The organism is Parabacteroides sp. 20_3, assembly GCF_964238835.1.
GTDB classification, from domain to species: Bacteria; Bacteroidota; Bacteroidia; order Bacteroidales; family Tannerellaceae; genus Parabacteroides; species Parabacteroides distasonis.
Map to the genome: position 1 here is coordinate 57672 of NZ_CAXSNO010000007.1, position 57671 is coordinate 115342.

At 44.6% G+C, this 57671-nt stretch carries 46 protein-coding genes and 3 tRNA genes (1 of these 49 only partly in view); 29 read left to right on the forward strand and 20 right to left on the reverse strand.

Features of this window, described 5'->3' with window-relative positions:
- From ACESPU_RS14840 to ACESPU_RS14895, 12 genes are all read left to right on the forward strand, one after another.
- Nucleotides 1-462 carry the final stretch of a TonB-dependent receptor domain-containing protein gene (locus ACESPU_RS14840; protein WP_373133476.1) on the forward strand. 2013 nt of this gene lie to the left of the window's left edge, so the window shows 462 of its 2475 coding nt (coding positions 2014-2475); its start codon lies off the left edge, out of view; it ends in the stop codon at nt 460-462.
- Between the two features lie 156 nt (nt 463-618).
- A complete protein-coding gene (locus tag ACESPU_RS14845) occupies nt 619-2373 on the forward strand; it encodes a DUF6057 family protein (RefSeq protein ID WP_044544879.1) in 1755 nt (584 codons plus the stop codon).
- Between the two features lie 3 nt (nt 2374-2376).
- Nucleotides 2377-3885: a hypothetical protein gene (locus tag ACESPU_RS14850; RefSeq protein WP_309431431.1), complete on the forward strand. Its 1509-nt coding sequence runs from the start codon at nt 2377-2379 to the stop codon at nt 3883-3885.
- Between the two features lie 38 nt (nt 3886-3923).
- Nucleotides 3924-5924 (forward strand): fructose-1,6-bisphosphatase, encoded by a 2001-nt coding sequence (locus tag ACESPU_RS14855; protein ID WP_008772677.1) that lies wholly within the window; start codon nt 3924-3926, stop codon nt 5922-5924.
- Between the two features lie 410 nt (nt 5925-6334).
- Nucleotides 6335-9313, forward strand: coding sequence for a TonB-dependent receptor (locus tag ACESPU_RS14860; RefSeq protein WP_057326569.1), 2979 nt, complete (start codon nt 6335-6337; stop codon nt 9311-9313).
- A 21-nt stretch (nt 9314-9334) separates the two neighbouring features.
- Nucleotides 9335-10900, forward strand: a complete 1566-nt coding sequence (locus ACESPU_RS14865) for a RagB/SusD family nutrient uptake outer membrane protein (protein WP_057326570.1) — start codon at nt 9335-9337, stop codon at nt 10898-10900.
- Between the two features lie 55 nt (nt 10901-10955).
- Nucleotides 10956-11372, forward strand: a complete 417-nt coding sequence (locus tag ACESPU_RS14870) for a hypothetical protein (RefSeq protein ID WP_147342801.1) — start codon at nt 10956-10958, stop codon at nt 11370-11372.
- Between the two features lie 672 nt (nt 11373-12044).
- Nucleotides 12045-13778 (forward strand): ATP-binding protein, encoded by a 1734-nt coding sequence (locus ACESPU_RS14875; protein ID WP_057326572.1) that lies wholly within the window; start codon nt 12045-12047, stop codon nt 13776-13778.
- A gap of 32 nt (nt 13779-13810) precedes the next feature.
- Nucleotides 13811-14845, forward strand: a complete 1035-nt coding sequence (locus ACESPU_RS14880) for an iron ABC transporter permease (protein ID WP_122144020.1) — start codon at nt 13811-13813, stop codon at nt 14843-14845.
- 5 nt (nt 14846-14850) lie between these two features.
- Complete coding sequence (locus ACESPU_RS14885; protein WP_005867848.1) at nt 14851-15861, forward strand: ABC transporter ATP-binding protein; 1011 nt, start codon at nt 14851-14853, stop codon at nt 15859-15861.
- A 7-nt stretch (nt 15862-15868) separates the two neighbouring features.
- Nucleotides 15869-17215, forward strand: a complete 1347-nt coding sequence (locus tag ACESPU_RS14890) for an MATE family efflux transporter (protein ID WP_005867849.1) — start codon at nt 15869-15871, stop codon at nt 17213-17215.
- Between the two features lie 84 nt (nt 17216-17299).
- Entirely contained in the window at nt 17300-17893 is a 594-nt protein-coding gene (locus ACESPU_RS14895; RefSeq protein ID WP_005859017.1) for a DUF4251 domain-containing protein, read from the forward strand.
- 78 nt (nt 17894-17971) lie between these two features.
- Here the strand turns inward: ACESPU_RS14895 and ACESPU_RS14900 are convergent, their stop codons facing one another.
- Both ACESPU_RS14900 and ACESPU_RS14905 read right to left on the reverse strand, forming a co-directional pair.
- Nucleotides 17972-19720 carry a RagB/SusD family nutrient uptake outer membrane protein gene (locus tag ACESPU_RS14900; protein WP_122144018.1) on the reverse strand — a complete coding sequence of 583 codons (1749 nt, stop codon included), beginning with the start codon at nt 19718-19720 and terminating at the stop codon, nt 17972-17974.
- 27 nt (nt 19721-19747) lie between these two features.
- On the reverse strand, nt 19748-23074 hold the full coding sequence (locus tag ACESPU_RS14905) for a TonB-dependent receptor (protein ID WP_122144017.1): 3327 nt from the start codon (nt 23072-23074) through the stop codon (nt 19748-19750).
- A gap of 396 nt (nt 23075-23470) precedes the next feature.
- Between ACESPU_RS14905 and ACESPU_RS14910 the strand changes: the two genes are divergently transcribed.
- The 3 genes from ACESPU_RS14910 to gltA all read left to right on the forward strand — a co-directional run bounded on the left by ACESPU_RS14910 (nt 23471) and on the right by gltA (nt 26236).
- On the forward strand, nt 23471-23857 hold the full coding sequence (locus ACESPU_RS14910) for a co-chaperone GroES family protein (RefSeq protein ID WP_005859009.1): 387 nt from the start codon (nt 23471-23473) through the stop codon (nt 23855-23857).
- Between the two features lie 91 nt (nt 23858-23948).
- Nucleotides 23949-24746, forward strand: a complete 798-nt coding sequence (locus tag ACESPU_RS14915; RefSeq protein ID WP_005867880.1) for a sulfide/dihydroorotate dehydrogenase-like FAD/NAD-binding protein — start codon at nt 23949-23951, stop codon at nt 24744-24746.
- Between the two features lie 20 nt (nt 24747-24766).
- Nucleotides 24767-26236 (forward strand): NADPH-dependent glutamate synthase, encoded by a 1470-nt coding sequence (gene gltA, locus ACESPU_RS14920; protein ID WP_158532371.1) that lies wholly within the window; start codon nt 24767-24769, stop codon nt 26234-26236.
- Nucleotides 26237-26329: 93 nt separating this feature from the next.
- On the opposite strand, the gene ACESPU_RS14925 is transcribed toward gltA, so the two are convergent.
- From ACESPU_RS14925 to ACESPU_RS14980, 12 genes are all read right to left on the reverse strand, one after another.
- Nucleotides 26330-26713: a DUF3037 domain-containing protein gene (locus tag ACESPU_RS14925; protein ID WP_005859003.1), complete on the reverse strand. Its 384-nt coding sequence runs from the start codon at nt 26711-26713 to the stop codon at nt 26330-26332.
- The gene (locus tag ACESPU_RS14930; protein WP_057326578.1) at nt 26691-27473 is read right to left on the reverse strand and encodes a HipA family kinase; all 783 of its coding nucleotides are present in this window, start codon (nt 27471-27473) and stop codon (nt 26691-26693) included. Before ACESPU_RS14930 ends, ACESPU_RS14925 begins: the two co-directional genes overlap by 23 nt.
- Nucleotides 27474-27565: 92 nt before the next feature.
- Nucleotides 27566-27638: transfer RNA gene (locus tag ACESPU_RS14935), tRNA-Gly, on the reverse strand.
- A gap of 15 nt (nt 27639-27653) precedes the next feature.
- Nucleotides 27654-27738: transfer RNA gene (locus ACESPU_RS14940), tRNA-Leu, on the reverse strand.
- A gap of 23 nt (nt 27739-27761) precedes the next feature.
- Nucleotides 27762-27834 (reverse strand) — tRNA-Gly (locus ACESPU_RS14945).
- Between the two features lie 73 nt (nt 27835-27907).
- Nucleotides 27908-28381 (reverse strand): (2Fe-2S)-binding protein, encoded by a 474-nt coding sequence (locus tag ACESPU_RS14950; RefSeq protein ID WP_005867883.1) that lies wholly within the window; start codon nt 28379-28381, stop codon nt 27908-27910.
- Nucleotides 28374-29714, reverse strand: coding sequence for an argininosuccinate lyase (gene argH, locus ACESPU_RS14955; protein ID WP_009016977.1), 1341 nt, complete (start codon nt 29712-29714; stop codon nt 28374-28376). Before argH ends, ACESPU_RS14950 begins: the two co-directional genes overlap by 8 nt.
- Nucleotides 29715-29727: 13 nt before the next feature.
- Nucleotides 29728-30141, reverse strand: coding sequence for a polyketide cyclase (locus tag ACESPU_RS14960; protein WP_005858994.1), 414 nt, complete (start codon nt 30139-30141; stop codon nt 29728-29730).
- 22 nt (nt 30142-30163) lie between these two features.
- Nucleotides 30164-30799 carry an orotate phosphoribosyltransferase gene (pyrE, locus tag ACESPU_RS14965; protein WP_005858992.1) on the reverse strand — a complete coding sequence of 212 codons (636 nt, stop codon included), beginning with the start codon at nt 30797-30799 and terminating at the stop codon, nt 30164-30166.
- 86 nt (nt 30800-30885) lie between these two features.
- Nucleotides 30886-31575, reverse strand: a complete 690-nt coding sequence (locus tag ACESPU_RS14970; protein ID WP_009016978.1) for a ComF family protein — start codon at nt 31573-31575, stop codon at nt 30886-30888.
- Entirely contained in the window at nt 31556-32056 is a 501-nt protein-coding gene (locus ACESPU_RS14975) for a regulatory protein RecX (RefSeq protein WP_009016979.1), read from the reverse strand. The genes ACESPU_RS14970 and ACESPU_RS14975 overlap by 20 nt, the downstream gene beginning before the upstream one ends.
- Nucleotides 32053-33009, reverse strand: a complete 957-nt coding sequence (locus ACESPU_RS14980) for a HemK/PrmC family methyltransferase (protein ID WP_009016980.1) — start codon at nt 33007-33009, stop codon at nt 32053-32055. Before ACESPU_RS14980 ends, ACESPU_RS14975 begins: the two co-directional genes overlap by 4 nt.
- A 56-nt stretch (nt 33010-33065) precedes the next feature.
- Between ACESPU_RS14980 and ribD the strand changes: the two genes are divergently transcribed.
- The 8 genes from ribD to murI all read left to right on the forward strand — a co-directional run bounded on the left by ribD (nt 33066) and on the right by murI (nt 42065).
- Nucleotides 33066-34145 carry a bifunctional diaminohydroxyphosphoribosylaminopyrimidine deaminase/5-amino-6-(5-phosphoribosylamino)uracil reductase RibD gene (ribD, locus tag ACESPU_RS14985; RefSeq protein WP_286757647.1) on the forward strand — a complete coding sequence of 360 codons (1080 nt, stop codon included), beginning with the start codon at nt 33066-33068 and terminating at the stop codon, nt 34143-34145.
- A 119-nt stretch (nt 34146-34264) separates the two neighbouring features.
- Entirely contained in the window at nt 34265-35641 is a 1377-nt protein-coding gene (locus ACESPU_RS14990; protein ID WP_034531826.1) for a DUF6242 domain-containing protein, read from the forward strand.
- 81 nt (nt 35642-35722) lie between these two features.
- The gene (locus ACESPU_RS14995) at nt 35723-36427 is read left to right on the forward strand and encodes a DUF6089 family protein (protein ID WP_008772658.1); all 705 of its coding nucleotides are present in this window, start codon (nt 35723-35725) and stop codon (nt 36425-36427) included.
- Between the two features lie 11 nt (nt 36428-36438).
- Nucleotides 36439-37182 (forward strand): isoprenyl transferase, encoded by a 744-nt coding sequence (locus ACESPU_RS15000; protein WP_005858978.1) that lies wholly within the window; start codon nt 36439-36441, stop codon nt 37180-37182.
- Between the two features lie 14 nt (nt 37183-37196).
- The gene (gene bamA / locus ACESPU_RS15005; protein ID WP_005867898.1) at nt 37197-39887 is read left to right on the forward strand and encodes an outer membrane protein assembly factor BamA; all 2691 of its coding nucleotides are present in this window, start codon (nt 37197-37199) and stop codon (nt 39885-39887) included.
- Between the two features lie 172 nt (nt 39888-40059).
- Complete coding sequence (locus ACESPU_RS15010; protein WP_005858974.1) at nt 40060-40575, forward strand: OmpH family outer membrane protein; 516 nt, start codon at nt 40060-40062, stop codon at nt 40573-40575.
- 74 nt (nt 40576-40649) lie between these two features.
- The gene (locus ACESPU_RS15015; RefSeq protein WP_005858972.1) at nt 40650-41144 is read left to right on the forward strand and encodes an OmpH family outer membrane protein; all 495 of its coding nucleotides are present in this window, start codon (nt 40650-40652) and stop codon (nt 41142-41144) included.
- 90 nt (nt 41145-41234) lie between these two features.
- Nucleotides 41235-42065, forward strand: a complete 831-nt coding sequence (gene murI, locus ACESPU_RS15020; protein ID WP_087346629.1) for a glutamate racemase — start codon at nt 41235-41237, stop codon at nt 42063-42065.
- A 311-nt stretch (nt 42066-42376) separates the two neighbouring features.
- On the opposite strand, the gene ACESPU_RS15025 is transcribed toward murI, so the two are convergent.
- Together ACESPU_RS15025 and ACESPU_RS15030 are read right to left on the reverse strand one after the other, a co-directional pair.
- Nucleotides 42377-42745 carry a YccF domain-containing protein gene (locus ACESPU_RS15025; protein WP_122382452.1) on the reverse strand — a complete coding sequence of 123 codons (369 nt, stop codon included), beginning with the start codon at nt 42743-42745 and terminating at the stop codon, nt 42377-42379.
- A gap of 7 nt (nt 42746-42752) precedes the next feature.
- Nucleotides 42753-44048: a M23 family metallopeptidase gene (locus ACESPU_RS15030; protein WP_373133481.1), complete on the reverse strand. Its 1296-nt coding sequence runs from the start codon at nt 44046-44048 to the stop codon at nt 42753-42755.
- Between the two features lie 144 nt (nt 44049-44192).
- Here ACESPU_RS15030 and ACESPU_RS15035 point away from each other — a divergent pair, with 144 nt between their 5' ends.
- From ACESPU_RS15035 to ACESPU_RS15045, 3 genes are all read left to right on the forward strand, one after another.
- Nucleotides 44193-45563 carry an MATE family efflux transporter gene (locus ACESPU_RS15035; RefSeq protein ID WP_044545557.1) on the forward strand — a complete coding sequence of 457 codons (1371 nt, stop codon included), beginning with the start codon at nt 44193-44195 and terminating at the stop codon, nt 45561-45563.
- Nucleotides 45564-45646: 83 nt separating this feature from the next.
- Nucleotides 45647-46072 (forward strand): META domain-containing protein, encoded by a 426-nt coding sequence (locus ACESPU_RS15040; RefSeq protein ID WP_044545560.1) that lies wholly within the window; start codon nt 45647-45649, stop codon nt 46070-46072.
- Entirely contained in the window at nt 46072-46521 is a 450-nt protein-coding gene (locus ACESPU_RS15045) for an META domain-containing protein (protein WP_008772651.1), read from the forward strand. Before ACESPU_RS15040 ends, ACESPU_RS15045 begins: the two co-directional genes overlap by 1 nt.
- Nucleotides 46522-46571: 50 nt before the next feature.
- On the opposite strand, the gene ACESPU_RS15050 is transcribed toward ACESPU_RS15045, so the two are convergent.
- A complete protein-coding gene (locus ACESPU_RS15050; RefSeq protein ID WP_121961468.1) occupies nt 46572-48629 on the reverse strand; it encodes a TonB-dependent siderophore receptor in 2058 nt (685 codons plus the stop codon).
- 6 nt (nt 48630-48635) lie between these two features.
- Nucleotides 48636-49829 (reverse strand): exo-beta-N-acetylmuramidase NamZ domain-containing protein, encoded by a 1194-nt coding sequence (locus tag ACESPU_RS15055; RefSeq protein ID WP_087346638.1) that lies wholly within the window; start codon nt 49827-49829, stop codon nt 48636-48638.
- A 95-nt stretch (nt 49830-49924) separates the two neighbouring features.
- Here ACESPU_RS15055 and ACESPU_RS15060 point away from each other — a divergent pair, with 95 nt between their 5' ends.
- The 3 genes from ACESPU_RS15060 to ACESPU_RS15070 all read left to right on the forward strand — a co-directional run bounded on the left by ACESPU_RS15060 (nt 49925) and on the right by ACESPU_RS15070 (nt 55751).
- The gene (locus ACESPU_RS15060; protein WP_373133482.1) at nt 49925-52339 is read left to right on the forward strand and encodes a DPP IV N-terminal domain-containing protein; all 2415 of its coding nucleotides are present in this window, start codon (nt 49925-49927) and stop codon (nt 52337-52339) included.
- Between the two features lie 59 nt (nt 52340-52398).
- On the forward strand, nt 52399-52941 hold the full coding sequence (locus tag ACESPU_RS15065) for an HDIG domain-containing metalloprotein (RefSeq protein ID WP_005867908.1): 543 nt from the start codon (nt 52399-52401) through the stop codon (nt 52939-52941).
- Between the two features lie 65 nt (nt 52942-53006).
- Nucleotides 53007-55751, forward strand: a complete 2745-nt coding sequence (locus tag ACESPU_RS15070; protein WP_005867909.1) for a putative LPS assembly protein LptD — start codon at nt 53007-53009, stop codon at nt 55749-55751.
- A gap of 70 nt (nt 55752-55821) precedes the next feature.
- Here the strand turns inward: ACESPU_RS15070 and ACESPU_RS15075 are convergent, their stop codons facing one another.
- Nucleotides 55822-56493, reverse strand: a complete 672-nt coding sequence (locus tag ACESPU_RS15075; protein ID WP_005867913.1) for a uracil-DNA glycosylase — start codon at nt 56491-56493, stop codon at nt 55822-55824.
- A gap of 21 nt (nt 56494-56514) precedes the next feature.
- Nucleotides 56515-57552, reverse strand: coding sequence for an aspartate--ammonia ligase (asnA, locus tag ACESPU_RS15080; RefSeq protein WP_022193225.1), 1038 nt, complete (start codon nt 57550-57552; stop codon nt 56515-56517).
- Nucleotides 57553-57671 lie beyond the last annotated feature (119 nt).

The window sequence follows — 57671 nt, forward strand, 5'->3', positions numbered from 1 at the left end:
ATGAATGGAGGTGTGGATTATACGGATTTGAAGAGCGATATGAATGATATGGCGAACAGTGGTTTCAGCGGTCGTATATTCGCCGGTACGCAGTTTAATTTCCCGATGGATTTTCGCTTGAACTTGCATGGAGGATATTTCTCTCCTTGGATTCAGTTGCAGGGTAAACGTTCTCCATTCTATTTTACGGGAATCTCCGTAAATAAGGATTTCTTGAAGAAAAAGCTCTCGGTTCAGTTGTCTTTCCAGAACCCGTTCTGGAAACGAATGAAGATGGAAAACACTTCTTCAGACGATACGTTCTTCCGCCGTGAGACCAATTACCGAACGATGCGCATGTTACAAGTTAGCGTATCCTATCGTTTCGGTACCTTGAAAGATGCTATCAAGAAAGTAAAACGCGGTATCAATAACGATGATGTGAAGAGCGGCGGCTCTGGCGGCGGCGAGCAGCAGATGTAAGTACAGGATTGAACACGGAACACACAGCGATACACTGAGGTATATAGTATCAGTCCGTGTGTTTCGTGTATTCCGTGTTCAATATAATAATTAAACCTTTTCTTTTGCCGTCTTCTATATACTTTCTATCTTTACGATCCGAAAAACAGTTGGAGAATGAAGAATAGACTATTTGTTAACAATAATACCATTATACTATTCCTTTTTATTATAGGAAGTTTCCTATTCATAGAGTTGAATTTTCGGTATTGGTATCGTTTTCTGGAGCAGTATATGATGTTTCAGACTACCGGTAGTTATTTCCAAGACCGATTGGCCGAACCGGGTGGATTGAATGAATATGTGACTGAGTTCTTATCGCTTGCGTTTATCCATCCTTATGGAGCTTCGGTAGTGATCGCTTTATTATTAGGACTGATCTCAGGCTGTTTTTTCCTTTACTTAAAAGCTTGTGGGGTGCGTGCCTCTATGTTGGCGGCTATTCTTCCCTCTTTTTTAATTTGGATCTATCCGCAGGAGTCAATCGCCTTGTTGACGATGCTCGCTTTCGTGCAGGTTCTTGCGTATTTGTATACTTCAATCAAGATTGATTGGCTTCGTTATCTCTTTGGCTTCTTGTTTTTGGGGGGCTCTTATTTTTTTGCGGCACCCGCTAATTTATTGTTGGCCTTATTGATCGCGGTTTATGAGTGTTGTGCTAAAGAGGATAAGGCTCGTTTTGGAGTAGCCATTATCGCTATCGCTTGGGGAGGTTTGCTACCGTTGATCGCCATGCGTACGGTTTATATTCTTCCGATGCGGGAAGCTTTTTTCAGCAAACATCTATGCCATCCCGAATATCCGATACCTAATTCTTTAGGATATATCATGCTTGCATATCCTTTGATCGCTTTCATTCTTTATTATGTAAGGAGCCGAGTTTTCATCCGTAAGGAATCTTGGAAACGAATCGTTTCTTACGTTTTTCTTTTGATAGCGATGGTCGCCGGGATTCTCTATAAGAAAGATCCGATGGAGCAGGCCTATCGGTATGATTACTATGCACGACTGGGAGAATGGCAGAAGATTGTCTCGCACGCTCGTGCGCATTCTGTGCGGGATATGGATGCCTTGATTTATCTGAATTTGGCTTTGTCGAAAACCGGACGTTTTACTTCCGATTTGATGCGTTTCCCCCAGATCGGTGAGGGTGGTTTTATTCCGCACGATCCGAAAAGCCGGATGGGATTGATCGAGGCGAGTGAGGTGGCTTGGCAAGTCGGGCAAGTGAACGCCGCCCAACGTTTCGCCTTTGTGGGGGTATTAAGTTCACAACGTTGCGTGCAACCTCGTTTGATGAAGCGTTTGGTGGAGACTTATCTGGTAACCGGCGAATATCGTGCGGCGGAGAAATATATCAAGATACTGGAATCGAACCCGCATTACCGGGATTGGGCAACCGCTCAACGTCCATTATTGGACTCCGTGGCTTGTGCGTCGGAAGATTGGATAGCGGCAAAACGGGCGATGCTTCCGATTACCGATAATCCTTTGGACCTGACCTTGATTTTTCCGAATGCTTTGGCTTTCCTGATCGATGATCATGCCGATAACCGTCCGGCTTTCGAATATGGGATGGGATATCTTTTGGTTTATAAGGATTTGATGACTTTTATGCATTATATGGAATTGATGAAAGAACGGGGTGAGGCATTCCCGGTGCTTTATCAAGAAGCTATTTGCTTGTTCTTTGCGGCCGTACAGAAAGATCCGGAGGCGTTCCGGAGCTTCCCGATCAGTCAGGAGGTGCAGAATCGCTTCCTGCAATTCATGAAAGTGGCACGCTCTATGCCGCCGGCAGCCTTGAAGCAACAGTTTGGTGATACCTATTATTATTACGCTCAATTTATCCCGACTCCTAAACGACAATAATACATGGATAATACAAAGAAAAGAAAGATCGTCCGAAATTTTGTGATCGGATATCTAGTAATACAAGTTCTCTCTATAGTCGTATATTTAGGCTTTTGGTCCTTGCATCCGGAAGGAATTACGAACGTCACGAACGAACGTATGTCCCCGCCTCCTATTTTTCCGGATTATAATGGGACAACTATACCTTATAATATAGCTCCGTTAAATTTCCGGATAAATGTACCTTCGAATGAATGCTATGCGAAAATAGAAGGTAGTGAGTCGGAAGTGCTTGAATATCATGGGACAAATACGATCCGTTTTAAGATGAAGGATTGGATTCGCTTGACACGTGCGAACCGTGGAAAAGCCTTTTTTGTTACGATCGCCACGAAGATAGGTGATGAGTGGACTAAATGGGCACCATTCTCTGTCTATATCAGTGATCAAGCGATCGACTCTCATTTAGTATACCGTTTGATAGAGCCGGGATACGAGAAATGGCATATTGTGGGTATTTATCAGCGGAATTTGGAGTCGTTTGACGAACAGCCGATTATCCGTAACGATATGACTGGCTATAATTGTATGAACTGCCATTCGTTCTGTATGGGAGATCCAGGGCAGATGATGTTCCATATGCGTGCGGCGAATGGGGGAACTTATATTGTCCAAGACAAGAAAATCAGTAAATTGAATACGAAAACGAATGGGACGATCAGTAATATGACGTATCCTTTCTGGCATCCTTCCGGGCGCTATATCACCACATCGGTAAATGATATCAAACAGTTTTTCCATTCCGTGAAAGAGAAAAAGATGGAAGTGTTCGACTTGGAGTCCGATGTGGTGGTGTATGACGTGAAAAACAAAGAAATCCTTTCGAAAGCCTCATTGATCACAAAAGATGCATTCGAGACTTTCCCCGCGTTCTCTCCGGATGGTAAATGGCTTTATTTCTGTACGGCCCCGGCCCAGAAGATGCCGGAGAATTATGATAAGGTACGTTATAATCTCTGTCGTGTCGCGTTCGATCCGGATCGTGGCGAGATCAGCTTCCCGATCGATACGTTGGTACATGCGGATAGCTTGAGCTATACATTTCCCCGTATCTCTCCCGATGGGCGTTTTCTGATGTACACGGAAACCGCTTATGGGCAGTTCCCTATTTGGCACCCGGATGCGGAGATCCGGATGATGGATTTGGAGAATCGGACAGCGATGGATATGTCCGCGTTGAATAGCCCGGATACGGATAGCTATCATTCTTGGAGTAGTAATAGTGATTGGGTCGTATTTAGTAGCCGCCGGGATAACGGTTTATATACTTTACCTTATATTTGTTATATAGGGAAAGACGGTAAGCCTTCGAAACCGTTCTTATTGCCTCAAGAAGATCCGGATAAGTATGACTATCAGTTGTATTCCTACAATATTCCGGAATTGACGAAAGGCGCCGTAGAGGTCAGCCCCTATGAGATCCAGCAAGTAGCCGAGAAAAATAAACCGGAGCAGGTTCGGTTTAAATGACCGGATCTATTTATATTCGCGTATAAATAAGAGATAAGATGACAAAAGATATTATAGCCGAATCTGTACAAAACGATTTACGGTATTTGCAATTGTTGGCACGGAGTTTCCCGACGATCGCGGATGCCAGTACGGAGATCATTAATCTGGAGGCGATCTTGAACCTACCGAAGGGTACGGAGCACTTCTTGAGTGATTTACATGGCGAGGATCAAGCCTTTAGCCATGTGCTGAGAAACGCTTCCGGTGCCGTAAAGCGCAAGGTGAACGAGATTTTCAGTAATACGCTCCGGGAATCCGAGAAGAAGGAGCTTTGTTCCTTGATTTATTATCCGGAGGATAAGCTGGAACTGATCAAGAGTCAAGAGCAAGATCTGGAAGATTGGTACCAAGTGACCTTGAATCAATTGGTACGTGTTTGCCGGAACGTGTCCTCCAAATACACCCGTTCGAAAGTACGTAAGGCTTTACCCAAGGAGTTCTCCTATATTATTCAGGAGTTATTGCACGAGTCTTCCGTAGAGCCGAATAAATCCGCTTATGTGGATCAGATTATTTGTACGATCATCTCCACAGGACGTGCGGACGATTTCATTATCGCTATGTGTAACTTGATCCAACGGTTGACAATCGACCTGTTACATATCATCGGCGATATTTACGATCGGGGTCCGGGTGCTCATCTGATCATGGATATCCTTTGCGATTACCATAATTTCGATGTTCAATGGGGTAATCATGATATCTTATGGATGGGAGCCGCTTCCGGTAATTTGGTAAGTATCGCCAACGTGATTCGTATGTGTTTACGCTTTGGTAATATGGCTACCTTAGAAGATGGATATGGCATCAATCTTTTGCCGTTGGCCACTTTCGCGATGGAGGCGTACGGGGATGATCCTTGTGCGTTATTCATGCCGAAAACAAAGTTCGCCGATAATGCAATGGATGAGAAGACCACCCGTTTGATCGCCCAGATGCACAAGGCGATCACCATCATCCAGTTCAAGCTGGAGGGTGAGATCATCCGCCGTCGTCCGGAGTTTGAGATGGATGACCGGATGTTGTTGCACCATATCGATCTGAAGCGGGGAGTGGTTCATATCGATGGAAAGGATTATACGCTTAAAGATACTAACTGGCCTACTTTAGACCCGAAAGATCCGTATCGTCTTTCTATTGAGGAGGAGGATTTGATCCGAAAGATCTTGCATTCTTTTGAGAGCAGCGAGAAGATGAAAAAGCATATGCGTTGTTTCTTCCGGCATGGGGGAATGTATCAGGTTTGTAATTCCAATTTACTGTTTCATGCCTCTATCCCGATGAATCCGGATGGGACGTTTAAGTCAGTACGTATCTTGGGGCAGGATTATAAGGGCCGTGCTTTGTTGGACCGTGTAGACCAACTGATCCGTACGGCTTATTTCAAGACCGGGGAGCAGGAAGAAGTGGAATATGCGCATGATTATATCTGGTATCTTTGGGGCGGCAAGGACTCCCCGTTATTCGATAAAAGCAAGATGGCTACTTTCGAGCGTGCCTTTATCGAAGAGGCCGAGACTCATAAGGAGGAAAAAGGCGCTTATTATACGTTACGAGAGCAAGAGGAAATTTGTGATAGGATATTGGATGAGTTTGGGGTGACCGGTATGCATCGGCATATCATCAACGGACATGTCCCTGTCCGTTCCAATCAAGGTGAGAATCCCATCAAGGCGAATGGCAAGATGTTGGTAATCGATGGCGGCTTCTCCCGTCCGTATCATTTGGAAACCGGTATCGCGGGCTATACATTAGTATATCACTCCCGCGGTTTCCAGCTTGTGCAACACGAACCCTTCGAATCCCGGGCGAAAGCGATCGAGGAAGGCTTGGATATCAAATCCACTACGATCGTGGTAGAATTAAGCTCCCATCGCCAGATGGTGAAAGATACGGATAAGGGTGCGGATCTTCAAAGCCAGATCAAGGACTTGGAGAAACTGCTTTATGCGTATCGGAATGGGTTGATAAAGGAGAAGGAGAGGATGGAAAGATAGATTCCTTACGATTTTTCTTGCTAAATATAAGATGAAAGAGGCCTGAGCTTATCAGACCTCTTTTCTTTTTAGGAATTTAGACATAGTTTGACGTGTTGTTTCAGTTTAACGATAGTCCATCTAGAACTATTGCCTAGAACGACATTTTTCCTATTTTGTTGATTCATGATAAGTTCGCTATTGTTCTTGTAGAAAATAAGGATATGGTATCATTGAAGTATGCTTGGTTGCATCTGAGTATCACATGTTGAACACCTAAACAAATCAATTGATTTAATGAAACATGCAGAATTGCGGTAATGTTTTTTATATAAACATGGCTTATTTTAAAAAAATAAGTTATATTTGCCTCGAAAATTCTCAATTGTGTTTGTGAATTCAATGATTGTTAACCTAAAAATTAAGTAATTATGCAACGAAAGAAAACTTTTGATTCTTTCAGACGCTGTAAGGTAGCGATACTTTCAGTGTTGATGTCTCTTTGCATGACAGCGGCCTTTGCCCAATCTGGCGCTGTTAAAGGAAAAGTTCTAGATGAACTTGGTGAACCCATCATCGGTGCGAACATCGTGGAAAAGGGTACTACCAATGGTACGATTACCGATATTGACGGTAATTACACGCTTACGCTTAACGACTTGAAAAAAGCCGTTCTTCAATTTTCATTTATTGGTTATAACACTTTAGAGGAAGGGGTTAAAGGACGTAAGACTGTTGAAGTTAAATTGGCTCCTTCTGTGGTAAACTTAGGCGAGGTTGTCGCTATCGGTTACGGTACGCAGACTCGTAAGGAAATTACAGGATCTGTAGCAAATGTTTCGGAGGAGAATTTTAATAAAGGTATTACTCGTGATGCGTCCGATTTGTTGCAAGGTAAGGTAGCCGGTTTGACGATTACATCTGGCTCGGGCGACGTGACCCGTAGCTCCCAAATCCGTTTACGTGGTACATCAACCTTGCAGAATGACCAAGGCCCAATGATCGTGATCGATGGTGTTCCGGGTGGTGATATGTCCACTGTATCTCCTACGGATATCGAGTCTATCTCCGTATTGAAGGATGCCTCTTCTGCGGCAATCTACGGTTCTCGTGCGGCCGGTGGTGTTATTTTGATTACGACTAAGAGAGGCTCCGGATCTAAAACACAGATCAACTATGATGGTTATGTGACCATGGATATGGTAGCTAACAAACCTGATATGTTAAATGCTTCTGAATGGAAAGCGCTAAATAAAGAGCTAGGTAAGGATATAAGTGTATTCGATGGCTATAATAATGACACTGATTGGTTTGATGAAGTTCTTCGTACAGGAGTTTCGCAAAATCATTCTATTTCAATGTCCGGTGGAGGTTCAAAGAATAATTATCGTGCGTCTTATACTTATTTGGATCGTACTGGTATTGTTCGTGATAACTGGATGAAACGCCATAGTTTCCGTTTCCAGTTCCAACAACGCGCTATTAATGACCGTTTGCGTATTGGTTTAACCGGTGCTGCAACATTGACAGACATGCAAATGCCGTTCCAAACAAACTTTATTTACGCATATAATATGTCTCCAGTTTTGGCTCCGTTTAATGAAGATGGTTCTTACTTTATTCGTAATGATGGTTATGATCAAGGTAACCCTGTACAGAACCAGGATCAGAACTATAAAAAGAATAGTAATGTGTATTTTTATGGTCAGGGAGATCTTCAGTTTGATATTATTGATGGATTGAATGTTAAGGCTAATTTATATAAAAGTCGTTTCTCTAATGATTATAGTGAATGGCAGGATCCTGCTAACCGTATTGGTGTTGATGCTGGTAATGGTTTGGCTATTCGGCGTTCAAGAGCATGGAACCGCGAATTAATGGAGTGGACTTTGAATTATAATAAAGCTTTTGGTTCGGAAGAACAACATAAAATTGATGCGATTATAGGTTATTCATGGGAGGATAATCAGTACTCTAGTCATGAGGCAAAGGTCTTAGACTTCGCTGTTAGTTCAATGGGTGCTAATAATTTGCAAACAGGCAATAAATTGGATGTAGGTAATGTAAAGTCTGATAAAAATGATTATAAATTGATCTCTATGTTTGCTCGTGCCCATTATAGTTATAAAGAGCGTTATATGATTACAGCGACAGTTCGCCGAGATGGCTCCTCTAAGTTTGGAGCTAATAACAAATGGGGTACATTCCCTTCAGTTTCCGCAGCTTGGGGTATTTCAGAGGAAGCTTTTATGCAAGATGTTAATTGGCTTACGGATTTGAAATTACGTGCAGGTTATGGTATAACAGGAAATCAAGATGGCTTACAACCTTATAAATCAATTGAGCTTTACGAGGCAAAAGGTACATACTATAGTGATGGCTCTCAATTGACCGCATTTAGGGTTTCACAGAACGCTAATCCTGACTTGAAATGGGAGTCTACTGCGATGTTTAATGTTGGTATCGATTTTCAATTATTTAATGGACGTCTTGGTGGTACGATAGAATACTATGACAAGAAAACTTCTGATATGTTGTATCGTTATAAAGTACCTACTCCAACGTACGTATATAGTACAATTCAAGCGAATGTGGGTGACATGAGCAATAAGGGTATTGAAGTTATGTTGAATTTGGATGTTATTCGTAATAAGACTTTCAATTGGAATACTTCTATTAATCTATCTCATAACAAGAACAAGATCACGAAGCTGTCTAATGACTTGTATTCAACAAGCCGTATTTATACAGGAGATCCTTGGATCAGAGGTGCTTCGGGTGTGACTTCGCATGTAATTGAAGAAGGTCGCCCGGTAGGTCAGTTCTTTATGCTGAAATGTGATGGTATTGATGAGAATGGTAAGTATATCATCGAAGATATCAATGGTGATGGACAGATAACGGATGATGACCGTACATATGTAGGTGACGCTCAACCTGATTTGACATTCGGATGGAATAACTCGTTCTCATGGAAAAATTGGGATGCTAGTTTCTTTATACGTGGAACAATCGGTAATAAGGTTTTGGATAATCCACGTGCAGCCTATGCGAATAATACTTATTTGAGCGGTGCAAATGCGATGAATGATGAACTTACTTATAAATTGCGTGAGAACTCTCGTGTATGTTCTTATTATGTAGAAAATGGCTCATTCGCTCGTTTGGATAATATGTCTATCGGATACACATTTAATACTAAAAAGATTGACTGGTTAGACAAAGCACGTATTTATGTTGCCGCCCAGAATTTATTCGTGATTACAGGTTACAAAGGATTGGATCCTGAGGTAGAACTGTTCCGTGGTCAGGCAAGTGATGATGATGCTGGCTTGTCTCCGGGTATTGAACCTCGTGATTACATGCCGAAATCTCGCTCATTTACATTTGGTGTTAACTTAACATTCTAATAAAAATAAGGAAAATATATTATGAAACGAAAAACTATATTATCATTTCTTACTGGTGCGGCTTTACTATGTTCTATGCCGTCCTGTATGAATTTGGACGAGGAAGTATACGATAAACTACCTGCTGAAAATTTTGGCAATACAACTACTGAAATTAACGCCTTGGTTGGTACGGTTTATAATACGTTAAAAAAATATTCCGGAGACTATATGATCCTCGCAGAAAATTCTGGTTCGTCAACAGTGAACGTAACTCGTAATGGAGGTGACTGGTATGATGGGGGACAGTACCGTGAAGTTTATATGCATACATGGACTGCGAATACTAGTTGTGTAAAAAGTTGTTGGAGTATAGGTTCGGAATGTATTGGTACGTGTAATGCGACAATCGAGGTTTTGAAAAATTCAACTTTATTGAGTGATGCGGAGAAAACATCTAAAGTTGCGGAAATTCGTGGGGTCCGGGCTTTCTGGATTTATTCAATGATGGATTTCTTTGGAAATATTCCATTGGTTGTTGATTATAATGATAAGGAATTACCAACTTGCAAATCTCGTCAAGAGGTATTTGATTGGCTGATAACAGAGTTGAATGCTTTAGCTACAGAAGCTCCTGATTACGATACAAAAAAATATGGAACTTTTACTAAAGGGACAGCTTATACGATTTTAGCTAAGATGTACCAAAATGCGGAGGCTTGGGGTGTTAATATCTCCGAGAATGCTAACAGTAAAGTTATAGAATACTGCGATAAGGTAATGGCAATGCCATACATATTGGAGCCTAATTGGAAAACAAACTTTGATCCCAATAATAATACTTCTAAAGAAGCTATCTTTGCGGCGTCTTATTCAAGTACAGATACAGAGGATCAAAATGTTCTTTATAGACGTACGTTGCATTATAAGCAAGGTTTGGCTCTAGGAGCTAGTATTAGTGTTTGGAATGGCATTTGTGCTCAGCCAGACTATGTTAAATTATTCAATGAGGATGATCCTCGTTATGAAGGTACTTATTTAATCGGCCAACAGTATGATATCTCAACCGGGGAAAAAATTATTACAGACGAGAATCGCCCGCTGGATTATACTGTAGATATTAGTATTATTCCGGGTTCTGAATTGGATGGAACTAAGTGGGGAGCTGTTTATCAAGACCAAGGAGCTCGTTGTCAAAAATGGACGTATGAGAAATCTTTATCTACGGCAATGGAGAACGATTTCCATCTATTTCGTTTAGCGGATATTTATTTAATGAAAGCAGAAGCTTTGCTTCGTAGTGGAGGTAGTGTTGCTGAAGCGACAAATTTAGTCAATGCTATTCGTGAACGTGCTTATGGAAATAACACCCATAATTATTCAACCATAACGTTGAAGGAGGTCCAATTGGAGCGCCGTTTAGAGTTGGCTTGGGAAGGTTTTTCTCGTCAGGATGATATTCGTTTTGGCTGTTTTACTAAAGGAATGTGGACTGAATCCAATTGTGAAAGAAAAACAGATGATTATTTAAAAATATTCCCTGTTTCTCAAGACGCATGGCAAACCAATCCAAACTTGGTTCAGAATCCGGGTTATGCAAGTTTCTAAACAGGAATCTTAGATGAGGCGTAAGCTTCATCTAAGATCATTAAAATTAAATATTATGAAAAAGGTAATTTATTTTGCGTTAGCTTCCTTCGCTTGTACGTTAGTTGCGTTTGCAGTAAAACCAGTTGATCCTGTTGTTAATATAGTAGATGAGGCTCGTGTGATTTACAATGTGGAAGGTTGGTATGAGGCGTCTACCGGATCTTCTACTTTCTCAATTGGAAGTAATTTGCATATTCCTGCAGGAACAACGGCGATTTCTGTTTATATTACTTCTCCAGTACTTACCTCCTATACATTTACATCAACTATTAAGGACTTGATTATAGGTTCTTCAAATAATCATGTAACCTTGAATTGCGCAGGTACAGGATTTAGTAGTATAATTGGAACGAGTATTGATGTAAGTGGCTATTGTCCGGCAACAGGGCAGAATGAGACTTTTCATATAGCCTTTTTGCCCTCTTTTTGATATTAGTAAATTAGATGCATAAATAAGAGGTTGTCTCATAAAAGTGAACCCGATAGATTGGGGGTTAAATTAAACATTCTATATTTTTAATGGGCTCGGTATTCTATCGGGCTCATTTTTATACTAGTTGATATATTTCTTCAAGTTCTTGTGTCCGTGTTGCGATTTGTTATGCTCTTTTAAAGAAGCTAGCTTTATTTTGACTGACTATACCTACATTTTCTGGTTCTTCTTTAATTTAGTAGAAGAGCTAGTTGAGTCGTAAAATGTGTTTGTGAAATATGTCTGGTATACAGTTGATTAAGTCACTCGTAAAAGGCTTTCCAAGTGATTAGTTATTCACTTCCCAAGCCGTAAGCTAACGGCTAGGTATAGCCGTTAGTTATTCACTCGACAAGCCGTTAGTTATTCACTTCAATAGCCAAAAATAGTGTGCTTCTCAACGACCAAAGCATCTCCTTTTGAGAGAATGGAACTGTAAGCAAAATATTGAAATGAATGACTTGATCGAGTTTTATCGAACCAAAACAACAGACAGACGCATTCGTTTGTGAACTAAACTTGAATAAATACATTTGCAAACATTGTGGTTGCTCTTTTTTCTAAATATTAGTGCTTATTGCAAGGAATAGACTAACTTTGCCTACAACAAGTATAAAAGTTATCCAGTATATGAGTCAAGTGAAAGGAATTCCTTACGGAATATCAGATTTCAATCGAATAAGGAATGGTAATTTCTATTTCGTGGATAAAACGATGTACCTTCCGCTTATCGAGAAGATGCCTAGCTATCTTTTCCTGATCCGTCCGAGACGGTTCGGCAAGAGCGTATTCCTTAGCATGATGCGTACGTATTATGATATATTGCGTCAGGATGATTTTGATGCATATTTTGGAGATCTCTGGATTGGTACGCATCCAACCGGTGAAAGGAATAAGTATCAGGTACTTTATTTCGATTTCTCTAAAGCGGGCTGTTCGATGCCGGGAGCGGACTTGATGACAAGTTTCAATGATTATTGCAGCTTAATCATTAATCAGTTCGCGCATGTGTACGCTGCTTTTTATGACGCGGATTTTAAGGAGACCGTCAAAAATATTGAAAGTGCCAAGTCTAAATTGGCTTACATAGAAATAAAAGCGAAGGAAAAGGGATATCCATTGTATCTCATTATAGATGAGTACGACAACTTTACCAATGTGATTTTGAGTGAGCATGGGCAGCAAATGTTTCATGACTTGACTCACGCCAGTGGTTTCTACCGGGAGTATTTCAAGCAATTCAAGGGAATGTTTGACCGTATATTCATGATGGGGGTAAGCCCTGTGACGTTGGATGATTTGTCGAGTGGATATAATATAGATTGGAATATCTCGGTAGATCCTCGTTTTAATGCTATGATGGGCTTTGACGAAACAGAAGTTCGTGAGATGTTTCATTATTATCAGCAAAACGATATGCTCAATGGGGACGTTGAGGCAATGATTGCGGAGATGAAGCCTTGGTATGACAATTACTGTTTCGCAAGAAAGAGCTTGGATGACGATCGGGTTTTCAATTGTGATATGACTTTATATTATTTACGTTGGCAAGTTGATTTTCATCGTGCCCCAGAAGAAATGGTCGATAAGAATATCCGAACGGACTATAGTAAGCTGAAGATGCTGGCACGTATTGATCGCGACTCCGTACAAGAGGGAGATCGTATGAGTACCATCGAAAAGATTGCTGCGGAGGGAGATATCTTCGTGGATTTGCATACTTCTTTCCCCGCTGAGCGAATAACGGATATAGATAATTTCCGTAGTCTACTTTATTATTATGGTTTGCTTACGATGTGTGGTACACGGGGAGATTTGATTAAAATGAGTATACCGAATAATTGTGTACGAGAGCAATATTTCGGTTTTCTTCGTGACTATTACCAAAAATATAGTTCTATTGATTTGCATTATTTGAATGTGATGTTGACCGACATGGCTTACGATGGCCGTTGGAAGCCTTTCTTTGAGAGCGTAGCTCAGGCGTATCGTGAAAATTCAGCCGTGCGTGACGCGATGGAAGGCGAGCGGAACCTGCAAGGTTTTCTGAAAGCCTATCTTGCTCTTGCCTCCTATTATTTGGTGGAGCCGGAACTGGAAATGAACTATGGGTATTGTGACTTTTTCCTTTTACCCGATAAGAAGCGCTATCCGGACGTGAAGCATAGCTATATCTTGGAATTGAAATATGCGACTCGTACGGCAACTGATGCCGAACTGGAGGTTCAAGCGTTGGAGGGACGAAACCAATTACTGCAGTATAGCGAAGATAAGATAGTACGCTGTTTGTCGGAAGGAACAACTCTGCATCGTTTGTTGTTGCAATTCCGTGGGTGGGACTTAGTACGTTGCGAGGAAGTATAACATAACTCCGCTTTTTTGTATACCTTCGCGCCATGAACAAACAAGCACTGCTTTTTTATCCGTTGTTGGGGGTGGTTCTTTTGGTGCTCTTTGTGGGAGGGCTGGCGTATGGGGCCGTACCGATTCCTTTGGATCACGTGATGGATATTTTACTGGGGAAGGGATCTGATAAGATCGCATGGCAGAATATCGTGTTGCAATCTCGTTTACCACAGGCGATAACCGCACTGTTGGCGGGGGCTTCACTGGCTACGAGTGGGCTGTTGTTGCAAACCTTATTCCGGAATCCGTTGGCCGGACCCTCTATATTAGGTATCAGTGATGGGGCTAATCTGGGAGTGGCCGCTATCATGTTGTATTTTGGAGGTACGCTGGGGCAGTTTACGGATTGGCCGATCAGCGGATATATGGCGGTGATTCTTGCTGCGTTCGTAGGGGCTTGCGTGATCTTGGGATTGATTATCTATTTCTCTGCGAAGGTGAAGAACAATGTCATGCTCTTGATTATCGGTATAATGATCGGCTATCTGGCCTCGTCGGTTATCTCTATACTGAACTATTATTCCTCGACAGATAGGGTACATGCTTTCGTGATGTGGGGACTGGGCAATTTCTCGGGGGTATCCTTGGAACAATTGCCTTTCTTCGGGACTTGCGCATTGATCGGGTTGCTGTTGGCTGTCTTGCTGATAAAGCCTCTGAATGCCTTGTTGCTGGGAGAGATGTATGCCGCTAATCTGGGCATACGGATCAAGCGGGCACGAATAGCCATCCTTTTATGTACGGGGATATTGACCGCTACGACTACCGCTTTCTGCGGACCGATCTCTTTTATCGGATTAGCGGTTCCGCATATCTCACGGCTGATGCTTGGTTCTTCCAATCATAAGATATTGGTGCCGATAACGATGTTGACGGGCTCCTGTATCGCCTTGCTTTGTAATTTATTGATGGTCGTACCGGGAAGCAACACGATTTTACCCTTGAATGCGGTGACACCTATGCTGGGTGCGCCGGTTATTATCTATGTAATCGTAAACCGGAAGAATATTCAATATTTTAATTAGTGGTTATGGAAAGGATTCCAGTTATAAGGACAAGAAATCTGAGTATTGGATATGTTTTGAAAGGTGGACACCTAAAGTTGGTGCATGATGCCCTCGACTTGAATTTATATCCGGGCGAGGTGACTTGCCTTCTCGGGTTGAATGGTGCGGGAAAGTCTACCTTATTGCGTACGCTGTGCGGCTTCCAGCCCTCTCTGGGGGGCGAGATCGAATTGAAAGGAAAGCCGTTGGCCTCTTACTCGCAAGGTGATTTTTCCCGGATGGTAGGTGTTGTTCTCACGGAGAAGACAAATGCCGGTGGAATAACAGTTTACGAGTTGGTCTCTTTAGGAAGACATCCCTATACCGGCTTTTTCGGACAATTAAGGCAGGAAGATCGTAGGATTATCGAGGAATCGCTTGCTGCCGCCGGTATCGCTCATAAGGCTTATAATTATGTGTCGGAACTTAGTGATGGCGAGCGTCAGAAAGCCATGATCGCCAAAGCGCTGGCACAGCAATGCCCCATCATATTGTTGGATGAGCCGACGGCCTTTTTAGATGTGACAAGTCGGATAGAGACTATGGTCTTGTTACATACTTTAGCGGTAGAGCAACAAAAAGCGATTCTGCTATCGACGCATGATCTTGATTTGGCGATCCAGCTGGGAGACTGTCTATGGTTACAGGAGAAAAGTCGCCCAATGGCATGTGGAACGCCGGAGGACTTGATTATGGGAGGAGCTTTCGAGACTTTCTTTAGCAAGGAAGGAATCGTGTTTGATCCGAATACCGGGAAATTGAATACGGCAGCTCCAACAAAGCTTATTGGGGTTGAGGGGGATTTTATGACTTCTTATTGGGTTGGGAATGCCTTGATCCGGAATGGCTTTAAGCCCTCGTCGGTTAGCGAGGATTATATAAGTGTTTATTGTAATGCTCCGGATAGCCTGCGTATTCAGTTCCCTGCGGAAGAGGGCACGAGAATCGTAGGAAGTGTGGCAGAGATGATCTCAATCATAATTCATAAATCATAAGTTATATATGTCAAATGAGATTACATGGCGGCTGGAAAATGAGAATATAGGCCGTTTGTTGGTACATTACGCGATTCCCGCCGTTATCGGGACCATGGTTAATGCTCTTTATAATATCGTAGATCGTATATTTATCGGACAAGGAGTGGGTGCGCTAGCTATCTCCGGATTGACTTTGACTTTCCCGATACTACTCTTTATGCAGGCATTTGGAATGTTGATCGGTGCGGGAGCCGCTACAAGGGTCTCCATTCATCTAGGCCGTAAGGCGAATGATCTGGCAGATAACGTATTAGGAAACGCTTTCACTTTGACATTCATTATCGGAGCCTTGACGATTATCCCCAGTATGATTTTCTTGGATGATTTGTTAACGTGGTTCGGAGGAAGCGAGCAGACGATACCTTATGCGAAAGACTATTTATATATCGCTATCCCGGGTAATTTGCTGGCTACATTAAGCTTTAGCTTTAATGCCGTGATGCGTGCTTCCGGATATCCGAAAAAGGCGATGTTCACGATGATGATCGGTGCCGTATTGAACGTGATCCTAGACCCGATCTTTATCTTCTGGCTGGATATGGGGATACAGGGTGCCGCTATCGCTACGGTGATCTCCATGGCCGCCGGTGCCGCTTTCGTGATGAGTCATTTTATCAGCAAGGATAGTATCGTACGTTTCCATACGAAATATTTCCGGTTGAAAGGTTCCATTATTTGGAATATATTTACGATCGGCATGTCTCCATTTTCCATGCAGCTGGCGGGCAGTGTGGTTGTGGTGATCATGAACCATGCGTTGAAAGAGAATGGAGGCGATTTGGCGATTGGTGCCAGCGGTATTATTTCCAGTATCGCCATGCTGCTGGTTATGTTGATTATCGGTATCGCCCAAGGGATGCAACCGATTGTCGGGTTTAATCATGGCGCTGGGCATCATGACCGGGTATTGGCTACCTTGCGGTTGTCTATTATAGTATCGACCTTGATTACAGGGGTAGGATGTATCGTCAGTTTATTATTCCCGAGACTGATCGTTAGCGTATTCTCGACGGATGCCGAATTGGTGTCGATTACGGATAATGGATTACGTCTGACGATGCTGGTCTTTTTCGTTGTCGGTTCCCAGATTACGATCAGCCAGTTTTTTCAAAGTATCGGTGTCGCATGGAAAGCGATGTTTCTGAGTCTAAGTCGGCAGGTTTTATTCTTGATACCGGCTATTCTGCTATTTCCTCCGATCTGGGGATTGGATGGCGTTTGGCTAGCGCAACCTTTCTCCGATTTCATCGCGGCGGTAACCGCATGGGGCTTTTTATGGTATCATGTTAAAAACGTGAAAAATAAGGGTTAAAGATGAACTTATGTCGATGTTAATTGTATTTTTATTGTACATATAAAAGTACTTTTATAGACAAACCTTTAAAAATGAGTTAATATGAAGAAGATTGTATTATTGCTCGCCGTTTTATTATTTGGTGCAGGGTCGATGATGGCACAGCAGGACAAGTCAGCAGAGAAAGCTGCGAAGCAGGCCGAGAAAGAAGCAAAGAAAGCAGAGAAGGCAGCGAAGAAAGCTGCGGAGGAAGCCGAGGCTAACGCATTGTTTGAACAAGCGGTGCAAGCTTTGAAGAATAAGGATTTCGTATTGGAAGCGGATCGTATAGAGTTTAAGCGCGGTAGTTTTGTTTATGTTACTCCGAACACGAACTTCGTTTCGGTGAAGGGTGAGAAGGCTACCATTCAGTTAGCGTTTAATACTCCGGCGGCCGGTCCTAACGGAATAGGAGGTATAACGGTTGATGGAACAACTTCCGGTGTACAGATGAAGACTGACAAAAAAGGAAACGTTATGTACGAGATGAATGTGCAGGGTGTAGCGGTATCCGCTAGGGTTACGTTCCGTATGGCGAAAGGTACGAATAAATGTACTGCCACGGTATCGCCTAACTTTAATAGCAACCGTATATCCTTTACGGGAAATCTCTATCCTTCGAGCGAGTCGAATGTGTTCAAGGGACGTTCTATTTAATGTAGATACAAAGAATCGTGAAGGCGGACTTTCTTTCGGGAAGCCCGCCTTTCTGTTTATAAGAAGGATGAGATTGGACTATTTCCAAGCATCATTTTGTACCAGATAAGCTTGGCCGTTCTCATCGTTTCCTGCGGTCTGTATCTCTGTCTCGGGAAGCGGGAACATCGTCTTAGAAGCGGTTGGAGCGGATACACCATAGAATTTAGTTAGGTATTGCTTCTCATAATTTATATATGCCGTCAATTCCTTGTTCATATAATCACCTCCCCAACGAACCAGATCGAAAAATCGTTGTCCTTCCATCGCAAGTTCCAGCTTACGTTCCATATGAATCGCCTTGATACAAGTTTCCTTGTTGCTGAATGCGGCGTGACTGGATGGATAAGGTTTCACTAAATAATTGGCGGCAGGCGTTCCGTCTTCCAGATAAATGATATTATCCGGTTTGGCTGCACGTTCACGGATATCGTTTACTTGCTGCATGGCGGCACTTAATTCTCCGTCGTTCGCTAGGCATTCCGCATATAACAATTTACAATCACGTAAGCATAGATATTGTAAATTCATGGCAGAACCGGGAGCCCAGCCGGATGAATAGGTGGAGCCAGCTAATCCGGCATCCTGTTCCGCTTTGCTATAGACATGCTTTTTCGGTAGGAATACACCACCGCTACTTACATTTCGTATCCAATCATTAGCAGGCAATCCCCAATCTTTATAGGGAATCTCCATACGTCCTACGGCGAAATCTAAACGAGGGTCCACGGCGATTGTTTTATCATTCTTAGAGATGTAATCATAATCGGTAACACGTTCTGTTACGGATTTTTTATTTCTGTACTCTCCGTCAAGATAAGGAAGTCCGTTTTCGTCTACTTGGAATGAGTTTACCAGTTCGTAAGAGGGTTGATAAAATCCGCAACATCCACCGGGGCCTGTGTTATGAGGATAATTCAGTAAAAATCCGTAATTCCCGTTATTATTGGCTCCGACAGAGAATTGTACCTCAAAAATAGACTCTTTCCCATTTTCGGTAGTTGCGTTAAAATTTGCGTCCAGATCATCTTGTAAGGCTAATCTCTCTCCTTTAGGGCTTAATCCGTTTGCGATAATATCGGCCAAGATCGGTTTGGCGGCTGTCATATCACCTTGTTGCATTAGTATTTTAGCCTTTAACGCTTTTGCCGCTGTTTTCGTAGGGCGTGCCACTTCGGTCTGTTTTTCGGGTAATCCTTCGATGGCCGCTTCTACATCTGCTAAAATATTAGGATAGATGTCCGTACCGTTATGAACTTTCGGGTCATTTTCTTCAGCGGCGATCGTCTCGTCGATATAGGGCATGCCGGTCGGTCCGAAAATCTTTACCCCTTCGAACATGAATAGGGCACGTAAGAATTTTAGCTCCGCAGTCCGGTAGGCCTTGGTTGTCTCATCCATGTCTGCCGCTTCTTTCATCACATTGAGTGCTAAGTTGCAACGTTGTGCTCCATAATATGCGTCTTTCCACTTATTCTGTAAATAGTCGTTTGTGGCCGTGACGGCATACGTCTCTACGGAGTTCAATACGGATTGGTCATTGGATTCGGAGCCTTTATTAGCGTCACCTCCGTATACACCACCGAATACCCAATTGAACATATTGTCATATCCGGTCGGCCGGGTCAAACCGGCATAAGCGTTGACCACCAATAACTCAACCCCTTCAGCATTTGTTAATGCTTCTTGGTCAATACTGCCTTGAGGAGCTTTATATAGAAAATCCTCACCGCAAGAACTCAAGGTAAATAAAGCAACTGCGCTTATTATTAATATTTTATGTCTCATACTAGTCGTTTTTATAGTAAAATGGATTTAGAAAGTAAAATTCACGCCCAATAAGAATCGCATAGTTGTAGGCCAGCCTCCCATATCGACTCCTCTTTTTAAGTCTACACGTCCGGCTCCGTCGGTGTCAGAATCGCTTTGCCGTAAATAGGCGTTGGTAAACTCTGGGTCCAAGCCTGTATATCCGGTGACCGTAAGGATATTCTCGGCTTGTAAATACAGGCGGAGATTCTGGATACCAGCCTTCTTGAGTAATTCCTTAGGCAAGGAATATCCCAATACGAGATTTTTCAGGCGTAAGAAGGAGGCGTCTTCTACGTAATAAGAGCTAGAATAAGCTCCGGAATAGTTATCTTCCGTATTCAGCATAGGAAGGATAGCATTACTGTTATCGCCATTCAATGTCCATGATTGATCTCTGAGGCGTGAGGATTTATTACCGTTGAAAGTCCAGAAATCGGTAAAATATTTTGTGTTATTATATAAGTCATTGCCGATAGAGAAGTTCCAGAACATAGTAAAGTCCCAGTTTTTCCATGTTAACGTGGCGTTGAGGCCTCCGGTTAAGTCCGGATGAGGAGAGCCGATAAAGGTCCGGTCGCTATCATCCAATTTGCCGTCTCCGTTCAAGTCCTCAAAACGGAAGCGGCCGACATAAGCGGCAGCGTCTGCCTCTGTGATATCACTTTGTCCGAATGGCTTGGTTGCCATAACATCGGCTACGGACTCATAAAAACCATTTTGCTTCAACCCCCAGAATTCAGACACGGCATGTCCTTTTGTCGTACGGGTTACGTATCCTTCGATGCGCGTACCGCTAGCCCATAGAGAATAATCGTCAGCTTCTGCGAGTTTCAAGACCTCATTTTTATAATGGGATAAATTCAAGGATAGATCCCATGCCCAGTCTCCTTTTCGGTCACGGTAATTAAACATGAAGTCGAAACCGGTGTTCTTTATATCTCCGAAGTTGATATAAGGGCTTCCGGATTCTCCGGCCATCGAGGTGTAGGCCGCTTGTATCAACATATTGGATGTCTTCTTCGTATACCATTCGAATGAACCGCTGAATTTACCATTCAGGAAGGTTGCGTCCAGACCCAAGTTGACCATCTTGGTCATTTCCCATTTCGTATCAGTGTTACCGTAGGTACTGAGGCGGAATCCGGTTGTCTCGCTATTGTTCGCTCCGGTCATGTCGTAATTCGTATAGGAGGTGCTGGTCGTGAACAAATTGGCGAAATTAGTTGCGACAGGAATCTCTGAGTTACCCGTGACGCCGTAACCGGCTCGTATCTTTAAGTCGTCCAGCCAATCTCGGCTTGGTTCCATAAATGCCTCCTCTGACATACGCCAACCGGCGGAGATAGATGGAAAGACTCCGTAACGATTATTTTCCGAGAAACGGGAAACACCGTCCCGGCGGATAATACCGGTTAATAGATACTTATCCTTATATCCATAGTCTGCACGGGCAAACATACCAAATAGCGCGAATTCTCCATTGTAAGTGGAAGAGTTGGTACGTTGGCTATTGTTCTCGCCCATATCCAAGGTGTATGTATTGGTATTGTCTTCGAATAAATAGTTATATCTACGTGCGTTGAGGGATCTGCCTAAACCGTCCCGAATAGCCTCTGTTCCCAATAAGATGTTCAAGGAATGGATCTCATTGAATGTCCGGCTGAAAGATAACGTGTTGGTCCAAACCCAACGATAATTAAAGTAATTACTTTCGTAAAAGTTATTTTGACCGCCGGACTCGGAGAACTCCGGGTTGTTTTTAGTCATCGAGTAAGAATAGTCATTACGATAATCGATACCGAAGTTTGTTTTAAAAGTCAGTCCAGTCCATAGGTCTGCCTCTCCATATACGTTGCCAAATACACGTTGGGTAGTGGCATAATTATCCTTATTTCTTTCACGAATAGCTACAGGATTCTGGAAATTGCCGGTCCCGGCGAATAAGGAGCCTGCATAATTGCCCGCATAGTCATAAACCGGTACATAAGGAGAGGCCCGATAAGTCCATGAGTAGATGTTGGACTCTGTACCTGAGAAGCTAAGTCCGTTGTTTTTGCTAAAACTATAAGTTAGGTTCTCTCCGAATCGCAACCATGGGCGGACGTTATACGATGAATTAGCACGTGCTTGATAGCGTGTGAAATAAGATTCGATAGCGGTACCTTGCTGGTCGAAATAGTTCATGCTCATGGTGTATTGCCCTTTATCGGTACCTCCAGACAAGGACAACTGGTGATTCTGCATCCAACCGAGTTGGCTGATTTCATCCCACCAGTTCGTATCGCCTACGGGCGCATAGACTACGTTGTTCGCTTGATCGTAATCGCTAGGATCGATGGAGGTGCTACCACCGGCGCCGGTTACGGTCATGTAATTGGGTAGATGATTAACCCAAGAGTCGGAAGTACTTCCGAATTGCTGGTGGTAAGGTAATTCTCCATTGGCGCTGGCTCCCGTTAGGTCCAGATTGTTTTTCGAGGCTTGCCATTCGACATCAATACGGTCATAAGCGTTTAAGACGTCATAGCGTTTACCTGTTTTAGAGAAACCGTAATATCCGTCATAGGTTAATCTCGGTTGTCCCGTTTTTGTTCCTTTCTTGGTCGTGATTAAAATGACGCCATTCGCTGCTTGCGCTCCGTAGATCGCTGCGGAGGAGGCGTCTTTCAATACTTGCATACTCTCGATGTCATTGGGATTGATAGAGCTTAGGTCTTGGTCACGAGTGGATACGCCATCGATAACATACAAAGGTCCGTTGTCATTGATGGAATTAATACCTCGGATGCGTACCATCGTGGCTGAACCGGGAGCACCGGAGGTACCGATGTTTACGCCCGCCGCTTTACCTTGCAACTGTTGTGTAGCGGAAGAACCGGAAGACGCCAATAGCTCTTCGGTATCGATAACCGCTACGGAACCTGTGATGTCCTTTTTCTGTTGGGTACCGTAACCGACAACGACTACCTCGTCTAGATTTTGGGTGTCTTCCTTTAAGATAATGTTCATGACGTTCCCGCTTGCAGGTGTTTGTTGAGTTACGTACCCGATGTAAGAGATGACCAGAATGGCATTCGGCTCTACTTCTAATACGTATTTACCATCCAGATCGGTGATCGTTCCGTTCGTGGTACCCTTTACGACTACGTTAACACCTAATAGGGGCTCTCCTTTAGCGTCGGTGATCGTACCCGTTATTTTCCGGGATTGTTGCGTAACGGAGGTTTCCGCTTTTAATACGGAACTTTGCGGTATGATAGCACCGCCTGCCAATAAAAAGCATAAGGCCAATCCTAGCCTGCTTTTAAAGATCGCATGTCTGTGTTTCATAATAAATAGGTTAATAAAGTCTAGTAAAATGAGGCAATATTAAGGTTTGTTTAGACGAAGACCAATAAAAATCAATGAATGCCTTTATCTATTCGGTGAAAAAGCCTTTTTAATCGGCGAACAACTTTTGGTGGAATTCTTTTGTTTTTTATCCGTCTGGGCAAAGAAAAAGGACACCGGCAGGTGTCCTTTTCTTTAATGTTTACCTATTCTGCCGGTCTGTATGATGAACCGGTTTGTTAGGGCTTTCACAAGTCCTAACGGTGCAAATGTAAATTAAGGAGAGAAGTATAAAAAATAGAATCAGTGAACTGGCGGAATTATTCGATGAACAGGGTTTTTTGTTCGGTAAACTTTCCGTAAGTTCGCGAAATAAAAATTTAACATCTTATAATCATGCAACTATCCATAGATCAAAAAGACATCGATAAATTTCTGATGATAGGCGATAAAGTATTGATCAAGCCTAAGAATCCACAGAGCCAGACTAAGACCGGATTGTATCTGCCTCCCTCGGTTCAACAAGGGGAGAAGATACAAGCGGGTTATATCATAAAGACGGGGCCCGGATATCCGTTGCCTTCTCAATCTGAGGAGCATGAGGTCTGGGAGAAAAAGAAAGGGGAGGAGGTGCAATACTTGCCGCTTCAAGCCCGTGAAGGTGATTTGGCTGTCTATTTGCAAAATGCCGCTTACGAGATCAATTTTAATGACGAGAAGTTCTTGATTGTTCCTCATTCCGCTATTTTGATGTTAGTGCGTGATGAAGGTTTGTTTGAATAAAGCCTTTTGTTAAGGAAAATAGGGCTATATTCACTTTTTTATCTTATTTTTGCCAGCAAAACAAGACAAACTATCAACAGTAGCGATTATAATGAATAAGATTGTAAGTAAAGAACATTTCTCAGCCAACGTGGTGAAGCTGGAAGTCGAGGCTCCTTTGATCGCCCGCTCCCGCAAGGCCGGTCACTTCGTGATCGTGAAGGTTGGCGAAAAAGGCGAACGTATACCTCTTACCATTGCCGGGGCGGATACCGAGAAAGGTACCATCACCTTGGTGATCCAAGCGGTAGGCGGCTCATCCCGTAAGATCTGTGAATTGAACGAGGGTGACTATATCACGGATGTGGTGGGTCCGTTAGGGCAGGCTACCCATATCGAGAAGGTTGGAACGGTTGTTTGTGCCGGTGGTGGCGTAGGTGTCGCTCCGTTGTTGCCGATCGTGGAGGCTTTCCATAAGGCAGGAAATCGTGTGATCGTCGTATTGGCGGCCCGTACCAAGGACTTGGTGATCCTTGAGGAGCAGATGCGCCAAAACTCGGATGAGGTAATTATCATGACCGATGACGGATCGTATGGTATGAAAGGCTTGGTGACGAATGGCGTGGAGAGCGTGATCAACCGGGAGAGGGTGGATTTATGCGTTACGATCGGTCCGGCTATTATGATGAAATTCGTTTCCGCTCTTACAAAGAAATACGAGATTCCTACCGTAGCTTCCTTGAATACGATCATGGTGGACGGAACGGGTATGTGTGGTGCTTGCCGTATTACGGTAGGCGGGAAGACCAAGTTCGTTTGTGTGGACGGACCGGAGTTCGATGCTCATCAAGTGGATTTTGATGAGATGATCATGCGCCTCGGCGCTTATAAGGATATAGAGAAGAAATAACGAAACCACGTAATTGAATCATGACAACAGAAGAATTAATCGCTGCTCGTCGTGCCGAACCTTGGCGGGAGGCACTTCGCAAAAGCAAGAAAAATAAAGAACGTGCGGATATCCCCCGTGTGAAGATGAACGAGTTGGACCCGGAATACCGGAGTCGTACCCGTTTGGAGGAAGTTAACTTAGGCTTGACAAAAGAACAGGCCATGCAAGAGGCCGAGCGCTGTTTGGATTGTCCGAATCCTACTTGTATGCAGGGATGTCCGGTAAATATCAATATACCTACTTTTATCAAGAATATCGAGCGTGGGGAATTCTTGGAGGCAGCTAAGACTTTGAAGGAGACAAGTGCCCTGCCCGCTGTTTGCGGTCGTGTATGTCCGCAGGAGAAACAATGTGAGAGCAAGTGTATCCATTTGAAAATGGGTAAGGAAGCGGTTGCCATTGGCTACTTGGAACGTTTCGCCGCTGATTACGAACGTGAGAGCGGTAATATCTCGGTTCCGGAGATTGCGGAGAAGAACGGTATCAAGATTGCCGTGGTAGGTTCCGGTCCTGCCGGATTGTCTTTTGCCGGAGATATGGCGAAGCGTGGATATGATGTGACTGTGTTCGAGGCATTGCATGAGATCGGTGGTGTATTGAAATATGGTATCCCGGAGTTCCGCCTACCGAATAAGATCGTGGACGTGGAGATTGATGGCCTTCGTAAGATGGGCGTACAGTTTGAGAAAGATTGTATCGTGGGTAAGACGATCAGTTATGATGATTTGCATGCGGATGGCTTTAAGGGCGTGTTCGTGGCAAGTGGCGCCGGTCTGCCTAACTTTATGAACATTCCGGGTGAGAACTTTGTGGGCGTGATGTCATCCAACGAGTATTTGACCCGTGTAAACTTAATGGATGCGGCGAATCCGGAAAGTGATACGCCGGTGCTACAAGGGAAGAAGGTGGCCGTGATCGGAGGTGGCAATACCGCTATGGACTCTGTCCGTACTGCTCGCCGTCTGGGCGCTAAGCGTGCTATGATTGTCTACCGTCGTAGCGAGGAGGAGATGCCCGCTCGTTTGGAAGAGGTGAAACATGCGAAGGAAGAAGGTGTGGAGTTCTTGACGCTTCATAATCCGATTGAATATATAGGAGATGAAAGAGGTCGTGTTAAGCAGATGCGCTTGCAGAAGATGGAGCTAGGTGAGGCGGATGCCTCTGGTCGCCGTCGTCCGGTACCTATCGAGGGAGCTATCGAAACAATCGATGTGGATGAGGTGATCGTTAGCGTCGGTGTATCTCCGAATCCATTAATACCCCGTGCCTTTGGAGGCTTGGAGGTGAGCAAGAAGGGTACGATCGTAGTGGAGGAAGACAGTATGCGCTCCGCTTTAGGCGATGTGTATGCCGGTGGTGACATCGTTCGTGGTGGAGCTACCGTGATTCTGGCGATGGGAGACGGTCGTAAGGCCGCCGCCGCTATGGATGCGGACTTAAGAGGATAAGTATAATATCTATTAGTTCTATAAGGAAAGACGGGTTGTTTGGACGATCCGTCTTTTTTCTTTTATCGTGATACGGAGATTTATGTTTATTATCTATAAGACTAATTCTTGAAATAATCTCTCAAATGTCTGTTCTAGATCGTTGGAAAAACCGGGATGTGGACGCGAGGTTTGGATAGAGGCACTTCTTATGGCGGTAAGCCAACGAAAGCGCTCCGGAATATCTAGGCTGGCTATAGGACCTCCATCCTTTGCGCCGGAACATATCTTATCGAAAACGTGGAGATTCGTACACAAAGATTCTTTATCTATATCTGATGTGAACAGACGAAGTTTCTCCTCGTCTACATGATAGCGAGCCTTGATGAATTTAGGCCGTTTACAGAACATGATAAGGCCTACATTGATAAACTCCTCCCGTTCGATTTTCGGCACGATACGGATTACGGCATATTCATATAAGTGTTTGTCTTGCATGTCGAGCTTCATTTATAAACGTGTCAGAATGGGCGATTCGGTCAATTAAAAACCGGATATATACATCACGTATCTCTTGAGGCGTACCGGGACTATCGTTCCAATGCAACCAATCGTCGGGTACTAGACCTACGATCTCACGAATTTTCTCTTCAGTTAAGATACGTTTGAAATCTTTGTTTACTTCCTCCAGCAGCGTCGCTTGTGGCAATAATACATGATCCTTGATATGGATGAAAGGGCCGATCGCATGTTTTTGCCAATTTACCCATGAGAAATGGAAAAATAAGGAAGCTCCATGATCGATGAGCCAAAGTTCTTTATTCCATATCAACATATTCGTATTCCGGACCGTGCGGTCTATATTTGTCAAAAGAGCATCGAGCCATACGACTTGTGAGGCGAGTTTAGGATCTACACGATTGACTACCGGATCGAAAGTCAAGGCTCCGGATAAAAAATGTAATCCCAGATTGAGCCCTTGACTTGCTTGTAGTAAGTCTTGTATCTCCTCGTCACCTTCCGACCGCCCGAAAGCCTCGTCAAGATTCAGGAAGACCAATTCCGGTACATGGAAACCCAAGCAACGAGCGATCTCACCTCCGATCACCTCGGCTATCAAGGCTTTTGTCCCATGTCCGGCTCCCCGGAACTTAACGACATATTTAAACTCATCGTCTGCCTCCGCTAAAGCAGGCAATGATCCGCCTTCCCGCAGAGGCATGATATATCGGGTAACATTCGCTGTACGTAATTCCATAACCCTCACTTTAATTGAAGATAAAGATACGATTATATTTTAGAAATAAAAAGCCCCGCTATTCTTTCGAACAGCGAGGCCTTTTGGAAGCGAGCGGAAGACGGGACTCGAACCCGCGACCCTAACCTTGGCAAGGTTATGCTCTACCAACTGAGCTACTTCCGCAATTAAATTAGATCGTACTCGAAGCGGGACTTGAACCCGCACAGCCGCAATGGCCAAAGGATTTTAAGTCCTTCGTGTCTACCGATTCCACCATTCGAGCATCCACCTCTTCTCTAAGAGTTGAGCGGAAGACGGGACTCGAACCCGCGACCCTAACCTTGGCAAGGTTATGCTCTACCAACTGAGCTACTTCCGCATTGTTTGTTTCTCTTTTGCGAGTGCAAAGGTAGTACAAATATTTATACTACCAAACATTTTCGGTGAAAAATTTAATTATGGATGTAAATTTTATTACCGTTTGTATCGACGACATATTGTTTGAGGGCTTGTTTCTCCTCAGCGCAAGGTCCTTCCACCGGATTGCCGATACCGTTTAAAAGTTCAAATTTACTACCGCATTTCGGACAAATGGCGTATACGGCAGATTCGTCCACATCTACGATGACATTAGCGGATGCCTCATGAGGACAAGCGGCATCGAACGCAAAGAATGCCCCGGTTCCGTTACTGGACAATCCATGATAAACCAATACGCCTCCAAACCCTGTTTGCTCGCCAGCTTGGTCTACATCTTTAGAGGTGTAGATCTTATAAGCCTGTATTGCATTCAACGCTTTATCTTGATAAGTCAGATCTAGTTCCAGATAGACCGCACGATAGGGAATGCGAGTCTCTATCGTATCTGCGCAAGATAATAGCGTAAACAAGATCAAAAGTGGAAATATCCGTCTTATCTTATCCATGGATCAATTTCTTTTCAGCCTCGTTCATCCGTTCGAAAGAGAAAGAACCTATCACGCTACGCATCATGGTGGCGATTGGTTCGTTACATAGATTACCGATACTGCCTTCGTGTGTATGGTTAACGCTCTTCGAAGGAACGAATTTACCGGCCTCGATATCCAAACCTACTTGCTTATAAGCGTCACGGAAAGGCATTCCGGCCAAGACACGGCGGTTCACTTCTTCCACGCTAAACAATAGAGAATATTTATCATCGTCCAATATATGCTCGTTTACTTTCACCTCGCGCATCATATGAGTTACCATGCGTAAGCAATCCTTCAGCTCGTCGAAAGCCGGTAGGAAGACTTCCTTGATGATCTGGAGATCCCGGAAGTAACCGGAAGGAAGATTATTGCTGATCAAGATGATTTGCTGAGGCAAGCCTTGAAGCTTATTGCATTTGGCACGTGTCAACTCAAATACATCCGGATTCTTCTTATGCGGCATGATACTGGAGCCGGTCGTGAACTGATCCGGCAGTTTGATGAAGCCAAAGTTCTGGCTATTGAACATACAAGCGTCGAACGCTAACTTGGAGAGCGTAGCGGCGATACCCGCCATAGCGAAAGCTACGGTGCGTTCCATCTTGCCACGTCCCATCTGGGCGTATACCACATTGTAGTCCAGCGAGTCGAAACCTAATAAATCCGTAGTCATCTGGCGGTTTAGCGGGAAGGATGAACCATATCCGGCGGCGGAACCCAGCGGGTTACGGTTGCAAATACGGTATGCGGCTTGCATAAGTTGCAAATCATCTACCAAGCTCTCCGCATAAGCGCCGAACCAAAGTCCGAACGAAGAGGGCATAGCTACCTGTAGATGCGTATATCCGGGAAGCAGTACATCCTTGTACCGGTTACTCTGGGAGATCAAAACGTCGAACAAGCCGGAAACCAACTCAACCAATTCTTGTATTTGCGAACGGGTGAAAAGTTTCAGATCCAATAGAACCTGATCATTGCGGGAACGCCCGCTATGGATCTTCTTGCCCATATCGCCCAAACGGCGTGTAAGCATGAGTTCCACCTGCGAGTGCACATCCTCGATGCCTTCCTCGATGATGAATTCTCCACGATCCGCTACGGCGTATATATTCCGTAATTCTGCTAATAAGACGTTTAGTTCCTCTTTGGTCAACAAACCGATACTTTCCAGCATCGTGATATGCGCCATAGAGCCTAATACGTCATATTTAGCGAGGTAAAGATCCAGCTCACGGTCCTTACCTACCGTGAAGATATCTACTTCATGATCTACCTGTACATTTTTTTCCCAAAGTTTCTGAGCCATAATGAAAAAGGAATTAATAAGGCAAGGAGGCGATAACGGTCGAGATTTTATCGACAGCCTCTTGCAAAGGTTTCGATACCATTGGTTTCAAGAACGGATTCAGATCGGCACGAACCGTGATTTTTAACCGTGTGTCGTCCTCGGCCACCTGTTTCAATTGTATCCACAAGAAAAGGGGAACAGGAGAGTTGGTCGTCGTGAACTTGATTAATTTATTCGGCTCTCTTTCTACGATCTGGAAGGTAATCTTACCAACGGGATCGACAGCGAAACTACAGGTATCGCTGTCGAACTCAAAATTTTTTATTTTATCTTGCGGGATGCGATCCTTGATACGTTCCAAGTTGGAAAGATCGGACAACATCGTGAAGATACGTTCATCATTGTGTGGGATCTGTTTGACCTCACTCACAAATTCTTCAGTCATTGAGTGTTTTTTTGTTTATTACTTATTTCGGGTCCCAGTTAGCCGGATCTTTACGCCATTCCTGAAGAACCGCGATCTCAGACTCATCGATGTAATGCGTACGGACAGCTTCTTCCAAGACTGCGTCGTAGTTACTCAATGTAGTCAATGTCACTTTAGCGTCCTTGAAAGCGGCTTCCGCTACAGGGAATCCATAGGTAAAGATAGCTACCATACCTGCGACATCGCAACCAAAGTTACGTACGGCTTGTACGGCTTTCAAGCTACTACCTCCGGTAGATACCAAATCCTCGATGATCACTACTTTAGAACCCGGTTTCAATTCTCCCTCGATAAGGTTTTCCAATCCATGATCCTTTGGCGTAGAGCGGATGTATACGAATGGCAATCCTAATAAATCGGCTACTAAAGCACCTTGAGCGATCGCGCCTGTAGCAACACCGGCAATGGCATCTACGTTCTCGAATTTTTCACTAATCACACGAGCCAACTCCAATTTAATGAAGCTACGAACGACCGGATAAGAAAGAGTCTTTCGGTTGTCATTGTAGATCGGAGATTTCCAGCCGGATGCCCAAGTAAACGGATTGGCCGGTTGCAACTTTACGGCTTTAATCTTTAATAATTTTTCTGCTACTAAACTTTCCAGTGTTTTCATACAATCCTATATTTATATCAGTTTGCAAAAATAGATAAACTGAATGACATTACCTTGAATATCGTACGTTAATTTTTTATTAATATTTATGCGACAGATAGGGCTAAAATGCTGATGCGTATGCCCGGAATCCCTGATAAAGCCTTTGCGCAAGCGGAAATCGTGGCTCCGGTTGTGATCACGTCGTCTATGAGCAGGATATGTTTGTTTTTTAAGCTTTCCGGATGAATGACATTAAAAATAGAACATACATTTAACCAACGGTCGTAAATGGCCTTACGAGTTTGGGTGCTTGTGTGGGTGGTGCGGGCCAGACTTTGCGTATCGATGGGGATATCCCATATGGAACGGATGCCGGAGGCGATCCATTCGGACTGGTTGTAACCTCTTTGCCGTTTTTTGCGGGGATGCAGGGGAACGGGGATAAGGAGGTCTACGGTACATATCGGGCTGTGATCCGCTTGGAGCTCTCTCGCTATCTGCCGTCCGAGTAGATAGCCCAGCTCTTTATTATCATGGTATTTGAGCGAGTGGATCAGGCATTGTACTTTTCCACCTTTCTCGTATCGTAGATAAGCGGTGGCGTATTCGATCCGGTCCTTTCCGATAAAAAGTTGCTCGACGGGGTTGTTCACCTGTTGATGATATCCCGTGTGCGGCAGATCACATAGGCATTTCAGGCAAATTTGTTCTTCTCCCTCGACGAGTGGTCGTTTACATATTTTACATAAGTTTGGGAAAAACAGGTTGAGCAGATTATTCCATGTCGTCGGCATAATCCTCGCAGTCTATTTCTTTGAATAATTGACTTAGGCAATCCAACGTGATCCGGCTTTCGAAACCTCGTCCGGCGGCGAAACGGAGTAACTTGTTGAATAGGTCCCGCTCGTCTTTTCCTTTGGTCGATTTCTTTTTGCTTTTTAGTAAATCGAGTAAGATGGAGCGGTATTCTCCCTCGTCGATGGCGGCGAGCGATTCTTCCCGGATCGGGGAGGGGATGTTTTTCTTATAAAGCTCGTAGCCTATTTTTACCCGTCCCCATTTATTGAATCGTAGCTTATCGTTCACGAAGAAACGGGTGTAACGGGATTCGTCGATAAACCGCTCTTTCAGCAAGCGGGCGATGATACGCTCGGAGGCGTCGGGGGGAAGTCCGGCGGCATCGATCTTTTTCTGTACGTCTTGTATGCAGCGTTCGGCGGCGGAGCAATAGGCGGCTGCCCGGTGCAACATCTCGGGTTCGGTTATCTCTTTCATATTTTCGCTTTTACGATACGGTCTTTCCCGTATAGATCTTGTATTAATTCGACTTCGGTGTAATTCTCTTGACGTAGCATCGCTACGGTCTCTTTTCCGCAAAGGGCATTGATCTCGAAGTAAAGATGCCCGCCTTCCACCAAATGCCTTTGTCCGAAGCGGGCGATGGCCCGGTAGAAGAGAAGCGGATCGTCGTCGGGAACGAACAAGGCTAGATGAGGCTCGTTCTCCAGAACGTTCGCTTCCATGGTCGCTTTCTCTCTATACATTATATAAGGGGGATTACTGACGATGCAGTTTAAGTTTCCTATAAGAGACGCTTCGGTTTCCTCCGTATGGGATTTTAGTTTCACGTACGTGAAAATTTTGTTTCTCGTACATGAAAATCTAGTTTCACGTACGTGAAAATTTTGTTTCTCTTGCATGAAACTGGAATAACCTTCGGAAAGGATATCCAATTCATGGAAGGATACGGAAACTTGATTCATACGGGCGTTCTCCTCGGCCATGGCGAGCGCTTCGGGTGATATATCCACCGCCGCTACCTCTGCCTTCGGAAGATGTTTCGCCAAGGAAATAGCGATACAGCCGCTTCCCGTACCAATATCTAATATACGAGGGGCTTGGCCTTGGTAGTCCGTGATGATCCGCTCGACCAACTCGGCGGTTTCCGGGCGGGGAATCAATACGTCCGGCGTCACCTTAAACTCCATCCCGTAAAAATCCGCTATGCCTAATAAGTATTGTATGGGCTTGTATAAACGCAGTCCTTCTACAATCTCCTTGATTTTAAATTTCTCCGTATCAGATAATTCTTTACCTTTGCCTAACAGGAGTTGATGGGTAGAAAGACCGCAAACACGTTCCATGATGAGCCGGACGAGCGCTTGGGCTTCGCCGGGAGGATAAATATCTTTGAGGGAATTTCGGATGTAGGCGATGGTCTCAGTCATATCTTACTCTTGTTTTATCGCGAAAGTAGTGTAAAAACCGTTTATATGCAAAGATTATGGTAGAGGTTGAAGAGAAATACATGGCTCGTTGCATCGAGTTGGCCAAAGGAGGGAGGGGAAATGTCAGTCCGAATCCGATGGTTGGTGCGGTGGTTGTGCATAAGGGCCGTATTATCGGTGAGGGATTTCACAGGAAATGTGGGGAGGCGCATGCCGAGGTGAATGCTATCGCTTCCGTGAAAGACGAGTCTTTGTTGAAAGACAGTACGATTTATGTGAGTCTGGAGCCTTGCTCTCATTATGGGAAGACGCCTCCTTGCGCCGAGTTGATTATCCGGAAAGGGATTCCACGGGTGGTGGTCGGTTGCTTGGATCCTTTTCCCGAGGTGTCGGGGCGAGGCGTGCGGATGTTGCGTGAGGCCGGTGTCGAGGTGGTCACAGGCGTGATGGAGGAAGAAGCCCGTGCGTTGAACAAGGCGTTTATGACGCTACAAATGAAAGGCCGTCCTTATATTATCTTGAAATGGGCGCAGAGCGAGGATGGGTTTATCGATCGTTTGCGTATGGACGTGTCGGAGCCGGTCACGGTTTTGTCTTCTCCGGAGACTTCCCGCTTGGTGCATAAACTTCGCTCGGAGGTGGCGGCTATCATGGTCGGTACACGGACCGCTTTATTGGATAATCCTTCATTGAACGTGCGCCATTGGTCCGGTAATTCTCCGGTTAGGGTCGTATTGGATCGCCGGCTCGTTATTCCCGATTCTTATCGGTTGCTGAATGGTTCCTCACGTACATTAATATTTACGGAGAAGGACGTAGAAAACCGAGAGAACGTGGAGTATATCCGGATAGATTTCGAGGGTCCGGTGATCCGGCAAGTGCTAGATCATCTTGCTGTCCGGAAGTTGGATTCCTTATTGGTGGAAGGTGGGGCCCAGTTGATTAATTCTTTCGTGGAAGCGGATGTATGGGACGAGGCGAGGGTGGAAACAGCTCCGGTTCGCCTGTATCAAGGGGTGCATGCGCCGATGCTTGGAAAGGAGGCTGTTAGCGGCATCTCCGGACGTTCTGTTATGAGCATTAAAAATCATAACTATGAAATTTTAAATCATAACGATGAGTTCGAAAAATCATAACTATGAATTTTAAGGCTCATATAATCAACTAAAATATTATAAATATTAGCAGGTATTAGGGTGAAAGCAAAAAATGTTTCTACTTTTGTGCCTTTATATGCGACAAACTTATGTTTTTGATGAAAAATAAATTAGTACTATTTATAACAGGTTGTTTTGCATTAGTGTTGTCTTCTTGTTTGAAATCAGAAGATGTCACTGATATAGAATTGGTTAAGAACTGCCAAATATCCTCTTTTAAGCTAAGTAGTGATTCTATCTCGGGGTTGGATACCGTGAAGTTTACGATCGACCAACTGACGGGGCGGATTTTTAACATTGACTCTCTGCCTTTTGGCACGAAGATCGAGAAAGTTGTTTGTACGATTACGGCAGCCAGTAGCTATGCGCTTAGCGGTATAGAGGTAAGCCCGTATGCTTATCCGGACTCTACTTATTACTTAAACAATTTATCAGACTCCATTAATTTCTCCGCTCCGGTAAAGTTCGTGGTTCATGCGTATGACCAAGTCACGACAAAAGTCTATATGGCGCAGGTGAATATCCATCAAGTGGTTCCGGACTCTATGGTTTGGAGTATGTACGCGAATCCTATGATTGGCATTACCGTGAAGGATCAGAAGGTGGTAACCTACGATTATAATGGATCGGAGAATTACTTTATGTATGTGAAACCCGCCGAGTCCGGTAAACCTTACCAATTATATTACGCTCCGGTAAGCGCGCCTAAGGGCTGGCAGTCATTATCCTTGACCGGTCTGCCTTCCGATGGGCTTTTGATCTCCCAGATTACCGAGTATAACAATGCTTTATATGTGCCGGCTACAAATGGCACTTTATATAGATCCGAGGATGGCTTGACTTGGAGGGCTGTAGAGAACGCCCCTTCCGTGAAATACGTTTTGGGTAGCGTGAAGCAGGGCACGAAACAGCCTTCCGCCTTAGCTACGATCGTGGATCAGGAAGGAAAGCTAGCGTTCTATGCGATGAACGAATCCATGGAGTGGATCGCCGGAGATGCGGTGCCTAGCGGATTCCCTGTTACCGGATTTAGCAATCTCCAATATGCCGCAATGTATCATGAGTACTTGATGACCGCCAGCGGACGTACCGTGGACAACCAAGTGGTTAATACGACTTGGGCGACCATGGATGGTATCTCTTGGGCGTTGATGGCTTCTGGTGACGCAAACTTCACGAAGCGTGAGGGAGCGATGATCACGAATTATGACGATAAGTTTTTCTTGATCGGAGGTATCGACGCTTCGAACAAGGCATTGAAAGATATGTATCAATCGATAGATTATGGTATTTCTTGGTCGTTGATCGACTCGATGGTGGTGTTACCGACCGACTATGCGGCGAGAGGCTTTTCCTCAATTATTGTGGATAAAGAGAATTTCGTGAACATTTTCGGAGGAAAAACCAGCACTGGTTCCAATGACTTGAACCAACTTTGGAGAGGCCGTATCAATCGTTTGATCCCGAAGGAATAGAAAAGTTCGATAGGAGATGTATAATTTTATGAGGCTTTTAGCGTTAGAAAAAGAAGTGTGGTATATATAACAGCAAGGCTTATGACTTCAACTTTTTTTCAGCGGCTTCTCATAATCATCCTATTAGCGGGTACGGTCCCTACGCTTTGGGCGCAGGAATATAAGTACGAGATCGGTGGTATGGCTGGTGGTGCCTTTTATATGGGTGACGCCAACAAGAATACGATATTTAAAGGAATGAATCCGGCGGTGGGAGCCGTGTTCCGGTATAACATCAACTTTCGTTGGGCCTTGAAAGCCAACTTGATGTGGGGACAGGTTTCCGGTAAGACCGAAGGTATGGAGAACGTTTTTCCGAATAATGCCCAAACCTCTTTCAACCGTAGTATCATGGAGTTGGGGGGACAGGCGGAGTTCAATTTTTTCCCGTATAGCGATAAGTTCGACTATGCGGGGGCGAAGCGTTTCTCTCCTTATGTCTTGGTGGGCATTGGGCTGACGGTGGCTCCGGGTGGTGGGAAGACTTTCGCCAGCCCGAATATTCCTTTAGGCGTGGGCATGAAATATAAGATCAAGAACCGCCTTAATTTAGGGTGCGAGTTCTCGTTTCGTAAGTTATTTGGCGATGGCCTAGAGGGAAAGGACATGTTGGACGATCCGTATGGTGTTAAGGGTAGCGCTCTTAAGAATAAAGATTGGTACTCTTTCTTGTTGTTGTCTGTTACATGGGATTTCGGCCCGAGGTGTCGTACTTGTAACAATGCGAAAAATATAAGTGAATATTAGTAAGATAAAAAATGTCGTTGATTGAGAAAATAGACAAGAATCGCTTGCCACGGCACGTGGCAATTATTATGGACGGGAACGGACGTTGGGCCAAGGCGAAGGGGAAAGACCGTAGCTTCGGGCATCAGGAAGGCGTTGTTTCGGTCCGTAAGATTATGGATGCGGTCACTCAACTCGGATTGAAATATCTGACGTTGTACACTTTCTCTACCGAGAACTGGAATCGTCCGGAAGAAGAGGTCCAAGCGCTGATGAGCTTGCTGGTCTCTGCCATTCACCGGGAGACTCCGGACATGATGAAGAAAAACGTTCGCCTTACCGCCATAGGCGATCTTTCCCGTTTGCGTGAGGATGCTTATAATACATTGCAAGAATGTATCGATACGACTTCGGCGAATACGGGAACCACACTTGTTCTGGCGCTTAGTTATTCTTCCCGGTGGGAGATCACCAGAGCGGCTAGGCAACTCGCCCAAGAGGTCTTGGAACAGAAAATAAACCCCAATGATATAACCGAGGCTATGGTCTCGGACCACTTGACGACCAAAAATATCCCCGATCCCGATCTTTTGATACGGACCGGAGGAGAGAAACGCATCAGTAACTTCTTGCTATGGCAGTTGTCATATGCTGAATTCTTCTTTACGGATGTGTTTTGGCCGGATTTCAGAGAAGAAGAGTTGTATGAGGCTATATTGTATTACCAGCAACGTGAGCGTCGTTTCGGTAAGACAAGTGAGCAATTAATCTTATAAACAATAGCTGTTATATGTACAAAAGAATAGTGCTGTTTTTTATTTGCTTGGGTTTCGCTTGCGGTGCGTTTGCCCAAGAAATAGACACTACCCAAGTTGAGGCGCCGGCAGAAGTGCCGGTCATTTCGTACTCGTTAGCTCCGAAGAAATACAAGATTGCGGATATAAAGATTACGGGTATCAAGAATTATGATGATTTTGTGTTGATCGGCTTCTCGGGCTTGTCGGTAGGCGATGAGATTACCGTACCGGGAGAGGAGATCACTACAGCAGTGAAGCGTTTTTGGAAACATGGCTTGTTTTCGGATGTGAAGATTTTGGCAACGAAGATCGAGGGCGACCAGATTTGGCTGGAGATCCAGCTGAAGCAGCGTCCGCGTATCTCGCAAGTCAATTACCACGGGATCAAGAAAGGCGAGCGTGAGGACTTGGAGGCGAAGCTGGGTTTGAAGAAAGGTTTTCAGGTGACACCGAACGTCATGGACCGTGCCAAGATCGTGATCCAGAAGTTCTTCGATGGCAAAGGCTTTAAGAACGTGGATGTCGAGATCGAGCAAAAGGACGATCCCGCAAATGAAGGCGAGGTGATCGTGGATATCAATATCGATAAGAATGAAAAGACCAAGATCCATCGTATCTATTTTGAGGGTAACGAAAAACTGACTGCCCGGGAGTTGAAGAAGGCGATGAAGAAGACGAACGAGAAGTTCAGCTTGCCGAACGACTGGAAAACCAGTATCATGGAGATGTTCAGCACGAAGAAGTTCACGACTGAGGAATATGAGAACGATAAGAAAAATATAATCGCTAAATATAACGAGCATGGTTATCGCGACGCCGTATTATTGTCCGATAGCGTGGCGAACTTTAACGAGAAGAAGGTAGATATCTTCTTGAAAGTGGATGAAGGTGAGAAATACTATTTGAAAGATATTCGCTTCGTGGGTAATACGCAATATTCTACGGACTATTTGATGGCCGTGTTGGGTATGAAACCGGGCGAGGTGTATAATCAAAAGAAATTGAACGAACGTTTGAGTACGGATGATGATGCCGTTTCGAATGTCTATTTTAATAACGGTTATTTGTTCTTCAACGCCGATCCGGTAGAGGTGGATGTAGCGAATGACTCTATCTCGTTAGAGATCCGTATCCAAGAGGGTCCGCAGGCGACGATCAACCGTATTATCATTAATGGTAATGACCGTTTGTATGAGGATATCGTTCGCCGTGAGTTGCGTACCAAGCCGGGTATGTTGTTCAGCCGTGATGACTTGATGCGTTCCGTTCGTGAGTTGGCCCAGATGGGACACTTTGACCCAGAAAACATGAATCCGGTGCCGCTGCCTGATCCTGAGAATGGAACCGTGGATATTGAGTATAACTTGGTTTCCAAGGCGAATGACCAGATCGAGTTCTCCGCAGGTTGGGGACAGACGGGTGTGATCGGTAAGTTAAGTTTGAAGTTTACGAACTTCTCTATGAAGAACTTCTTGAACCCGAAAACCTATAAGGGCATCATCCCGCAAGGTGAGGGACAGACATTGACTTTGAGCGGCCAGACGAATGGGCGTTATTATCAGGCTTACAGCATCTCCTTCATGGATCCTTGGTTCGGCGGTAAACGACCGAATACATTGTCTGTCAGCGCTTATTTCTCAAAGCAAACCGATATCAGTAGCAATTACTTGACCAATTCCGGTTATGGTTATGGCTATCCGGGCTATGGCTATGGTTATCCCGGTTATTATGGGGGCGGTTATGGCTATGGTAGCAACTATTACGGCAACTATGGTTACAATAATAGTTATGAGTATGCTTACGACCCGGATAAGTCTATCATGATGTTCGGTTTAGCGGCTGGTTATGGTAAACGCTTGAATTGGCCGGACGACTACTTCCAGTTCATGGCGACGTTGAACTATCAGCTGTATATGATGCATGATTGGGACTATTTCTTGGTTAATAACGGAAATTGCCATAATATCAACTTGGAGTTGATGTTGCAACGTAATTCTATCGATAACCCGTTGTATACTCGTAAGGGTTCACAATTCATGTTGTCTGTAGCTGCTACGCCTCCTTACTCTTTATTCGATGGTAAGGATTATGCGTCGATGTCAAGCTCAGACCCGGATAAGTATAAATTCATCGAGTATCATAAATGGAAGTTCAAAGCGAAGATCTTCTCTCCGTTGGCTCCGTTGACCGTGAAACGTACGCCGGTATTGATGACCCGTGTTGAGTATGGCTTCTTAGGTACTTATAATAAAAATAAGAAGTCTCCGTTCGAGACCTTCTATATGGGTGGTGACGGTATGAGTGGTTACTCCAGTACCTATGCTCAGGAAACGATCGGTTTGAGAGGTTATGAGAATGGTAGTATCGCCGGTAATGGTGGTTACAACTCTTATGGATACGCTTATTCTCGTTTGGCTATGGAGTTGAGATATCCGTTCTTGCTGGAGCCTTCCTCTACGATCTACGGATTGGTATTTGTGGAGGCTGGTAACGCTTGGACTGATTTGAAGAATTTTAATCCGTTTAACTTGAAACGCTCCGCCGGTGTCGGTGTCCGTATATTCTTGCCGATGATCGGTTTGATGGGACTCGACTGGGCTTATGGTTTCGACGAGCCGAATTATGGATCTAATGGTAAACGTAGCGGTAGTAACCTGCACTTTATCATCGGACAGGAATTCTAAAATATAGATCGGGTATAGCTTCGTATGTAGAGACGGGGCGTGTTCCGTATGTGGAGACGGGGCACGCCCCGTCTCTACATTTAAATAAATACTTTTAACGAATATTGGTAGGCTGTAAGTAAACCCTCTGTTATATTTGCAGTCATAAAGTAGAACTATAAATAAAGAGAGTATGAAAAAGATTATCACATTGAGCTGTCTGATGTTGCTTTGTTCTTTTGCCGGCATGGCACAGAAGTTCGCTTTAATCGACATGGAATATATATTGAAGAATATTCCGGCTTACGAAATGACCAATGAGCAGTTGAGCCAAGTTTCCAAGAAATGGCAAAATGAGGTGGAAGCGATTCAGCAAGAAGCTCAGAATATGTATAAGAATTATCAGAGCGATCTGGTATTCCTCTCCGCCGAGATGAAAACGAAACGTGAGGAAGAGATCGTGAAGAAAGAGCAAGAGGCGCAAGATCTGAAACGTAAATATTTCGGTCCTGAGGGTGAGTTATATAAGAAACGCGAGAGTTTGATGAAACCGATTCAAGACGAGGTGTATAATGCGGTGAAAGAAATCTCGGAAGACAAGGGATATCAAATTGTTTGGGATCGAGCTTCAGCTATGAGCATTATTTTCGCTTCTCCGAAGATCGATATCAGTAATGAAGTGCTGATTAAGTTAGGATATTCAAAATAAATGCTTACATTTGTGCGCTTTATGCATGAAAAGTGTGAAAGCTTGATTAATAACAAAGTAATTATATAGTAAAAATGAAGAAACTTATTGTTTTATTGTTGATGATTCTCCCGTTGGGAGCTATCGCTCAGGAAGTTAAAATTGCGTTTGTAAAAACTCAAGAGGTGTTTATGGCTATGCCGGAGGTATCTGGTATGGAAAAACAAATGGCAGACTTGAATGAGAAATATAGAGTTGAATTGAAGCAAATGCAAGATGAATACCAAAAGAAATATTCAGACTTCGTAGCGCAGCAAGATTCATTAACAGAAAATATCAAGTTGAGAAGAATGCAAGAGATTCAAGATATCCAAGAACGTATGGATAACTTCGTTCAGGTAGCTCAGCAAGACGTACAAAAGAAACAACAAGAATTGTTGCAACCGATCCAACAGAAGTTGCACGAGGCTATCCAGAAGGTAGGCGAGGAGAAGGGATATACGTATATCATCGATCCGGCAGCTTTGCTTTATACGGGTACTAACGCGGTAGACGCAACTCCGTTTGTTCGTACGAAACTCGGTTTGTAATTAGCGAGAAAATTTATTCTATAGAATAAGAGAGGGGGTGTTTTCCGAAAGGATTGCACCCTTTGTACTTTATAAAAGAAGGTTTCTGATATGTTTCCACAAACTCCCGGTCCGATCGGTCTTTTTGATTCAGGTTATGGCGGACTTACGATTTTCGATAAGATTCATCAGTTGATGCCCGGTTATGATTACGTTTATCTGGGCGATAACGCACGTTCTCCTTATGGAACCCGTTCGTTCGAGGTCGTTTATCAATTTACCCGTCAGGCGGTATCGCGTCTGTTTGAGTCGGGTTGCCAATTGGTGATCTTGGCTTGTAATACGGCATCTGCGAAAGCGCTTCGTACGATCCAACAAAAAGACTTGCCTACATGGGACCCCGATCGTCGGGTATTGGGAGTCATCCGTCCTACAGTTGAGTTAGTGGATACGATCAGCCGTACCAAACATATCGGTATCGTAGGTACGAGCGGTACGATTACGTCCAATTCTTATACGATAGAGATCGGCAGGATGTACCCACATATCCAAGTGACAGGCGAGGCTTGCCCCATGTGGGTCCCTTTGGTGGAGAATAATGAGTTTAATTCCCCGGGAGCGGATTATTTCGTGAAAAAGCATATCGACCATCTATTATCCGTAGATCCGCAAATCGATACGCTTATCTTGGGATGTACTCACTATCCCCTTTTGATGGATAAGATCCGTGCTTTTCTTCCTTCCGGCATCACTCTATTCTCGCAAGGCGAGCATGTAGCGGAGAGTTTGCGAGATTATTTAGGGCGTCACCCGGAAATGGATCGTAAACTCACGAAGGGAGGAAGTTGCCGTTTTCTTACCACGGAGTCGGCAGAGAAGTTTTCTGAGGCGGCCTCTATCTTCATGAATACTCCGGTTTCGGTTTCCCAGATCGAGCTATAACGTCCCTAGGCCCTATGAGGGAGATGTATATGAACGCTATTTATACTTCCCTCCTTCCTTATGAATACTTGAAAGATATCGGATGAATTCATTTGAATATCTAGTATAATTCTACAGATCACGCCGTGGTCTGTAGAGTTCACGGCGTGGTTTGTATAGTTCACGTTGTGGTCTGTACAGACCATGACGTGAATTAGAAAATAAAACAAGGAGCGAGAACGTATAGGTATAGAAAGAAATAGGTATAATACCTTATCCTATCTTAAATTCTTGCCGGACGTCTGCCTTCTACGGAAAAGTTAGATGCTTTCTTATTGGATGCTCTTTCCAAAAGGAGCCAAGGCTAAAGCTGCCATCTTAAAATGTTGCATGCCGAAAGGGATGCCGATGATCGTGATACATAGCAAAAGGCCGAATCCTAGATGCGTAAGGCAAATCCAAAAGCCTCCGACGAATATCCAGATAATGTTCATGATAAGTGACAAGCATCCTCCGGAATTCCCCTCGTCTACGACACGGCTGCCAAAAGGCCATAAAGCCAGTATCGCTAATTTTAAGGTCTGGAGGCCAAAAGGTATACCAATGATCGTTATCATTAGTATTAGGCTGGATATCAGATATTCTACACTTGTTATAATCCCTCCGAAGAGTAACCATATTATATTCCCAAAGAATTTCATACGCTAGTTATTTTAAATGGTTGATACTATCTTTCTCATATATAACAGATGCTTTACTAACTGTGGCTACATGAAAACTATCTATTTCCGCCAAGATTTGCCGCTTAACGAAAGCGAAACTATCCCTATAGGCCGGTTTCACCGGTTCAGAAGGGGGAGCTTCCATTTTTAGCGGATCGATAGGTTGCCCGTTTTTGTGGACACGGAAGTCTAGGTGCGGCCCGGTAGAGAGTCCGGTGGAGCCTACATAAGCGATCTCTTGGCCTTGTTGCACATGGCTGCCTACTTGGATTCCTTTGGCGAAGCGGCTTAAGTGCATATAAGTCGTGGTGTATACGGAGTTATGTTTCACTTTCAAGAAATTGCCCCCGCCGTTTTGATATCCCTTGGCGATAACCGTACCAGCTCCGATGCTGCGTACCGGTGTACCGGCCGGTGCCGCGTAATCAACCCCATGATGCGCCCGGTATCGTTTGAGGATCGGGTGGAAACGGGCGTTCGTAAAACGGGATGTGATCCGGAAAAAGTCCAGCGGTGCTTTCAGGAACGCCTTGCGAAGGCTGTTCCCTTCCTCATCGAAGTATTCGAAGATACTGTCTTGGGTGAAAGGAATCGCCACGAAATCCTTGCCTTGATGCGTAAAGATCGCCCCCTCGATAGAGGCGATGCTCAAGGCGGTGGTATCGTCGATGTAAGCCTCATTGTATAGAACCTTGAAGGAGTCTCCATCCTTGATATCGAAGAAATCGATTTGCCAAGCGTACACGTCCGATATCTTGATCGCCAGATACGGATCACCTCCGTTGGCCTTGATCACGTTCCATAGGGAAGAGTTTAATACTCCTTCCGTATATTTTTTCTTGAGGGTGATCGGCTTATTAAATTCATAGGCGTTGATCGTATCTCCGGTCAAGTCGATTACGGCATAATCGGTCAGCGACTTGGCGAAGGCGATATATCGGATCGTCTCCAAGGAATCTACCGTGGAAAATGTGTAATAATGCATGCCGGCTCGCAGTTTCGTCGGATCGAGGACATGGGTGGATGCCCTGCTGATACTGTCTGCTTTCAAGGCCGTGAAGCCCAGCCCGGAGAAGATGGAGGCGGGATTATCCCCGTTTTTCATCAAATACTCTTTTACGTCCAAGGAATCGATACAGATGCCGTATTGATACAGATGTTGTGAGCTATCCACCCACTGCGTATCCATGTCTGCGTCTTCCGTGGGCTGTTGGGGCTGTTTGCAGGAGAAACAACTCATCAACATGACTAATACGATACATATAGGTAGTTTCTTGTCCATTTGTCTTCGTTTGTTCATCAAAAATTATTCAACCGGATACAAACTTACGGAAAATAATAGAAATAGCGAAACCTATTTAGCGTAAAGCTTTGTACCTTCGCGGACTCGTAAAAAGGTGTTTAGGTAGAAAGCAGATCAATGGACATGTATAGACTATTCCGTGCCCCGAGAGGGCTGAGAGGTAAATTATTTAAATTAACAGGGCCTATCTTTCTGGAAACCTTGCTGATGTTGACTTTAGGCGTGGTGGATACGCTTATGTTGAGCCATCATTCCGATAATGCGGTGGCAGCGGTAGGTGTGGTTAATCAATTGCTGAACATGGTATTTCTGCTGTTCAATATTACCACGACCGGAACTTCCGTCATGTGCGCCCTCTATTTCGGGGCGAAAGATAATAAGAGTTTTATTCAGGTGTTAGGAACCTCCTTGTTGTTTAACGCCGGCGTAGGTTGCTTGATCAGCTTGATGCTTTTCTTGTTCGGTAGGGAGATGTTGGTCCTGATGGATATCCGTCCGGATCTGATGCCGGACGCTGAGACTTATATGCACATTGTCGGAGGGTTCGGCTTCTTCCAAGCGGTTAGTTTCACGATATCGGCGGTGCTCCGTGCGGCGAACAAGCCGAATTACGCGATGCAGGTGACCTTGCTGATCAATGTATTGAATGTGTTTGGAAATTATGCGTTGATATTTGGCCATTTTGGTTTCCCTGCCCTCGGTGTACAAGGAGCGGCTATCTCTACCTCTGTTTGCCGGGGAGTGGCGATGACACTTTTGTTTATCATGCTGTTCAAGCGGTTGGTGCCTCGTATCCCTTTGGCTTATTTCCGTCCGTTCCCGTTTCAGAAGTTGAAAGATGTGTTGAAGATCGGTTTACCTTCGGCAGCGGAACAAATCTCGTATGATGCCTCGCAGGTGACGATTGTCTACTTTATCAATATGCTGGGTAATGAGTACTTGACAGCTCGTGTTTATGTGATGAATATCGTGATAATCGGCTATATCTTTTCTTTGTCGATCGCGCAAGCTACTTCTATTTGTACCGGCAATTTGGTGGGCGCGAGGAAGAAGCAAGCCGCTTATTTATTGAGTTGGTATGCTTGGAGGAGGTCGTTGCTGATTACGTTAGTCGCTAGTACCGGGGTTTATCTGCTGGGACGTCCTTTATTGGGGATATTTACTGAGAATCAAGCAATCATAACGATCGCGATGGGAGCCTTGCTGGTAGATGTACTCTTGGAGCAAGGGCGGGCCACGGTACTGCTGTTCTTATTCTGCTTGCGTTCGGTAGGCGACGTCGTGGTCCCGGTAATTATCGAGTTATTCTGTATGTGGTTCTTTGCCGTGTTCTGCGGGTATATGTTCGGTATCGTGTTCGGATTAGGCTTAGCGGGGATGTGGTTCGCTTTTGCTTTGGACGAGTGTTCCAGGGGAGCGGTACTCTGTTTGCGATGGCGAACGCAGAAGTGGAAAAAGAGGATGTTAATCAAGAATCCTGTTAATATAAGCTAAAACAGGGTGCTCTTGGGAACATTTCACCTTCTATTTGCGTCTTACTAATTACAATAGATATTTTATAAAAGATTATGATGAAGATGAAAAAGGTATTGTTTTATGCGTTTTTGCTTCCCGCTTTCGTTGGGATGATGTTTTCTTGTTCAGACATCAAGACAGATGTGAAGAAGTTGGAAGGTAAATGGAATGTGGTAGAAGTGAAAGGTGAGAAAGTCTTGGAAGAAGGCCTGCCACAGATGGACTTCAATATGGCTGAGAAGAAATTACATGGAAATACAGGCTGTAATTTATTCAATACGACGATCACGTTAGATCCGGAAGATGTATCTTCTATTACGATCGCTCCGGGCGCTACGACTATGATGGCGTGTCCGAATATGGATTTGGAGACGAGCGTGCTTCAATCGATGGATCAGGTTCGTTCCGTGAAGGCTGGAAAAGATGAGAATGAGATGTTGTTGGTAGACCAAGATGGTAATGTATTATTAGTATTGGAGAGAAATTAATGAGAAAAGGTCTTTTTTATATTTGCCTGCTTTTGGTAGGCGTCGGTTTGTTCGCCGGCTGTAAATCCAAGAAGGCGGTGGTAGCTTCTTTCTCGGATCTGGATGGTGAATGGGGTGTCGTGGAGATGAACGGTAAGACGTTGAATCCCGAGGAGACTCATCAGGTTTTGGTGTTCGACGTGGCTCGTCAAGGGCTTTCGGGAAATGCCGGTTGCAATCGGTTGATGGGGAAGATCGAATATAATGATGCTTATAGAAATATCATTAAGTTCCCACAGGTAGCGACTACCCGAATGGCTTGCCCGGATATGAGCGGCGAGCGTGAGTTGCTGGAAGCGCTTAATAAGGTGGTGCGCTTTGAGGCACAGGGTGAGGCGGCTCCTGTTACGGAAATCGCTTTGTTCGGGACCAATAATGATAAGTTGTTGGTGATCAAAAAGCAAAAATAAAATCACCCAGTTGTAGAGACGGGGGCGTGCCCCGTCTCTACAACTGGGTATTAATATTTGAAACTATAACGGAGTCCTGCCTTAAACCAAATACCCGGTTGGGGGATATTTCCCAGATCATAATAAGTGGAATTGAGCAGATTATTTAACTCCGCATATAGATTTAACCGCTGATATTCCCAATTTACTTTCATATCTACTAAGCAATAAGGAGCGTAAGGTTCCTCATAAGCCGGCTTAAGATTCTCGTATTTAGTATAACTACCTGCCCGGTCTTGCCAACGGACATACCAAGTGGCCGAAAAACCTTTCCAAATAGAATGGCTTAATTGAGCCGTGAACTTGTGCTTCAGATAATCTAACGCATAATTCGATATATACCCCTCACTATCCTTGTCTTGATGGATAAACGCATATCCCAGTTCTATTTTCCGGATAAAGAACCGTTTGTTGCCCAGTTCCCTCGGTAATAAACTCAGGTTAGTCTCGAAACCAAGGTTATCGACTTTTGTCAGATTTCGGCTTTCCCAGATATCTTCCGGTTTCTCTTTCACCCAATCGATCATGTTCTTGCCTTTTCGGTAAAAACCGGCTATATGAGCCCGGAGGAAGTAAGTGTTGTATTTCAGTCCGACCTCGAATGCCTCGCTTTCCTCCGGTTTTAGGTCCGGATTTCCTTTATTCGTCTTACCCTCATAATAAAGATCGGTGAAAGTCGGCATACGCAATGCCCGGTTCCAGCTCCCATACAGACGGAAATTGTCCCCGATACGGTAACTGGCATCTATTCCCGGATAGAAATGAATCCCTTCGTTTAAGGCCGAATTATAGTTTGCCAAGACCCCGACTGACAACGTGAAGCGGCGTAATAATACGTTATGCTCAAGAAAGTAGCTGATGTTACTTCGGTTATCGCTTTTTAGATATTGCCCTTCTTTCTCGAAAGGAACATCCTGCGGTTCCTTCATCGGCTTGCCTAATACGTTACTCCTTACTCCCTCGTTTCGGAATTCCACGCCCATACTGGTTCTTCCTAGTTTCCACTGTGTCGTGGCGTTGAGGTTGGCTCCGAATACTTCCGTCTCATGGTAATTATGCCCGGTATACCAATCGGCGGGATCGCTACGGAACAACTCGTACCGGTCGAAATGTCGGGTCCAGTATACCTTGGGGGTGAACTTGATTTTGCCATGTGTTTCTCCTCCGGCGGAGAGGAAAAAGCGGCGAGTCTTGTCGTATTGGTTGGGGTAGGAAGCGGAGTAGAAGCTATTCGCTCCATAACCTTTGTCGTTGTATCCGGCTTGGAATTGGAAATCGGCCTCCTCGCTTTTAAGTTCCGATTGCCAAAAAAGATTTAATTGTTTGAAGTCCGTATTGTCTATATACCCTCCGGACGAGGCATACCCTGCGGAAAGGCGCTGTCCGAAATGAGTGGTCGCGTGATTGATGGCAGCTTCCAGTTTCCAGAGCTTATGCATTCCAGCGTAATTGTCGGTCGAGATCCTGTTCTCTTTTCCTGTTTTCGTGATGATATTGATCGCTCCGGCGAAAGCGCTGGCCCCGAATATACGGGAAGAAGGGCCGGATACCACCTCGATACGCTCTATGTCCGAGAGATTCACCGGGAGGTCAAAACTATAATGGCCAGTTTGTGGGTTGGAGAGGTTGACCCCGTTTAAGAGAACCGCTATTTGGTCGAACGTCCCTCCCCGGATGGAGATATCGGCTTGGGTGCCTCCTTCTCCTCGTTGCCGGACGTCTATTCCCGCGGCATATTCTAAAAGATCTTGGATACTGGTGACAGGTGCCGCCGCGATCTCACGGGCGGGAATGACTGTCACGATCTTGGTCGCTTGATTCCGTGCGATAGGCGCACGGGAGGCGCTAACTTCTACCTCTTCCAGCTCTACGGAAGCTTCCTCGCCGGTCCGGTTAGGCTCGATTACCTTTTGGGCTTGCGCCGTGTCGGGCAGGGCGAATAGTAGCGTGCTTGCTGTTACGACTCCAATGTTAATGACTTTGTGCATACTCCGGAACGCAGCGTAACGTTTCCGGTCGAATCGGCGGAAACGTACGGCGACTTGGGTATGCGATTCCCAATAATTCATTCGTTCTTATTTTTTATTTTGAGTAGGATAGTCCGGATAAAGTAAATACTTTTTACGCATGGCCTTGTATTGATCCAGCTCGGGTTTCCAACTTTCCCGGATCTCTTTCTCGGATAAGCCCCTTACGATCTGGTAGCGGAGCTGCTTCGTGCCTGCCAATAAATCGAACCAGTTCGGACGGGAGAAGAAAAAGGCTTGATCCTTTCCCGCTTTATTGTAGAAGTCGAGGAAGAATCGCAAGGTTAATCCTCCTTCGAACGGATATTCCCGCAGATCGATGCCGTAACATACTTTATCTTTTTGCAAGGGATTGGTATCGAATCCGGGCAAGGAGGTCGGGGTAAAAGTGAAATTCCCGTATTTAGGATCCGGGAAACCTAGTACTTGAAACGGATAATAGGTTCCTCTTCCCACGCTAACGTTCGTAGCCTCAAAAAAGCAAAGCGACGGATACAGGCGGATAGACTGGTCATTCGGGAGGTTCGGAGAGGGCTTGACCGGCAACCAATAGGGATCTCCGTGTTTCCAATTCTCCATCTTTACGATCTTTAACCGACAGGTATCGGGCGTACTTTTCAGCCAGCCTTCCTTATTGATCATCCATGCCAATTCTCCTACGGTCAAGCCGTGCAAGATCGGGAGCGGATCGACACCGACGAAAGACTCGAATCCTTTCTGGCGGATCGGCCCGTCTACGAAGTCATTCGGGTTCGGGCGGTCCAACACGATAAACTCTTTGTTGTTTTCGGCGCAGGCTTCCATCACGTAATGCATCGTGCTGATATAGGTATAGAAACGGGCACCTACATCTTGTATATCGAAAACAATCACGTCGAGGTCGCCCAGTTGCTCGGCGGACGGTTTCTTGTTTTTCCCATAAATAGAGATGATGGGGATGCCTGTTTTCAAGTCTCGGCTGTCTTTTATCTCCTCTCCGGCATCACCGGTTCCCCGGAATCCATGTTCCGGAGCGAACACCTTCTTAACGTCTACGCCTTCCGCTACTAGCGCATCTAATAAATGAATCTGCCGCTTTTCCAAAATGGAAGTCTGGTTGACCACTAATCCTACCCGCTTGCCCTTCAGTAAACGAGTGACGACATCCATCCGCTCGGCACCTAGCTTTAACGGGGCGTTTTGTGAATAGACCGTTGGCGTCAGGCTAAAAAGTATGACTAGAAATATAAAGATCTGTTTCATTACATATATAATAACTGTATACTAACCGCAAAAGTACGAAATGTTTTTCACAGAAAGTTTATACTTTTGAGGCGAATAACAGACAATACTAGAATATGAATGTAAAAACACTTTTTTATGCGGTAGCCTTCTTGAGTTTGTCGTGGGCGTCTTTCACCTATGCGCAAGATGTCCTGCCGGAATATACGCAAGCACGCCGTTTCGCCCCGTCGAATGCGGAACAGTTACTTTTCTCTTATACCCTTACCCCCAATTATTTTAATAATAGTGACAAATTCTGGTACGAGTATAAGACGAGTGAGGGGACAAACTGGTATCTGGTGGACCCCGATTCGAGAAATAAACGATTATTATTCGATCGGGATGAGTTGGCGGCACAGATAAGCGAGATCGTGAGAGAGCCTTTTACCGGACAACAACTTCCTATCGAAGATTTACGCTTAAAGGAAGATGATCGCACGTTTACTTTCTCGATAAAGGGTACGAACGGGAACTATTTTTTCTCGTATGATTATCCGTCCTCCCGGTTGACTCGGATTACGAAAAACGAGATTCCTGCTAAAATCCGTTGGGCGAATATATCGCCGGATAAAAAGCGGGTCGTCTTCGCGAAAGATTTGAACCTGTATGTCATGAGTTATGAGGATTATGAGAAGGCCGTGAAGAATCCGGAGGATAAGACGATATCCGAGATCGCCTTGACTACGGATGGCGAAAAAGATTTTGGCTTTGGTATGCCCCGGACCTTCTTGAATACCGATACTTTATGTGACCATAAGCGGAAATATGTAATGGGGAACTGGTCTCCCGATGGTCGTTATTTCGCTGCGACTTTGTCGGATCAACGTGCGGTACAAGATTTATGGGTGATTAACTCGATCGCCAAACCTCGTCCTACACTTGAGACCTATAAATATCAGATGCCGGGAGAGGCGGGTTCTCCAATCGTTCATTTATATCTCTTTGATTTGGAAAATACCGGGAAGCGGAAAGAAATCCGGGTGGATTGTTTTAAAGATCAAACAATCAATCTAGCCTCCAAGCCGGATAAGGAGCGTATGGGACTCACTCGGAACTCGATCTGGTTGGGAGATAACCAGACCTTCTATTTGACCCGTGTCAGCCGGGATATGAAACGGGTGGATATCTGTTCGTATACGATCGGGGAGGATTCGGTAAAAGCGATCATTGAGGAACGTCTAAATACCTCTATGGAAACCCGCCCGCTAGCGATGACCGATAATGGTAAGGAATTGATCCATTGGAGCGAACGGGATGGTTGGGCGCATCTGTATCTATATGATGCGCAAGGAAATTTGAAAAACCGTATCACCAAAGGACCTTGGCATGTGGACGCCATCGTAGACGTGGACAGTAAGAATCGTGTCGTTTACTTCAAGGCGAATGCCCGGGAAAAGGGAGATACGACTCCTTATTACGAGCATTTGTACCGGGTGAATCTGGATGGTTCGGGCTTAAAGTTGATTACTCCGGGCGATTATTTCCACCTGGTCTCTATGGATAAATCCATGCGATATATCGTGGATAACTATTCCCGTGTCAATACGATCCCGGCTACGGCATTGTATGATAACCAAGGTAACCGGTTGATGACCTTGGAGGAGAGTGACTTCTCTCAATTACTCATGGCAGGTTATAAATTCCCTGAGCCTTTTTCGGTAAAGGCGGCCGACGGGGTGACCGATTTGTATGGTATCATGTATAAGCCTTTTGATTTTGATTCCACGAAAGTATATCCGGTCATTAACTATGTATACCCCGGACCGCAACAGGAGGGAACTTTCTTTCGCTACATCCCGATGAATCCTCGTACGGATCGTTTGGCGCAAGCCGGATTTGTCGTGGTTTGCATGGGACACAGGGGAGGGCATCCCAGTCGCTCCAAGTGGTATCATAATTATGGATATGGAAATTTGCGTGATTATCCGATGGCGGATCATAAAGTAGCTATCGAGCAGTTGTGCGCTCGATATAAATTCATGGATATCAACCGGGTCGGCATACACGGACACTCCGGTGGCGGTTTCATGTCTACAGCGGCTATGCTGCTTTATCCGGATTTCTTTAAGGTGGCGGTATCTTGTGCCGGCAATCATGACAATAACATTTATAACCGGTGGTGGGGAGAGAAACATCATGGGGTAAAGGAGATCACGGATGATATGGGAAATATCTCGTTCGATATTCGCATCCCGACCAATCAGGAATTGGCGAGGAACTTGAAAGGCCATCTGTTATTGATCCATGGCGATATCGATAATAATGTGCATCCGGCGAATACCATTGTTGTCGTGGACGAGTTGATCAAGGCAGGCAAACGCTTTGATATATTGATCGTACCGGGAAAACGCCATCATTTTGATGACTATAATGAATATTATTATTGGCGGATGGTCGATTACTTCTCTGAGTATTTGAGAGGCGAACGGGAAACAGGTGCGGATATAAAAGATTTGAAACTGGGCAATTGGTTTCAGGGGTATCAGTGATGAGAAGTAGTATATGTGAGAGAGATTGTTTATTTTTGTCTCGCAAAAAAATAAATAGGATGAAACCTCTTGATATAATAAAGAAATATTATCCGGAAAGTTCGGATGCCTACCGGATTTTGGTGACTCATAGCCGCAGCGTGGCGGATAAGGCATTAGCATTGGCCCGTTTGCATCCGGAGATGAATCTGGATCTGACTTTTATTGAGGAAGCGGCGATGTTGCATGACATAGGGATCTTTTTGTGTAACGCTCCAGATATCGATTGCCATGGGGAGGCCGATTATATCTGTCATGGCTATCTGGGAGCCGATTTAATGCGGAAAGAGGGGTATCCTCGCCACGCCTTAGTTTGCGAGAGGCATACGGGAACGGGGCTTTCGCTTGCCATGATCGAGGAGCGGAACCTGCCTGTTCCACATCGGGATATGCGTCCCGTGTCATTGGAAGAACAATTGATCTGTTTCGCTGATAAATTCTTTAGCAAGACTAAATTGACGAAAGAGAAACCGGCTGATAAGATAAAACAGAGCTTATCCAAGTATGGAAATGAGACAGTTGAGCAGTTTGAACACTGGTGTAAACTCTTTTTAGGGGAATAAAAGCATAAGGGCTCGTTTATTTATTATACATTTGCACGCTGTAACACACTGCAAAGAACGAAGTAATGTTTTTGATATATAGAGTCCTAATCATTCTATTCGTTTTCCTCTTGGGAGGCTTGGGCGTGCAGGCGCAGGAGATTGTCGCTCCTGCCGATAGCTTGGCGCAGACTGATTCTCTCTTGGTGGCTCCTACGGATAGTACAACGTTAGCGGGAGATTCGATTCCAGAAAAGCAGACCGGGCTAGATGCTCCGGTCAGTTATCAAGCGACCGATTCTATCGTGATGACGGCTGGCAACTGGGCATATCTTTACGGGGAAGGCGATGTCAAATACCAGAATATCGAGCTGCAGTCCGAATTGATTGAGATGAATATGGATAGTAGCATCGTGTTCGCTAAGTTTGGACTCGACTCTATCGGGCAGGAGTTTGGCTATCCGTTGTTTAAGGAGGGCGATCAGCAGTATGAGTCGAAGACGATGCGGTATAATTTTGGTACCAAGAAAGGATATATCACGGACGTGATTACCCAGCAGGGCGAAGGGTATGTTACCGCCGGGCGAACGAAAAAGATGGAAGGGGATATCTTGAACATGGTGGGTGGTAAGTATACGACCTGCGACGAGCATGAGCATCCTCACTTTTACATCCAGATGACGAAAGCGAAGGTGCGCCCGAAAAAGAATATCGTAACGGGTCCGGTCTATCTGGTCTTGGAGGACGTGCCGTTGTATCCGATCGGGTTACCTTTCTGTTTCTTCCCGTTCTCGAGTACATATTCATCCGGTATTATTATGCCGACTTTCGGAGACGAGTCTACCAGAGGTTTCTTCTTGCGTGACGGTGGATATTATTTCGCCTTGAGCGATTATATGGACTTGGCTTTGTTGGGAGAGATTTATACCAAGGGATCTTGGGGATTGTCGGCCAAGTCGGCTTACCGCAAACGTTATAAATTCTCGGGCAGTTTTAATGCTTCTTATTTGGTGACGAAATTGGGAGATAAGGGCTTGCCAGACTATAATTTATCCAAGGACTTCAAGGTTAACTGGACGCATACGCAAGACCCTAAGGCGAATCCTTATCTGTCTTTCTCGGCGAGCGTAAACTTCTCGACCTCTTCGTATGACCGTAATAATCAGAACAGTTTATACCCGAATGCGAATGGATATGCCGATGTGAACCAGAATACGAAGAGTTCATCCATCAACGTAACGAAACGTTTCCCGAATAACCCGTTCACGATCTCCGGTACGATGAGTATAAACCAGACGACCCGTGATTCTTCTATCGCCGTGACCTTGCCTAGCATGACGGTTACGATGAGTCGTATCTTCCCTTTCAAGCGGAAACATCCGGTCGGGAAGGAGCGTTGGTACGAGAAGATCTCCATGAGTTATTCCGGTACGTTTAGTAATAGTATAACGACAAAAGAAAACTTATTATTCAAATCGAATTTGATCAAAGATTGGCAGAATGCTATGCAGCACTCGATTCCGGTAAGCGCTACATTCTCCGTGCTCAAGTACTTGAATATTTCTCCCTCTTTCAATTATAAGGAACGTTGGTACACCAGCAAGATCGAACAGGAATATGATACGCAGAAACAGGCTTTGGTAGCCCGCGACACTACGTATGGTTTTTATCGTATTTACGATTTTAACGCTTCTATCTCTGCGTCTACTACCTTGTATGGTTTTTATAAACCGTTGCCATTCTTGGGTAATAAGGTTGAGATGATCCGTCACCGCTTCGAGCCGTCTATTACGGTAAGCGCCCAGCCGGACTTCGCTTCTTCTCGTTTTGGTTTTTATGAGACTTATGTATATCAAGACGCGAATGGTGAGGATCGTGAATATACGTATTCTCCGTTCGCTCATAATATGTATGGCGTTCCGGGAACGGGAAAACAAGGAAATATCAGTTTTGACGTAAATAACAATATCGAGATGAAGGTGCGTTCGGATAAGGACTCTACTGGATTCAAGAAAATTAGTCTGATCGATAAGCTGTCGTTAGGCATGAGTTATAATATGGCGGCGGATTCATTTAAGTGGAGTGACTTGAGTGTCGGTTTACGTTTGAAATTATCCAAGAGTTATACGTTGAACTTGAATGGTCAGTTCGATACCTATACGTACGATGAGAATGGGCATCGTGTCGATATTCCCCGTTGGAAAGCAGGCAAGGGTATTGGCCGTTTGAGAGGGACTAGCACCAGTTTTTCTTATACATTTAATAATGATACGTTCAAGAAGTTGTTTGGAGGAGGTGATAGCTCATCGGATAAATCCGGGAATCAATCGGCTTCCACGGATCCGAATGCAGATCCGGATGGATTGAACCCGGATGGAGAAGGAGAGGGCGAGAATAAGGAAAGTGGTGGCCGTCTGTTGGGCAAAAAGAAAGAGACCGGTGAGACAGATGCCGATGGCTATTTAATTTCCAAGATTCCTTGGAGCCTCTCGTTTAGTTATGGTTTGAGCTTGCGGTATGGTGATTTTAATCGTTCTAAACTGGAGTATGATTACGCCTTGACTCACTCTTTGAGCTTTAACGGAAATATCCAGCCGACAAAGAACTGGCGTTTTAACTTTAACGCTACTTATGATTTTGACGCTAAGAAGATTTCTTATATGACTTGTAACGTAACTCGTAACTTGCACTGTTGGCAAATGACGGCTAGTTTCGTTCCGGTCGGTCCTTATAAATCCTATACATTCAGTATCGCTGTAAGCTCTGCTTTATTGAAAGATTTGAAGTATGATAAGAGAAGTAATTATAGGGATGGACAGCAGTGGTATTAATAATTGAAAATTGAGAATTGAGAATTGAAAATTAAAGTTACACAATCCAATAATTCTCAATTCTCAATTTTTAATTCTCGCCCCATTTGATGGGGGTTTGCCCAGTTGCGATTAAATAATCATTGGCTTTGCTGAAATGCTTGTTTCCGAAGAATCCCCGGTAAGCGGAAAGTGGGGACGGATGAGCTGATTTAAGAACCAGATTACGGGATGAATCGATGAAAGCACCTTTCCTTTGTGCGTAGGAACCCCATAATATGTAAACGATATGGCTTCTTTCAGCCGCCAGACGATGAATAACAGCATCAGTAAAGGTCTCCCAACCTCTATTTTGATGGGAACCGGCTTGATGCGCTCGTACTGTGAGAGTGGCATTTAGCAATAATACGCCTTGATCTGCCCAACGAATCAAATTGCCAGTTGTTGGAACCGGATGCCCTAGATCATCTTGTATTTCTTTGAATATATTGATGAGGGAAGGGGGGAAAGGTACCCCATCCTGCACGGAGAAACAAAGTCCGTGCGCCTGTCCCGGCTCGTGATAAGGATCTTGGCCGAGGATAACGACCTTCACTTTATCGAACGGGCAGTGCTCAAAAGCGTTGAACATATAAGGACCGGGAGGATAAACAGTACCTTGGCGGTATTCTTGTTTAACGAAATCGGTCAATTGCTTGAAATAATCTTTTTCAAACTCGTCGGCTAACCGTTTTTTCCAGCTTTCTTCAATCTTTACATCCATAATATAATAGTTGGCTGTTAACTAAATAAGCATCATTCCAGCCGCACGTGCTTCCTTGCGCATCTCCTCCGGCCAGATACTTGCCTGTATCTCTCCGATATGGGCCTTACGAAGATAGAACATACACAACCGGCTTTGTCCGATACCACCGCCGATACTTTGCGGAAGTTCACCGCTCAAGAGGCGTTTGTGGAAATATAGTTCCTTTTTCTCCCCGGCTTTGCAAATATCCAACTGGCGTAGCAAGGCTTCCTTATTGACGCGGATACCCATAGAGGATAGTTCCATAGAACGGTTTAGTACATCATCCCAAACCAATAAATCCCCGTTCAATCCGGTTTGTCCGTTCTCGGCGATCGTAGACCAATCATCGTAGTCCGGAGCACGTCCGTCATGCTTCTCCCCATTGCTTAGCGAGCATCCGATACCGATAATGAATACGGCCCCGTATTCCTTGGTGATAGCGTCTTCCCGCTCTTTCGGTGTAAAGGTAGGATATTTTTGTAACAAATCCTCGGAATGGATGAAATGAATCTGTTGGGGGAGCGTCGGGCGGATTTGAGGAAACATCTCGTAAACTAAATATTCGGTACGGACCATAGCGGCATATATGCGACGGACGATTTCCTTGAGGAAATCGATATTACGTTCGCTTTCGCTCATTACACGTTCCCAGTCCCATTGGTCCACGTATAAAGAGTGTAAATTACCTAGCTCCTCGTCTGAGCGGATGGCGTTCATGTCGGTGTAAATACCGTAACCTTCTTCAATGTGATAATCGGCGAGTGTCAGTCGTTTCCATTTGGCGAGTGAGTGTACGATCTCTGCTTTAGAGTCGTTTAAATCCTTGATAGGAAAAGTGACGGCTCGCTCGGTCCCGTTAAGATCATCATTGATACCCATGCCCTTAAGTACGAATAAAGGTGCGGTTACGCGCCTTAGGCGTAGCTCGGATGAGAGGTTTTGCTGGAAAAAGTCCTTGATCTTCTTGATTCCCATTTCAGTCTGGGATAAGTTAAGTAAGGCTTTATACCCTGCGGGTTTAATAAGATAGCTCATATACTTGTTGTACTTTGTGTTTGTGAAATATGTGCGGCAAAGATAATGATTAATGGCAAAATAACAAGAATGTGATCGCTTTTATTTGCAAAATGGCAGAATAAGCAGAATACTTATAT

Coding starts and splice junctions, on each gene's coding strand:
- ACESPU_RS14950 (WP_005867883.1), bottom strand. CDS start 28,381: ATGGATAAGATAAGACGGATATTTCCACTTTTGATCTTGTTTACGCTA.
- ACESPU_RS14930 (WP_057326578.1), bottom strand. CDS start 27,473: ATGGAATTACGTACAGCGAATGTTACCCGATATATCATGCCTCTGCGG.
- ACESPU_RS14900 (WP_122144018.1), bottom strand. CDS start 19,720: ATGAGACATAAAATATTAATAATAAGCGCAGTTGCTTTATTTACCTTG.
- bamA (WP_005867898.1), top strand. CDS start 37,197: ATGTACAAAAGAATAGTGCTGTTTTTTATTTGCTTGGGTTTCGCTTGC.
- ACESPU_RS14860 (WP_057326569.1), top strand. CDS start 6,335: ATGCAACGAAAGAAAACTTTTGATTCTTTCAGACGCTGTAAGGTAGCG.
- ACESPU_RS15045 (WP_008772651.1), top strand. CDS start 46,072: ATGAGAAAAGGTCTTTTTTATATTTGCCTGCTTTTGGTAGGCGTCGGT.
- ACESPU_RS15055 (WP_087346638.1), bottom strand. CDS start 49,829: ATGAAACAGATCTTTATATTTCTAGTCATACTTTTTAGCCTGACGCCA.
- ACESPU_RS15030 (WP_373133481.1), bottom strand. CDS start 44,048: ATGGACAAGAAACTACCTATATGTATCGTATTAGTCATGTTGATGAGT.
- ACESPU_RS14880 (WP_122144020.1), top strand. CDS start 13,811: ATGAACAAACAAGCACTGCTTTTTTATCCGTTGTTGGGGGTGGTTCTT.
- ACESPU_RS14925 (WP_005859003.1), bottom strand. CDS start 26,713: ATGCAAGACAAACACTTATATGAATATGCCGTAATCCGTATCGTGCCG.
- ACESPU_RS15000 (WP_005858978.1), top strand. CDS start 36,439: ATGTCGTTGATTGAGAAAATAGACAAGAATCGCTTGCCACGGCACGTG.
- ACESPU_RS14895 (WP_005859017.1), top strand. CDS start 17,300: ATGAAGAAGATTGTATTATTGCTCGCCGTTTTATTATTTGGTGCAGGG.
- ACESPU_RS15025 (WP_122382452.1), bottom strand. CDS start 42,745: ATGAAATTCTTTGGGAATATAATATGGTTACTCTTCGGAGGGATTATA.
- ACESPU_RS14960 (WP_005858994.1), bottom strand. CDS start 30,141: ATGACTGAAGAATTTGTGAGTGAGGTCAAACAGATCCCACACAATGAT.
- ACESPU_RS14850 (WP_309431431.1), top strand. CDS start 2,377: ATGGATAATACAAAGAAAAGAAAGATCGTCCGAAATTTTGTGATCGGA.
- ACESPU_RS14990 (WP_034531826.1), top strand. CDS start 34,265: ATGAAAAATAAATTAGTACTATTTATAACAGGTTGTTTTGCATTAGTG.
- ACESPU_RS14975 (WP_009016979.1), bottom strand. CDS start 32,056: ATGAAAGAGATAACCGAACCCGAGATGTTGCACCGGGCAGCCGCCTAT.
- ACESPU_RS14915 (WP_005867880.1), top strand. CDS start 23,949: ATGAATAAGATTGTAAGTAAAGAACATTTCTCAGCCAACGTGGTGAAG.
- ACESPU_RS14890 (WP_005867849.1), top strand. CDS start 15,869: ATGTCAAATGAGATTACATGGCGGCTGGAAAATGAGAATATAGGCCGT.
- ACESPU_RS14845 (WP_044544879.1), top strand. CDS start 619: ATGAAGAATAGACTATTTGTTAACAATAATACCATTATACTATTCCTT.
- gltA (WP_158532371.1), top strand. CDS start 24,767: ATGACAACAGAAGAATTAATCGCTGCTCGTCGTGCCGAACCTTGGCGG.
- asnA (WP_022193225.1), bottom strand. CDS start 57,552: ATGAGCTATCTTATTAAACCCGCAGGGTATAAAGCCTTACTTAACTTA.
- ACESPU_RS15070 (WP_005867909.1), top strand. CDS start 53,007: ATGTTTTTGATATATAGAGTCCTAATCATTCTATTCGTTTTCCTCTTG.
- ACESPU_RS14910 (WP_005859009.1), top strand. CDS start 23,471: ATGCAACTATCCATAGATCAAAAAGACATCGATAAATTTCTGATGATA.
- ACESPU_RS15060 (WP_373133482.1), top strand. CDS start 49,925: ATGAATGTAAAAACACTTTTTTATGCGGTAGCCTTCTTGAGTTTGTCG.
- ACESPU_RS14875 (WP_057326572.1), top strand. CDS start 12,045: ATGAGTCAAGTGAAAGGAATTCCTTACGGAATATCAGATTTCAATCGA.
- ACESPU_RS15065 (WP_005867908.1), top strand. CDS start 52,399: ATGAAACCTCTTGATATAATAAAGAAATATTATCCGGAAAGTTCGGAT.
- pyrE (WP_005858992.1), bottom strand. CDS start 30,799: ATGAAAACACTGGAAAGTTTAGTAGCAGAAAAATTATTAAAGATTAAA.
- ACESPU_RS14905 (WP_122144017.1), bottom strand. CDS start 23,074: ATGAAACACAGACATGCGATCTTTAAAAGCAGGCTAGGATTGGCCTTA.
- ACESPU_RS15050 (WP_121961468.1), bottom strand. CDS start 48,629: ATGAATTATTGGGAATCGCATACCCAAGTCGCCGTACGTTTCCGCCGA.
- ACESPU_RS14980 (WP_009016980.1), bottom strand. CDS start 33,009: ATGACTGAGACCATCGCCTACATCCGAAATTCCCTCAAAGATATTTAT.
- ACESPU_RS14885 (WP_005867848.1), top strand. CDS start 14,851: ATGGAAAGGATTCCAGTTATAAGGACAAGAAATCTGAGTATTGGATAT.
- ACESPU_RS15035 (WP_044545557.1), top strand. CDS start 44,193: ATGTATAGACTATTCCGTGCCCCGAGAGGGCTGAGAGGTAAATTATTT.
- ribD (WP_286757647.1), top strand. CDS start 33,066: ATGGTAGAGGTTGAAGAGAAATACATGGCTCGTTGCATCGAGTTGGCC.
- ACESPU_RS14970 (WP_009016978.1), bottom strand. CDS start 31,575: ATGCCGACGACATGGAATAATCTGCTCAACCTGTTTTTCCCAAACTTA.
- ACESPU_RS15010 (WP_005858974.1), top strand. CDS start 40,060: ATGAAAAAGATTATCACATTGAGCTGTCTGATGTTGCTTTGTTCTTTT.
- ACESPU_RS14870 (WP_147342801.1), top strand. CDS start 10,956: ATGAAAAAGGTAATTTATTTTGCGTTAGCTTCCTTCGCTTGTACGTTA.
- ACESPU_RS14865 (WP_057326570.1), top strand. CDS start 9,335: ATGAAACGAAAAACTATATTATCATTTCTTACTGGTGCGGCTTTACTA.
- ACESPU_RS14855 (WP_008772677.1), top strand. CDS start 3,924: ATGACAAAAGATATTATAGCCGAATCTGTACAAAACGATTTACGGTAT.
- murI (WP_087346629.1), top strand. CDS start 41,235: ATGTTTCCACAAACTCCCGGTCCGATCGGTCTTTTTGATTCAGGTTAT.
- ACESPU_RS15040 (WP_044545560.1), top strand. CDS start 45,647: ATGAAAAAGGTATTGTTTTATGCGTTTTTGCTTCCCGCTTTCGTTGGG.
- ACESPU_RS14995 (WP_008772658.1), top strand. CDS start 35,723: ATGACTTCAACTTTTTTTCAGCGGCTTCTCATAATCATCCTATTAGCG.
- ACESPU_RS15015 (WP_005858972.1), top strand. CDS start 40,650: ATGAAGAAACTTATTGTTTTATTGTTGATGATTCTCCCGTTGGGAGCT.
- ACESPU_RS15075 (WP_005867913.1), bottom strand. CDS start 56,493: ATGGATGTAAAGATTGAAGAAAGCTGGAAAAAACGGTTAGCCGACGAG.
- argH (WP_009016977.1), bottom strand. CDS start 29,714: ATGGCTCAGAAACTTTGGGAAAAAAATGTACAGGTAGATCATGAAGTA.